At 71.7% G+C, this 56643-nt stretch carries 47 protein-coding genes, 1 tRNA gene and 1 pseudogene (1 of these 49 only partly in view); 24 read left to right on the top strand and 25 right to left on the bottom strand.

What is annotated here, in order from left to right:
• Positions 1 to 317: 317 nt before the first annotated feature.
• Both IG54_RS0107385 and metH read right to left on the bottom strand, forming a co-directional pair.
• On the bottom strand, positions 318 to 1013 hold the full coding sequence (locus tag IG54_RS0107385) for an HAD family hydrolase (RefSeq protein ID WP_030778764.1): 696 nt from the start codon (positions 1011 to 1013) through the stop codon (positions 318 to 320).
• Positions 1014 to 1113: 100 nt separating this feature from the next.
• Complete coding sequence (gene metH, locus IG54_RS0107390) at positions 1114 to 4671, bottom strand: methionine synthase (protein WP_030778765.1); 3558 nt, start codon at positions 4669 to 4671, stop codon at positions 1114 to 1116.
• Between the two features lie 232 nt (positions 4672 to 4903).
• Here metH and IG54_RS0107395 point away from each other — a divergent pair, with 232 nt between their 5' ends.
• The 7 genes from IG54_RS0107395 (at position 4904) to mtnB (ending at position 12052) form a co-directional block, all read left to right on the top strand.
• A complete protein-coding gene (locus IG54_RS0107395) occupies positions 4904 to 5668 on the top strand; it encodes an IclR family transcriptional regulator (RefSeq protein WP_030778767.1) in 765 nt (254 codons plus the stop codon).
• Positions 5669 to 5934: 266 nt separating this feature from the next.
• Entirely contained in the window at positions 5935 to 6726 is a 792-nt protein-coding gene (locus IG54_RS0107400; protein WP_030778774.1) for an MIP/aquaporin family protein, read from the top strand.
• Between the two features lie 69 nt (positions 6727 to 6795).
• On the top strand, positions 6796 to 8340 hold the full coding sequence (gene glpK, locus IG54_RS0107405; RefSeq protein ID WP_030778776.1) for a glycerol kinase GlpK: 1545 nt from the start codon (positions 6796 to 6798) through the stop codon (positions 8338 to 8340).
• Between the two features lie 4 nt (positions 8341 to 8344).
• Positions 8345 to 9955 carry a glycerol-3-phosphate dehydrogenase/oxidase gene (locus tag IG54_RS0107410; protein WP_030778778.1) on the top strand — a complete coding sequence of 537 codons (1611 nt, stop codon included), beginning with the start codon at positions 8345 to 8347 and terminating at the stop codon, positions 9953 to 9955.
• 143 nt (positions 9956 to 10098) lie between these two features.
• Positions 10099 to 10719 carry a 1,2-dihydroxy-3-keto-5-methylthiopentene dioxygenase gene (locus IG54_RS0107415; RefSeq protein ID WP_030778780.1) on the top strand — a complete coding sequence of 207 codons (621 nt, stop codon included), beginning with the start codon at positions 10099 to 10101 and terminating at the stop codon, positions 10717 to 10719.
• Entirely contained in the window at positions 10716 to 11438 is a 723-nt protein-coding gene (gene mtnC, locus IG54_RS0107420) for an acireductone synthase (protein WP_030778782.1), read from the top strand. The genes IG54_RS0107415 and mtnC overlap by 4 nt, the downstream gene beginning before the upstream one ends.
• The gene (mtnB, locus tag IG54_RS0107425) at positions 11435 to 12052 is read left to right on the top strand and encodes a methylthioribulose 1-phosphate dehydratase (protein ID WP_030778784.1); all 618 of its coding nucleotides are present in this window, start codon (positions 11435 to 11437) and stop codon (positions 12050 to 12052) included. Before mtnC ends, mtnB begins: the two co-directional genes overlap by 4 nt.
• Positions 12053 to 12513: 461 nt before the next feature.
• On the opposite strand, the gene mtnA is transcribed toward mtnB, so the two are convergent.
• A complete protein-coding gene (gene mtnA, locus IG54_RS0107430) occupies positions 12514 to 13578 on the bottom strand; it encodes an S-methyl-5-thioribose-1-phosphate isomerase (RefSeq protein WP_030778786.1) in 1065 nt (354 codons plus the stop codon).
• A gap of 159 nt (positions 13579 to 13737) precedes the next feature.
• Between mtnA and IG54_RS0107435 the strand changes: the two genes are divergently transcribed.
• The 8 genes and pseudogenes from IG54_RS0107435 (at position 13738) to IG54_RS0107465 (ending at position 21178) form a co-directional block, all read left to right on the top strand.
• Positions 13738 to 14508 carry a nucleoside phosphorylase gene (locus tag IG54_RS0107435; protein WP_030778788.1) on the top strand — a complete coding sequence of 257 codons (771 nt, stop codon included), beginning with the start codon at positions 13738 to 13740 and terminating at the stop codon, positions 14506 to 14508.
• Positions 14509 to 14537: 29 nt separating this feature from the next.
• Positions 14538 to 15893 (top strand): amidohydrolase, encoded by a 1356-nt coding sequence (locus tag IG54_RS0107440; RefSeq protein WP_051819335.1) that lies wholly within the window; start codon positions 14538 to 14540, stop codon positions 15891 to 15893.
• Positions 15890 to 16534, top strand: a complete 645-nt coding sequence (locus tag IG54_RS0107445; protein WP_030778792.1) for a sulfite oxidase-like oxidoreductase — start codon at positions 15890 to 15892, stop codon at positions 16532 to 16534. The genes IG54_RS0107440 and IG54_RS0107445 overlap by 4 nt, the downstream gene beginning before the upstream one ends.
• Complete coding sequence (locus IG54_RS0107450; RefSeq protein WP_030778794.1) at positions 16527 to 17282, top strand: ferredoxin reductase; 756 nt, start codon at positions 16527 to 16529, stop codon at positions 17280 to 17282. Before IG54_RS0107445 ends, IG54_RS0107450 begins: the two co-directional genes overlap by 8 nt.
• A gap of 34 nt (positions 17283 to 17316) precedes the next feature.
• A pseudogene (locus tag IG54_RS41225) lies at positions 17317 to 17388 on the top strand (GntR family transcriptional regulator); the annotation flags it as partial.
• 173 nt (positions 17389 to 17561) lie between these two features.
• Complete coding sequence (locus IG54_RS0107455) at positions 17562 to 18587, top strand: PAC2 family protein (RefSeq protein ID WP_051819336.1); 1026 nt, start codon at positions 17562 to 17564, stop codon at positions 18585 to 18587.
• Positions 18588 to 18804: 217 nt separating this feature from the next.
• Complete coding sequence (locus IG54_RS0107460) at positions 18805 to 20562, top strand: S8 family peptidase (RefSeq protein ID WP_030778798.1); 1758 nt, start codon at positions 18805 to 18807, stop codon at positions 20560 to 20562.
• Between the two features lie 199 nt (positions 20563 to 20761).
• Complete coding sequence (locus tag IG54_RS0107465) at positions 20762 to 21178, top strand: hypothetical protein (protein ID WP_234336052.1); 417 nt, start codon at positions 20762 to 20764, stop codon at positions 21176 to 21178.
• A 102-nt stretch (positions 21179 to 21280) separates the two neighbouring features.
• On the opposite strand, the gene IG54_RS0107470 is transcribed toward IG54_RS0107465, so the two are convergent.
• From IG54_RS0107470 to IG54_RS0107490, 5 genes are all read right to left on the bottom strand, one after another.
• A complete protein-coding gene (locus IG54_RS0107470) occupies positions 21281 to 24343 on the bottom strand; it encodes an NPCBM/NEW2 domain-containing protein (RefSeq protein WP_030778802.1) in 3063 nt (1020 codons plus the stop codon).
• Positions 24344 to 24502: 159 nt separating this feature from the next.
• Entirely contained in the window at positions 24503 to 25732 is a 1230-nt protein-coding gene (mshC, locus tag IG54_RS0107475; RefSeq protein WP_030778804.1) for a cysteine--1-D-myo-inosityl 2-amino-2-deoxy-alpha-D-glucopyranoside ligase, read from the bottom strand.
• A gap of 123 nt (positions 25733 to 25855) precedes the next feature.
• Positions 25856 to 26677, bottom strand: coding sequence for an SCO1664 family protein (locus IG54_RS0107480; RefSeq protein WP_051819337.1), 822 nt, complete (start codon positions 26675 to 26677; stop codon positions 25856 to 25858).
• Positions 26641 to 27231: a DUF3090 domain-containing protein gene (locus IG54_RS0107485; RefSeq protein WP_030778808.1), complete on the bottom strand. Its 591-nt coding sequence runs from the start codon at positions 27229 to 27231 to the stop codon at positions 26641 to 26643. The genes IG54_RS0107480 and IG54_RS0107485 overlap by 37 nt, the downstream gene beginning before the upstream one ends.
• Before the next feature lie 87 nt (positions 27232 to 27318).
• A complete protein-coding gene (locus tag IG54_RS0107490) occupies positions 27319 to 28005 on the bottom strand; it encodes a histidine phosphatase family protein (protein ID WP_030778810.1) in 687 nt (228 codons plus the stop codon).
• 61 nt (positions 28006 to 28066) lie between these two features.
• Here IG54_RS0107490 and corA point away from each other — a divergent pair, with 61 nt between their 5' ends.
• On the top strand, positions 28067 to 29065 hold the full coding sequence (corA, locus tag IG54_RS0107495) for a magnesium/cobalt transporter CorA (protein WP_030778812.1): 999 nt from the start codon (positions 28067 to 28069) through the stop codon (positions 29063 to 29065).
• 22 nt (positions 29066 to 29087) lie between these two features.
• Here corA and IG54_RS0107500 read toward each other — a convergent pair whose 3' ends face one another.
• The gene (locus IG54_RS0107500) at positions 29088 to 29876 is read right to left on the bottom strand and encodes a hypothetical protein (protein ID WP_030778814.1); all 789 of its coding nucleotides are present in this window, start codon (positions 29874 to 29876) and stop codon (positions 29088 to 29090) included.
• Between the two features lie 237 nt (positions 29877 to 30113).
• Entirely contained in the window at positions 30114 to 31169 is a 1056-nt protein-coding gene (locus IG54_RS0107505) for an LLM class F420-dependent oxidoreductase (RefSeq protein ID WP_030778816.1), read from the bottom strand.
• Between the two features lie 177 nt (positions 31170 to 31346).
• Here IG54_RS0107505 and IG54_RS0107510 point away from each other — a divergent pair, with 177 nt between their 5' ends.
• On the top strand, positions 31347 to 32327 hold the full coding sequence (locus IG54_RS0107510; RefSeq protein WP_030778818.1) for an aldo/keto reductase: 981 nt from the start codon (positions 31347 to 31349) through the stop codon (positions 32325 to 32327).
• Positions 32324 to 34567: a helix-hairpin-helix domain-containing protein gene (locus IG54_RS0107515; RefSeq protein ID WP_324615408.1), complete on the top strand. Its 2244-nt coding sequence runs from the start codon at positions 32324 to 32326 to the stop codon at positions 34565 to 34567. Before IG54_RS0107510 ends, IG54_RS0107515 begins: the two co-directional genes overlap by 4 nt.
• Positions 34568 to 34651: 84 nt before the next feature.
• Here IG54_RS0107515 and IG54_RS0107520 read toward each other — a convergent pair whose 3' ends face one another.
• Positions 34652 to 35491 carry a hypothetical protein gene (locus IG54_RS0107520; protein ID WP_234336054.1) on the bottom strand — a complete coding sequence of 280 codons (840 nt, stop codon included), beginning with the start codon at positions 35489 to 35491 and terminating at the stop codon, positions 34652 to 34654.
• Positions 35492 to 35538: 47 nt separating this feature from the next.
• Between IG54_RS0107520 and IG54_RS0107525 the strand changes: the two genes are divergently transcribed.
• A complete protein-coding gene (locus tag IG54_RS0107525; protein WP_030778823.1) occupies positions 35539 to 35727 on the top strand; it encodes a DUF5703 family protein in 189 nt (62 codons plus the stop codon).
• A gap of 108 nt (positions 35728 to 35835) precedes the next feature.
• Here the strand turns inward: IG54_RS0107525 and IG54_RS0107530 are convergent, their stop codons facing one another.
• From IG54_RS0107530 to IG54_RS0107540, 3 genes are all read right to left on the bottom strand, one after another.
• Entirely contained in the window at positions 35836 to 36627 is a 792-nt protein-coding gene (locus tag IG54_RS0107530) for a chaplin (protein WP_030778826.1), read from the bottom strand.
• Positions 36628 to 36763: 136 nt separating this feature from the next.
• Positions 36764 to 36997 (bottom strand): chaplin ChpH, encoded by a 234-nt coding sequence (chpH, locus tag IG54_RS0107535; protein ID WP_030778828.1) that lies wholly within the window; start codon positions 36995 to 36997, stop codon positions 36764 to 36766.
• 190 nt (positions 36998 to 37187) lie between these two features.
• Positions 37188 to 38531: a M20/M25/M40 family metallo-hydrolase gene (locus IG54_RS0107540; RefSeq protein WP_030778830.1), complete on the bottom strand. Its 1344-nt coding sequence runs from the start codon at positions 38529 to 38531 to the stop codon at positions 37188 to 37190.
• A gap of 170 nt (positions 38532 to 38701) precedes the next feature.
• Between IG54_RS0107540 and IG54_RS0107545 the strand changes: the two genes are divergently transcribed.
• Positions 38702 to 38789: transfer RNA gene (locus IG54_RS0107545), tRNA-Leu, on the top strand.
• A gap of 56 nt (positions 38790 to 38845) precedes the next feature.
• On the opposite strand, the gene IG54_RS0107550 is transcribed toward IG54_RS0107545, so the two are convergent.
• From IG54_RS0107550 to IG54_RS0107590, 8 genes are all read right to left on the bottom strand, one after another.
• Positions 38846 to 39310 carry a GNAT family N-acetyltransferase gene (locus IG54_RS0107550; protein WP_030778832.1) on the bottom strand — a complete coding sequence of 155 codons (465 nt, stop codon included), beginning with the start codon at positions 39308 to 39310 and terminating at the stop codon, positions 38846 to 38848.
• 60 nt (positions 39311 to 39370) lie between these two features.
• Complete coding sequence (locus IG54_RS0107555; RefSeq protein ID WP_030778834.1) at positions 39371 to 39913, bottom strand: GNAT family N-acetyltransferase; 543 nt, start codon at positions 39911 to 39913, stop codon at positions 39371 to 39373.
• Between the two features lie 49 nt (positions 39914 to 39962).
• On the bottom strand, positions 39963 to 40637 hold the full coding sequence (locus tag IG54_RS0107560) for a potassium-transporting ATPase subunit C (protein WP_030778836.1): 675 nt from the start codon (positions 40635 to 40637) through the stop codon (positions 39963 to 39965).
• A gap of 7 nt (positions 40638 to 40644) precedes the next feature.
• On the bottom strand, positions 40645 to 42810 hold the full coding sequence (gene kdpB / locus IG54_RS0107565) for a potassium-transporting ATPase subunit KdpB (RefSeq protein ID WP_030778838.1): 2166 nt from the start codon (positions 42808 to 42810) through the stop codon (positions 40645 to 40647).
• A complete protein-coding gene (gene kdpA / locus IG54_RS0107570; protein ID WP_030778840.1) occupies positions 42807 to 44510 on the bottom strand; it encodes a potassium-transporting ATPase subunit KdpA in 1704 nt (567 codons plus the stop codon). The genes kdpB and kdpA overlap by 4 nt, the downstream gene beginning before the upstream one ends.
• Positions 44511 to 44518: 8 nt before the next feature.
• On the bottom strand, positions 44519 to 44608 hold the full coding sequence (kdpF, locus tag IG54_RS39640) for a K(+)-transporting ATPase subunit F (protein WP_037896654.1): 90 nt from the start codon (positions 44606 to 44608) through the stop codon (positions 44519 to 44521).
• A 246-nt stretch (positions 44609 to 44854) separates the two neighbouring features.
• Positions 44855 to 46696 carry an APC family permease gene (locus tag IG54_RS0107585; RefSeq protein ID WP_030778841.1) on the bottom strand — a complete coding sequence of 614 codons (1842 nt, stop codon included), beginning with the start codon at positions 46694 to 46696 and terminating at the stop codon, positions 44855 to 44857.
• A gap of 191 nt (positions 46697 to 46887) precedes the next feature.
• On the bottom strand, positions 46888 to 47334 hold the full coding sequence (locus tag IG54_RS0107590) for a cupin domain-containing protein (RefSeq protein WP_078593832.1): 447 nt from the start codon (positions 47332 to 47334) through the stop codon (positions 46888 to 46890).
• A gap of 52 nt (positions 47335 to 47386) precedes the next feature.
• On the opposite strand from IG54_RS0107590, the gene IG54_RS0107595 reads away from it, so the two are divergent.
• Both IG54_RS0107595 and IG54_RS0107600 read left to right on the top strand, forming a co-directional pair.
• Positions 47387 to 48436, top strand: coding sequence for a GlxA family transcriptional regulator (locus IG54_RS0107595; protein WP_051819338.1), 1050 nt, complete (start codon positions 47387 to 47389; stop codon positions 48434 to 48436).
• 72 nt (positions 48437 to 48508) lie between these two features.
• Complete coding sequence (locus tag IG54_RS0107600) at positions 48509 to 50080, top strand: acetolactate synthase large subunit (protein ID WP_030778848.1); 1572 nt, start codon at positions 48509 to 48511, stop codon at positions 50078 to 50080.
• Between the two features lie 64 nt (positions 50081 to 50144).
• On the opposite strand, the gene IG54_RS0107605 is transcribed toward IG54_RS0107600, so the two are convergent.
• The 3 genes from IG54_RS0107605 to IG54_RS0107615 form a co-directional block, all read right to left on the bottom strand.
• Entirely contained in the window at positions 50145 to 53015 is a 2871-nt protein-coding gene (locus tag IG54_RS0107605) for a peroxidase family protein (protein ID WP_030778850.1), read from the bottom strand.
• A gap of 325 nt (positions 53016 to 53340) precedes the next feature.
• On the bottom strand, positions 53341 to 53751 hold the full coding sequence (locus tag IG54_RS0107610; protein ID WP_030778852.1) for a YchJ family protein: 411 nt from the start codon (positions 53749 to 53751) through the stop codon (positions 53341 to 53343).
• Positions 53752 to 53778: 27 nt separating this feature from the next.
• Entirely contained in the window at positions 53779 to 54480 is a 702-nt protein-coding gene (locus IG54_RS0107615) for a FadR/GntR family transcriptional regulator (RefSeq protein ID WP_030778854.1), read from the bottom strand.
• 145 nt (positions 54481 to 54625) lie between these two features.
• Between IG54_RS0107615 and IG54_RS0107620 the strand changes: the two genes are divergently transcribed.
• Together IG54_RS0107620 and IG54_RS0107625 are read left to right on the top strand one after the other, a co-directional pair.
• A complete protein-coding gene (locus IG54_RS0107620; protein ID WP_030778856.1) occupies positions 54626 to 55132 on the top strand; it encodes a gluconokinase in 507 nt (168 codons plus the stop codon).
• A gap of 121 nt (positions 55133 to 55253) precedes the next feature.
• Positions 55254 to 56643 carry the 5' portion of a gluconate:H+ symporter gene (locus IG54_RS0107625; protein WP_030778857.1) on the top strand. The gene runs 8 nt beyond the window's last position, so 1390 of the gene's 1398 nt are visible here — the first part of the coding sequence; its start codon is at positions 55254 to 55256; the stop codon falls past the right edge of the window.

Raw genomic sequence — 56643 nt, forward strand, 5'->3', positions numbered from 1 at the left:
TCTTCGTCGGCAGCGTCAGATGTGTATAAGAGACAGGGGGTGGGGCGCGGGGGGTGGGGAGATGTTCTCGCGACGACATTAGTCCGCACCAGTTGGGCTCCGGAGGGGTGGGAGCAGGATCCCCATCACGCAGGGAAACCGGGCGTGGACGCATTGATAACCCGACTCTGGAAGGTTTCGTGCATGAACCCCCCAATCGGGACCAAACGACAAGCCCTCAGGGACCCCTCAAGGGGTCACTGCACATATCGAGGTCGCTGCCAACCCCCATTGGCGTGGGAAAGGTCACAGCTTGGATCGAGTCTGACCCGGAACTGTCAGAGGGTCATGAGGCCTTGCAGGAAAGGCAGGTTGACGTCTTCGAGGGAGGGGACGACCGTGCGGCCCGCTGCCGGCGGGATGGGCGCGACCGACGGCACGGCCACCACCCGGCAGCCGGCGGCCTCCGCGGCGGCGACCCCGGTCGCGGTGTCCTCGATGACGGCGCATCTGGCGGGGTCGGCGCCGAGTCCCGCGGCCGCGATGAGATAGGGGTCGGGGTGGGGCTTGGTACGGGCCACCTCGTCGCCCGCGACGGTCAGTTCGAAGTGGTGGGCGCCGATCGACGCGAGGATGCGGTCGATGATGCGCCGGTGCGAGGCGGAGACCAGGGCCATCGGGACGCCGTGCGCGGCGAGTTCGGCGAGCAGGCGCGCGGCGCCCGGCATCAGCGGCAGGGTGCGGCCGATGCGGTCCTCGAAGCCGTCGTTGAGCAGTACGGTCAGCTCGCCGACCGTGATGTCGGCGCCCGTGGAGTCGATGAGGAAGCCCGCGCTGCGCGTCATGGGGCCGCCGACGACGACATCGCGCCAGGCCTCGTCGAGGGTGTGGCCGAGCCGGGCGAAGACCTCGACCTCGGTGTCCCACCAGAAGCCCTCGGTGTCGACGAGGGTGCCGTCCATGTCGAGGAGGACGGCCTGGAGAGCGGAGCCTTCGGCCGTCCGGGTGCCGAGTGCGGGAACCGTACTGGTCATGCGACCACGCCTTCCATGAGGGACGAGAAGGCCGGCTGCCCGCTTGTGACAAGGAGGCAACCGGCCTGCGCTGGACCGACCAGTGTACGACGGGCGTGGATCAGCGCGCGTTGAAGTACTTCGCCTCGGGGTGGTGGATGACGATCGCGTCGGTGGACTGCTCCGGGTGGAGCTGGAACTCCTCGGAGAGGTGGACGCCGATCCGCTCCGGCTGGAGCAGCTCGGCGATCTTGGCGCGGTCCTCCAGGTCGGGGCAGGCGCCGTAGCCGAGGGAGAAGCGGGCGCCGCGGTACTTCAGGGCGAACATGTCCTCGACGTCGGCGGGGTCCTCACCGCCGAAGCCGAGTTCGGCGCGGACGCGGGCGTGCCAGTACTCGGCGAGGGCCTCGGCCAACTGCACGGACAGGCCGTGGAGTTCGAGGTAGTCGCGGTAGGAGTCGGCGGCGAACAGCTCGGCGGTGGCCTCGCCGATCCTGGAGCCGACGGTGACGACCTGGAGGCCGACGACATCGGTCTCGCCGGACTCCTCGGGGCGGAAGAAGTCCGCGAGGCACAGTCGGCGGCCGCGGCGCTGGCGCGGGAAGGTGAAGCGGGTGCGCTCGGAGCCGTCGTCGTTGAGGATGATCAGGTCGTCGCCCTTGGACACGCACGGGAAGTAGCCGTGCACGACGGCCGCCTCCAGCAGGTTCTTGGTGTGCAGCTCGTCCAGCCAGCCGCGCAGCCGGGGGCGCCCCTCGCTCTCGACGAGTTCCTCGTACGAGGGTCCGTCGCCGGTGCGGGCCTGCTTCAGGCCCCACTGGCCCTTGAAGAGCGCGCCCTCGTCGAGCCAGGAGGCGTACTCCTTGAGCTGGATGCCCTTGACGACGCGGGTGCCCCAGAACGGCGGGGTGGGCACGGGGTTGTCGGTGGCGACGTCCGAGCGGGCGGGCCCGTCGGTCTCCTCGGCCTCCAGGAGGGCCGTGGTGGCCTTGGTGGGGACGCGGCGCTGCTTCAGCTCGGGCAGGGTCGCGCCGGGCACGCCGCGCTTGACGGCGATGAGGGCGTCCATCAGGCGCAGGCCCTCGAAGGCGTCGCGGGCGTAGCGCACCTCGCCCTCGTAGATCTCGTGGAGGTCCTGCTCGACGTACGCCCGGGTGAGGGCGGCGCCGCCGAGGATCACCGGGAAGTCGGCGGACATGCCGCGCTGGTTCAGCTCCTCCAGGTTCTCCTTCATGATCACGGTGGACTTGACCAGGAGGCCGGACATGCCGATGACGTCGGCCTTGTGCTCCTCGGCGGCGTCCAGGATCGCGGAGACGGGCTGCTTGATGCCGAGGTTGACGACGTTGTAGCCGTTGTTGGACAGGATGATGTCGACGAGGTTCTTGCCGATGTCGTGGACGTCGCCGCGGACGGTGGCCAGCACGATGGTGCCCTTGCCCTCGTCGCCCTCGACCTTCTCCATGTGCGGTTCGAGGTGGGCGACCGCGGTCTTCATGACCTCGGCGGACTGGAGGACGAACGGCAGCTGCATCTGGCCGGAGCCGAAGAGTTCGCCGACGACCTTCATGCCCTCCAGGAGGGTGTTGTTGACGATGTCGAGGGCGGGCGTGTCCTGAAGGGCCTCGTCGAGGTCGGCCTCCAGGCCGTTCTTCTCGCCGTCGATGATGCGGCGCTGGAGGCGCTCGTCCAGGGGCAGGGCGAGGAGTTCCTCGGCCTTGCCGGCCTTCATGGACTTGGTGGAGACGCCCTCGAACAGCTCCATGAGCTTTTGGAGGGGGTCGTAGGCGGGCTCGTCCCCCTGCTGGGGGCGTCGGCGGTCGTAGATGAGGTCGAGCGCGGTGGTGACCTGCTCGTCGTCGAAGCGGGCGATCGGCAGGATCTTGGAGGCGTGCACGATCGCGGAGTCCAGGCCCGCCTTGACGCACTCGTCGAGGAAGACGGAGTTGAGCAGCACGCGGGCGGCCGGGTTGAGGCCGAAGGAGATGTTGGACAGACCGAGGGTGGTCTGTACGTCGGGGCGGCGCCGCTTGAGTTCGCGGATCGCCTCGATGGTGGCGATGCCGTCCTTGCGGGACTCCTCCTGGCCGGTGCAGATGGTGAAGGTCAGGGTGTCGATGAGGATGTCCGACTCGTGGATGCCCCAGTTGCCGGTCAGGTCCTCGATCAGGCGCTCGGCGACGGCGACCTTGTGCTCGACGGTGCGGGCCTGGCCCTCCTCGTCGATGGTCAGCGCGATCAGGGCGGCGCCGTGCTCCTTGGCGAGCGCGGTGACCTTCGCGAAGCGCGACTCGGGGCCGTCGCCGTCCTCGTAGTTGACGGAGTTGATGACCGCGCGCCCGCCGAGCTTCTCCAGGCCGGCCTGGAGGACGGGGAGTTCGGTGGAGTCGAGGACGATGGGCAGGGTGGAGGCGGTGGCGAAGCGGCCGGCCAGTTCCGCCATGTCCTTGACGCCGTCGCGGCCCACGTAGTCGACGCAGAGGTCGAGCATGTGCGCGCCCTCGCGGATCTGGTCGCGGGCCATCTCGACGCAGTCGTCCCAGCGGCCCTCCAGCATGGCCTCGCGGAACTTCTTCGAGCCGTTGGCGTTGGTGCGCTCACCGATCGCCATGTACGCGGTGTCCTGGCGGAACGGCACCGTCTGGTAGAGGGAGGCGGCGCCCGGCTCGGGGCGCGGGTCGCGGGCGGGGGTCTGCATGCCGCGTACGCGCTCGACGACCTGGCGCAGGTGCTCGGGGGTGGTGCCGCAGCAGCCGCCGACCAGGGAGAGGCCGTAGTCGCGTACGAAGTTTTCCTGGGCGTCGGCCAGCTCGGGGGCCGTCAGGGGGTAGTGGGCGCCGTCCTTGCCGAGGACGGGCAGGCCCGCGTTGGGCATGCAGGAGATCGGGACGCGCGAGTGGCGGGCGAGGTAGCGCAGGTGCTCGCTCATCTCGGCCGGGCCGGTGGCGCAGTTCAGGCCGATCATGTCGATGCCGAGGGGCTCCAGGGCGGTCAGGGCCGCGCCGATCTCGGAGCCGAGCAGCATGGTGCCGGTGGTCTCGACGGTGACCGAGCAGATCACCGGGAGGTTGGCGCCGGTGGCGTCCAGGGCGCGGCGGGCGCCGAGGATGGCGGCCTTGGTCTGGAGGAGGTCCTGGGTGGTCTCGACCAGGAGTGCGTCGGCGCCGCCCGCGATCATGCCCTCGGCGTTGATCTGGTAGGCGTCGCGCAGCGTGGTGTAGGGGGCGTGGCCGAGGGTGGGGAGCTTGGTGCCGGGGCCCATGGAGCCGAGGACCCAGCGCTGCTGGCCGGTCCTGTCGGTGTACTCGTCGGCGACCTCGCGGGCGATGCGGGCGCCGGCCTCGGACAGCTCGAAGTTCCGCTCGGGGATGTCGTACTCGCTGAGGGCCGCGAAGTTCGCGCCGAAGGTGTTGGTCTCGACGCAGTCGACGCCGACGGCGAAGTACTCCTCGTGCACGGAGCGCACGATGTCGGGGCGGGTGACGTTCAGGACCTCGTTGCATCCTTCGAGGTTCTGGAAGTCCTCGAGGGTGGGGTCCTGCGCCTGGAGCATCGTGCCCATCGCGCCGTCGGCCACGACCACCCGGGTGGCGAGGGCCTCGCGCAGGGCGTCGGCTCGGGCCCTGCTCTCGGGCGAGACGGGCGTGGACTGCGAGGACGGGGTCGGCGACGAGGCCATGAATGAGCTCCCTGGAGTGCGACGGCTGTCGGCTTTGCGCCTTCTGTTGGAGGGCGCACTCGGTCAGGGTAGCCGGGACCAAGGTCCCGTTGGGAAGTCGTCCACGGGGCGGACGGGGCCGGACGGGCGGAACGCGGTTGTCACGGCATTAGCGAGAGGTCGACAACGACCGATAGTGTTCAGCATTGTCGAACGTCGAGTGTGGTGCTAGGGGACGGAGGTCGGGGCTGCGATGGCACGCAACATCCAGTCGCTCGAAAGGGCCGCGGCGATGCTGCGACTGCTCGCGGGCGGCGAGCGACGGCTCGGTCTCTCGGAGATCGCCTCCGCGCTCGACCTCGCCAAAGGTACGGCCCACGGCATCCTGCGCACCCTCCAGGCGGAGGGCTTCGTCGAGCAGGATCCCGCGTCGGGCCGCTACCAGCTGGGCGCCGAGCTGCTGCGCCTCGGCAACAGCTATCTGGACGTGCACGAGCTGCGGGCCCGCGCCCTGGTGTGGACCGACGACCTGGCCCGCTCCAGCGGCGAGAGCGTCCACCTCGGCGTGCTGCACCAGCAGGGCGTCCTCATCGTCCACCACGTCTTCCGGCCCGACGACAGCCGCCAGGTCCTGGAGGTGGGGGCCATGCAGCCGCTGCACTCCACGGCGCTCGGCAAGGTCCTGTCCGCCTACGACCCGGTCGCGCACAACGAGGCCGTCGAGGTCGAGCGCGAGGCCTTCACCGTGCGCACCGTGACCGACCCCGAGGGCTTCGAGGGCGTCCTGGACCTCACTCGCGCGCGCGGGTACGCGGCGGACGTCGAGGAGACCTGGGAGGGCATCGCCTCCGTCGCCGCCCCCATCCACGACCGGCGCCGCATGCCGGTCGGCGCGGTCGGCGTCACCGGGGCCGTGGAGCGCGTCTGCAAGGACGGGGAGCTGCGTCCCGAGCTGATCGCCGCCGTACGGGACTGCGCGCGCGCCGTCTCCAGGGACCTGGGCGCCGGGCGCTTCTGAGCTGCGCCGAGGCCCGTTCGAGCTGCGGAATCACCGATAGCGCGAAACGATCAATAACGATCGTGTTTTCAATAACAGAACCCTTGACGGGCAAGTAACACGGGGGTGAGACTCGCGTCCATCGGTCGGCATTGTCGAACACCTACCGGCATTACGCGTTAGAGTGTGACAAGGCCAAGGGCCGGCAACGACCTCACCTGAGGTCGCGGACCACCGGAGGGACCCGGGGTTCGCCTTCCCCTGGACGAAGGACAAAGGAGTCGCGGGTGTCCAGCTCCGACATCTTCATCGGCGAGACCATCGGTACCGCCGTGCTCATCCTGCTCGGCGGTGGCGTGTGCGCCGCCGTCACGCTCAAGCGCTCAAAGGCCAAGGACGCCGGCTGGCTCGCGATCACCTTCGGGTGGGGCTTCGCCGTTCTGACGGCCGCCTACATCGCGGGGAGCCTCTCCGGCGCCCACCTGAACCCGGCGGTCACGCTCGGCCTCGCCATCGAGGGCGGCACCAAGTGGAGCAACGTACCGCTCTACCTGGCCTCGCAGCTGCTCGGCGCCATGATCGGTGCCGTCCTGGTGTGGGTCACGTACCTGGGTCAGTTCAAGGCCCATCTGACCGACCCGGAGATCCTCGCGGCGCAGCCCGCCGAAGAGGGCATGGTCGACCAGAAGGCGGCCCCCGCGGCCGGCCCGGTGCTCGGCGTCTTCTCCACCGGCCCCGAGATCCGCAACTACGTGCAGAACGTAGCCACCGAGATCATCGCCACGGCCGTCCTGGTCCTGGCCATCCTCACGCAGGGCCTGAACGACGGCGGCAACGGCCTCGGTGTGCTCGGCGCCCTGATCACCTCCCTCGTCGTGGTCGGCATCGGCCTCTCGCTGGGCGGCCCCACGGGCTACGCCATCAACCCCGTCCGCGACCTCGGCCCCCGCATCGTCCACACGCTGCTCCCGCTGCCGAACAAGGGCGGCTCGGACTGGTCGTACGCCTGGGTGCCGATCGTCGGTCCGCTGATCGGCGGCGCCATCGCCGGCGGTCTTTACAACGTCGCGTTCAAGTAGACCCGCGACAGCGACCGATGACCGCCTAAGACGCATGAGAGCCGTCAGAGAAGAATTCTGGAGCACACCGTGACCGACGCACACACCGCAGGCCCCTTCATCGCGGCCATCGACCAGGGCACCACGTCCAGCCGCTGCATCGTCTTCGACAAGGACGGCCGGATCGTCTCCGTCGACCAGAAGGAGCACGAGCAGATCTTCCCGAAGCCGGGATGGGTCGAGCACGACGCCACCGAGATCTGGACCAACGTCCAGGAGGTCGTCGCCGGGGCCGTGTCCAAGGCCGGCATCACCCGCGACGACATCAAGGCGATCGGCATCACCAACCAGCGTGAGACCACGCTGCTGTGGGACAAGAACACCGGCGAGCCGGTGCACAACGCCATCGTCTGGCAGGACACCCGCACCGACGCGCTCTGCAAGGAGCTGGGGCGCAACGTCGGCCAGGACCGCTTCCGCCGCGAGACCGGCCTGCCGCTGGCCTCCTACTTCGCGGGCCCGAAGGCCCGCTGGCTGCTCGACAACGTCGAGGGCCTGCGGGAGCGCGCCGAGGCGGGCGACATCCTCTTCGGCACCATGGACTCCTGGGTCATCTGGAACCTGACCGGCGGAGTCGACGGCGGCAAGCACGTCACCGACGTCACCAACGCCTCCCGCACCATGCTGATGAACCTCCACAAGATGGAGTGGGACACGCGGATCTGCGAGTCCATCGGCGTCCCCGCGCAGATGCTCCCCGAGATCCGCTCCTCCGCCGAGGTCTACGGCGAGGTCACCGGCGGTCAGCTCGGCGACCTGCTCGGCGGCATCCCCGTCGCCTCCGCGCTCGGCGACCAGCAGGCGGCCCTGTTCGGCCAGACCTGTTTCGCCGAGGGCGAGGCCAAGTCCACGTACGGCACCGGCACGTTCATGCTCATGAACACCGGTGACAAGGCCATCAACTCCTACTCGGGCCTGCTGACCACGGTCGGCTACCAGATCGGCGACCAGAAGCCGGTCTACGCCCTGGAGGGGTCCATCGCGGTCACCGGTTCGCTGGTGCAGTGGATGCGCGACCAGATGGGCCTGATCAACTCCGCCGCCGAGATCGAGACGCTCGCGTCGTCGGTCGAGGACAACGGCGGCGCCTACTTCGTGCCGGCCTTCTCCGGTCTGTTCGCCCCGTACTGGCGCTCCGACGCCCGCGGTGTGATCGCCGGTCTGACCCGGTACGTCACCAAGGCGCACATCGCGCGCGCCGTCCTGGAGGCCACGGCCTGGCAGACCCGTGAGATCACCGACGCCATGACGAAGGACTCCGGCGTCGAACTCGCGGCCCTCAAGGTCGACGGCGGCATGACCTCCAACAACCTGCTGATGCAGACCCTCTCGGACTTCCTCGACGCACCCGTGGTGCGCCCGATGGTGGCCGAGACGACCTGCCTCGGCGCCGCCTACGCCGCCGGTCTCGCCGTCGGCTTCTGGTCCTCGACCGACGAGCTGCGCGCCAACTGGCGGCGGGCCGCCGAATGGACCCCGAACATGGACGCGGGCACCCGCGACCGTGAGTACAAGAGCTGGCTGAAGGCCGTGGAACGGTCCATGGGCTGGCTCGATGAGAGTGGCGAGGAGTAAGACAATGACCACCCAGCAGAGCGTCCCTGCCCTCGGGACGCATCCGGCTGCCGGCCTCAACCCGAGCCGCGCCGAGACCCGGGAGCAGCTTTCCAAGGCGACGTACGACCTCCTGGTGATCGGCGGCGGGATCCTGGGCATCTCCACCGCCTGGCATGCCGCGCAGTCGGGACTGCGGGTGGCCCTGGTGGACGCCGGCGACTTCGCCGGCGCCACCTCCTCCGCCTCCTCCAAGCTGCTCCACGGCGGTCTGCGCTACCTCCAGACCGGCGCGGTGAAGCTGGTGGCGGAGAACCACTTCGAGCGTCGCGCGGTGTCCCGTCAGGTGGCCCCCCACCTGGCGAACCCGCTCACCTTCTACCTGCCGGTCTACAAGGGCGGCCCGCACGGCGCCGCCAAGCTGGGCGCGGGCGTCTTCGCGTACAGCGCGCTGTCCGCGTTCGGTGACGGCGTCGGCCACCTGCTGTCGCCCTCCAAGGCCGCGCAGGACGTGCCGGAGCTGCGCACCGACAACCTGAAGGCCGTCGCGGTCTACGGCGACGACCAGATGAACGACTCCCGTATGGCCCTGATGACGGTCCGCGCGGCCGTCGAGGCCGGTGCCGCCGTCCTCAACCACGCCGAGGTCACCGGACTGCGCTTCACCAAGGGCCGGGTCACGGGCGCGGAGCTGAAGGACCGCATGAGCGGCGACGAGTTCGGCGTCAACGCGCGCCTCGTCCTCAACGCCACCGGGCCGTGGGTCGACCACCTGCGCAAGATGGAGAACCCGGACGCGGCGCCCTCCATCCGCCTCTCCAAGGGCGCGCACCTGGTCCTCAAGCGCACCGCCCCGTGGAAGGCCGCGCTGGCCACGCCGATCGACAAGTACCGCATCACGTTCGCGCTGCCGTGGGAGGACATGCTCCTGCTCGGTACGACGGACGAGGAGTTCGAGGGCGACCCGGCGGACGTCAAGGTGACCGAGGCGGACACCGCGCAGATCCTGGACGAGGCCGCGTTCTCCATCCGCGACCAGCAGCTGTCGCGCGACCTGATCACGTACTCCTTCGCGGGTCTGCGGGTGCTGCCCGGCGGTCCCGGCGACACCTCCAAGGCCAAGCGCGAGACGGTCGTCACCGAGGGCCGCGGCGGCATGCTGTCGGTCGCGGGCGGCAAGTGGACGACGTTCCGCCACATCGGCCGTACGATCATGAAGAAGCTGGAGTCGCTGCCGGGCCACCCGCTCGGCGACGACTACGAGCCGATCTCCGAGCTGCCGAAGAAGCTGCCGCTGCCCGGCATCGCCAACCCGCGCGCCGTCGCCCACCGCCTCCTGGTGGACGGCCCCGCGCCCGGCCCGCGCATGGCCGCCGACACCGCCAAGCACCTGGCGACGCACTACGGCTCGCTCTCCTTCGACATCGCCCGCCTGGCGAACGAGAACCCCGAGCTGGCCGAGCGCGTCCACCCCGACGCCCCGGAGATCTGGGCGCAGGTCGTCTACGCCCGGGACAACGAATGGGCCGAGACGGCGGACGACGTGCTGCGCCGCCGTACGACGCTGACGATCCGCGGCCTCGCCACGGACGACGTCCGCGGCAGGGTCGAGGACCTGCTGAAGAAGAAGGCCTGACGGCCACTCAGCGGTGACGTGTAAGGGGCAGCCTCTCTGGAGGCTGCCCCTTACGCGTATCCGGGTCCTGGACCACCTGTGACGGGTCGCGGCAGCGGGCTACGATCCCAGGAACACCCGCTGACCCCGCCCTGGAGTGATCAATGACTCTCCTGACGACCTGGCCGGAGGCCGGGCCGGAGACCGTGGTGCGCCGCACCTCGGACCCCGCTGAGATCGCCGCCGCGCTCGCCCCGATCGGTGTGCGGTACGAGCAGTGGCCGGTGCGCGAGGACGTGCCGGCCGGCGCGGGCGGCGACACGGTCCTCGCCGCGTACCGCACGGAGATCGACAAGCTCAACGCCGAGGAGGGCTTCAGGACCGTCGACGTCGTGGCGCTGCATCCCCCCGCCGACGGGGCCGACCCCGAGTGGCCGGTGAAGGCGGCGGCGGCCCGGCGGAAGTTCCTGGCCGAGCACACGCACGACGACGATGACGAGGTGCGCTTCTTCGTCGCGGGCGCCGGGATCTTCTACCTCCACGCGGCTGGTGAGGTACACGCGGTCTACTGCGAGAAGGGCGATCTGCTGGGCGTGCCGCGCGGCACCACGCACTGGTTCGACATGGGCACCTCCCCCGCCTTCACGGCGATCCGCTTCTTCCACGAGGAGGACGGCTGGATAGGGAACTTCACGGGCAGCCCGATCGCGGACCGCTTCCCGGACTTCGACGCGATCCACGCGGGATACGCGGGGCGTGCGGGGCACGCGGGGACCGCCGCGTGAGTGTCCGGTTCGACGTGGACGCCGTGGTGCTCGACATCGAGGGCACCACGAGCGCCACCGGGTTCGTGGTGGACGTGCTGTACCCGTACGCGCGCGACCGGTTCGGCGCGCTGCTCGCCTCGCGGGGCGGGGAGCCCCAGGTGGCGCGGGCCGTCGCCCAGGTGCGGGCGGAGATCGGTGAGCCCGGCGCCGACGCGGCCCGGGTGGAGCAGGTGCTCGGCGAGTGGATCGACGAGGACCGCAAGGCCACACCCCTGAAGACGCTCCAGGGCATCCTCTGGGCGGAGGGCTTCGCGCGCGGGGAGCTGGTCTCGCACTTCTACCCCGACGTCATCCCGGTCCTGCGGCGCTGGCACTCGGACGGGGTGCGGCTGTACGTCTACTCGTCGGGCTCGGTCGCGGCACAGCGGGCGTGGTTCGCGCACTCCGCCGAGGGCGATCTGCTGGGCCTCGTCAGCGGGTTGTACGACACCGAGAACGCGGGGCCCAAGCTGGAGCCGGACTCCTACCGGGCCATCGCGGCGAGCACCGGCACCGGGCCGGGGCGGCTGCTCTTCCTCTCCGACCGGCCCGGCGAGCTGGACGCGGCGCGGGCCGCGGGGTGGCGGGCCGTCGGGGTGCGGCGGGCCGGTGAGCCCTACGCGGACGCCGAGTTCGGTGACCATCCCCTGGCCTCGGCGTTCTCCGAGATCACCCTTGCCGCGAGGAGTAGTTCATGACCGGGACCACCCCTGCCACCGACGCGCTGGACCTGGCGGAGGCGGGGGCCGTGCTGGCCGCAGAGGCCGCGCGGTTCGCGGCGCTCGGCTGGATGCGGGGCACGTCCGGGAATCTGTCCCTGGTGCTGTCGCGGGACCCGCTGCGGCTCGCGGTCACCGCCAGCGGGCGGGACAAGGGCGAACTGACCCCGCCCGACGTGGTGTTGACGGACGGCGAGGGCGCGGCGGTCGGTCCGGGCCGCCCGTCGGCCGAGGCGGCCCTGCACGCGCGCGTGGCGCGGCTCACCGGTGCGGGGGCCGTCGTGCACGTCCACACCGTGGCCTCGGTGGTGATGGGCCGCCGCTCGCCCGAGGGGATCCGCTTCGAGGGCCTGGAGATGCTGAAGGGCCTCGGACATCCGACGCACGAGGTCGCGGTGACCCTGCCGGTGATCGCCAACAGCCAGGACATGACGGAGCTGGGTGACCGCCTCGAAGCGGCGCTCACCCCGGGGATGCCGGCGGTCGTGGTGGCCGGACACGGGATCTACGTATGGGGCGCGGACCCGCGCGAGGCGAGGCACCGGACCGAGGTCGTGGAGTGGCTGCTGGAGTTGGCGGCGGCGGAGGGCTGAGACTCCGCCGGCCCACGCCGACTCCCGCGGTCTGCGCCGGGCTCGCCTCGGGCCGACTCTCCGCGGCGCGCTCGCCTCGGGTGGGTCGGGCCGCGCCGGGCTCACCTAGGGCCAGCTCGGTCCGCGCCGCGCCACGCCTCGCCTCACCTCGCGCCAGTTCGGGCCGCGCCGCGCTCACCTCAACCGACTCGCGCCGCGCCCCACCTCGGGCCGACTCGATTCGCGCCGCGCTCCCTCGGACCAGCTCGCCCCGCGCCTCGACTCGGACCGGGTCGGGCCGCACCGCGCTCACGCCTCACCTCGCGCCAGTTCGGGCCGCGCCGCGCCCACCTCAACCGACTCGCCCCGCGCCCCACCTCGGGCCGACTCGATTCGCGCCGCGCTCCCTCGGACCAGCTCGCCCCGCGCCTCGACTCGGACCGGGTCGGGCCGCACCGCGCTCACGGCGGCGGGGCCTCGGGCTACTTCAGGTGGTCGCCCGGCAGTTCCCCCGCCCCCACCTCCAGTACGCCCCGCTCCGTTACCAGTGCCGTCACCAGGGAGCCCGGGGTCACGTCGAACGCGGGGTTGTGGCCGCGTGAGGACGTCGGGGCCGTGCGGACGCCCGCCCACTCCAACACCTCGTCCTCGCCGCGCAGTTCGATGTGGATGGCGTCGCCCGTCGGCGTGGCGAGGTCCACCGTCGTGGTGGGCGCCGCCACCATGAACGGGATGCCGGCGTGGGCGCACGCCAGGGCGATGGCGACCGTGCCGACCTTGTTGGCCGTGTCGCCGTTGGCGGCTATGCGGTCCGCCCCGACGATCGCCGCGTCGACCTCGCCCCGCAGGATCGTGCCGGCCGCGGCCCCGTCGGCCTGGACGTAGTGCGGGATGCCCTCCTGGACGAGTTCCCAGGCCGTCAGACGCGCCCCCTGGAGCAGCGGGCGGGTCTCGTCCGCGTACACCGCCTCGATCCGCCCCCTGGCGTGCAGTTCGCGGATGACGCCGAGCGCCGTGCCCCAGCCCGCCGTGGCGAGGGCGCCGGTGTTGCAGTGGGTGAGGACGCGCAGGGGGCGGTCCGTGCCGGGGCCGACGCGCTTGAGGAGCCAGTCCGCGCCGTGGGCGCCCATCGCGTGGTTGGCCTCCAGGTCCTCGCGGACGACCGCGTCCGCCTCCGCGAGCACCGCGGTGATGCCCTCGTCGACGCGGGCCGCCACCCGGTCCACGCACACCATCAGGTTCACCGCGGTGGGCCTCGCCGCGCGGACGCGGGCGATCTCCGCGTCCAGCCGGGCACGGTCCCAGCCCTCGCGCTCGGCCTGCGCCATGGCGAGCGCCACCCCGTACCCGCCCGCCGCACCGATCGCGGGGGCGCCGCGGACGACCAGCCGCACGATGGCGTCGATCAGCTGGTCGACGGTGGTGACGTCGAGCCGTTCCAGGATGTGCGGGAGGGCCGTCTGGTCGATGAGGGACAGGGAGGGGTACGGTGTGCCGCCCGTCGCGGCCGCCGTCCACGTCACGGCGCGCAGCTGCCGGCGGCTCACCGGGGCGAATCCGAGCTGTTCATGGGCTCAACTCCGAGGGAACGAGGGCGATTCCGGCCCAGGAGGGGGGCGCCGCCACCGTACCCGACCCCCCGCCTCGGCGGCGTACGCGATGATCCTCGCCGTGCAACCACCACCGCTAGGAGCAGGAGCCCCCTCATGACGCCCCTCACCGATGCCCTGCCCGTCACCCGTGTTCCGCGCACCGGCCTGCCCGCCCGAGCCGTCGTGGTCGGCGACCCGGGCCGCGCGGCCGCCGTCGCCGACCTGCTGGACGACGCGAAGGAGGTCTCGTACCACCGCGAGTACCGCGCCTTCACCGGCACCTGGCAGGGCACCGAGGTCGTCGTCGCCTCGCACGGCGTCGGCGCCCCCGGCGCGATCCTGCTCTTCCAGGAGCTGGCCGAGGCCGGTGTCCGCACGTTCCTGCGGCTCGGCACGGCGGGCGCGATCCGCCCCGGCATCCGCGACGGCGATCTGGTCATCGCGGACGCGGCGGTACGCGACGACGGCGTGACCCAGCAGCTGATCCCCGCCGAGTACCCGGCGTTCTCCGCCCCCGAGGCGGTCGTCGCCCTCCAGCGCGCGGCCCGGGAGGCCGGTGCTCCCTACCACCGGGGCGTGGTGTGGACACGGGCGGCGTTCCAGCCGGGCTTCCTGCCGCTGCCCGGCGAGGCGTACGCGGCGGCGGGTGTCGCCGCCATCGAGATGGAGCTGTCCGCGCTGTACGTCTTCGCCTCGACGCACGGCCTGACCGCGGGCGGCGCGCTGGTGGTGGATGGGGCGAACGCCGACGACCTGGTCGACGAGGGCGCCCCCTTCTCGACGGGCGGCTACGACCCGCACCGTGACGTGGTCGCCCGAGGGGTCGACCGGGGCGCCCGGATAGCCTTGGACGCGCTGCGTCTGCTGGCCGCGGCCGAGCACTGAACGACGTAGCGAGCAGGAGTACGGAACCGATGCGCCCCACCGACCTGCCGGCCCAGGCCCGCGGCGGCCCGATAGACCTGCTGGTGCACGGGGGTGACGTACTGACCGTCGACGCGGAGGGCACGCTCGTACCGGACGGCGCGGTGGCCGTGCGCGCCGGACGCGTCGTCGAGGTGGGCCCCGCGCGGCGGCTGCGCACGGCGTACGAGGCCGCCGAGGAGATCGACGCCCGGGGCTGCCTCGTCCTGCCGGGTCTCATCAACACGCACACGCACCTCGCGATGAACGTGCTGCGCGGCATCGCCGACGACGTCACGTTGCAGGGCTTTTTGGAGCGGGTGATCCCGCGCGAGGCCGAGATTCTCTCACCGGCCACGGTGCGGGCGGCCCTCGGCGCCGCGATCGCCGAGTCGGTGCGCGGCGGGGTCACCACCGCGCTGGACATGTACTGGTTCCACGAGGCCGCCGAGGCCGTGGCCCGCGAGGCCGGGTGGCGGCTGCTCACCGGGCCGACGTTCATCGACGTACCGGGCCCGCCGGACGGGCGCCCCTACGCGCGGCGGATGGGCTGGGCGGCCGCCGACCTGGCAGCCCGCACCCCCGCCCCCGGCACCCGCCGCGTCGTCTTCGCGCACTCCGCCTACACGCTGGACCCCGCACAGCTGACGGAGATCACCGCGCTCGCCCGGGAGCACGACGCCCTGCTGCACCTGCACGCCGCCGAGAACGCGGGCGAGGTGGCGATGGTCGCCGAGCGGTACGGCAGGCGCCCCGTGGAGCTGCTCGACTCGCTCGGCGTCCTCGGCCCCGGCACGCTGCTCGCGCACGCCGTCGACCTCACCGACGCGGAGATCGCGACGCTGGCCCGCACGGGCACGGCCGTCGCGCACTGCCCGGTGTCGAACCTGAAGCTGGGCTGCGGCATCGCGCGCGTGCCCGAGCTGCTCGGCGCGGGCGTCACGGTGGGCCTCGGCACGGACGGCGCCGTCAGCTCCAACACCCTGGACGTGCTGGGCGCGGTGAAGGTCGCCGCGCTCGTGCACAAGGCGGGCGGCGACCCCACGGCGGTCGGCGCCGAGCAGGCCGTGCGCATGGCGACGATCGAGTCGGCGCGGGCACTCGGCCTCGGCGACCAGCTGGGCTCACTGGAGGCGGGCAAGCGCGCCGACCTGATCGTGCTGGACCTGGACCGGCCGCACCTCGCGCCCCGGCACGACCCGTGGTCGACTCTCGCGTACGCGGCCGCGTCCGGTGATGTGCGGGACACCGTCGTCGAGGGGCGGATTCTGATGCGCGGGCGCACCCTGCGTACGCTGGACGAACCGGCTGTCCTGCGCGCCCTGCGGGACGCGGCAACCGACCCCGAAGTGACGAGTACCGCATGACGTCCGACGTACCCGCCCCCACCGCCTCCTACGAGCCCACCCGCGGCTTCACCGGCCGCGCCCGCGCCGCCGACCGCGACCCGCGCCTGCCGCCCGGCCAGTACGACGCGCGCGACGGCTGGCCCGTCCTGTCCGCCGAGGTGACCCCGCGGCTGACCGCCGCCGAGTGGACCTTCCGTATCGACGGGCTCGTGGCGGCGCCGCGCACCTGGACCTGGGACGAGGCGCACGCGCTGCCTCCTTCCGAGTACCGCGGCGACATCCACTGCGTGACCAGCTGGTCCAAGTTCGGGGTGCGCTTCGGCGGGGTGGGCCTGGACACGTTCCTCGCCGCCGCCCGCCCCCTCCCGGGGGCCTCGCATGTCGTCGCGTACTCCCACACCGGCTACACCACCAGCCTGCCGCTCGCTGATGTGACCGGCGGCAAGGCGTGGATCGTCTGGGAGTACGAGGACGGGCCGCTGCCCGCCGAGCACGGCGGGCCCGCCCGGCTGATCGTGCCCCACCTCTACTTCTGGAAGAGCGCCAAGTGGATCGCGGGGCTGCGCCTGCTGGACCGCGACGAGCCGGGCTTCTGGGAGCAGAACGGCTACCACCACCGGGGCGACCCGTGGGCCGAGGAGCGTTACGCAGGTGACTGAGAACCCGCAGGACATCTTCGTGCCGCCGACGCGGTTCGCCGTGCCCGGCCGGATCGCCGTGAGCGGCGGCGCCGCGGCCCTGTGGCAGCGCGCGCTGATCACGGACATCCGCCGGGAGACCCCGGCCGTCTCGACGTTCCGGCTCAAGGTCCCCGACTGGCAGGGGCACTTGCCCGGCCAGCACCTCATGCTGCGGCTCACGGCGGCGGACGGCTATGTCGCCCAGCGGCACTACTCCATCGCCTCCGCGCCCGACGGGAGCGGCGAGATCGAGCTGACCCTCGACCATGTGCCCGGCGGGGAGGTGTCGGGGCATCTGCACACCGTCGCCCGCGTCGGCGACACCGTCGAGGTGCGTGGGCCGCTGTCCGGCTTCTTCGCCTGGCCGGGCGACCGCCCCGCACTGCTGCTCGGCGCCGGGTCGGGCGTGGTGCCGCTGATGTCGATGGTCCGCCACCACCGCCGCACGGGTCTCGGCCTGCCCCTGCGCCTGGTCGTCTCGGCGCGCACGCCCGAGGACCTGATCTACGCCGACGAGTACGCCGATGAGACCACCGTCGTCCTGACCCGCACCGAAGGCCGTCTGAGCGCGCGGCACTTGGCGCCCTTCCTGGGTGACGGGGGGCGGCCCGAGGGTGGCTGGGAGGCGTACATCTGCGGCTCCAACGGTTTCGCGGAGCACGCCTCGCGGCTTCTGGTGGAGGGCGGCCAGCCGGTGGACCGGATCAGGATCGAACGCTTCGGCTGAAGCGGCGCCGCGCCAGGCCGCGGGAACTCCGTCCTCGGAGGCGGCGAGATCCTGGGCGGCCGTGCACATCGCGAGCGTGGAGCAGTGGCCGCGCTCCACGCTGTGACACCGGCGCACTCCACTGCGTGACAAGGCCCGCATCCCAGCCCGAACCCGCCGTTTCCCGGCGCCTCCCCTGGGCAGTGATCATGCACTCCCCCACGCAAGGGGGCTGCGGAGGGCCCCCGCCGACGCCGTAAGGTTGGGGCGTACGCAAGGGAACGTCGGAAGGAGGCCTGGGTGATCGAGCTCGAGGGGGTTCCCGAGCTGGTCGACCCGGTCATGGTGGCCGCGTTCGAGGGCTGGAACGACGCCGGCGACGCCGCCTCCGCCGCGGTCGCGCACCTCGACAAGGAGTGGAAGGGCGAGGTGTTCGCGGCGCTGGACGCCGAGGACTACTACGACTTCCAGGTCAACCGCCCCACCGTCTGGCTCGACGACGGGGTCCGCAAGATCACCTGGCCGACGACCCGGCTCTCGGTGGTCCGCGTCGGCGGTGACAAGCCGCGCGACCTCGTCCTGGTCCGCGGAATCGAGCCGTCCATGCGCTGGCGGTCGTTCTGCAACGAGATCCTCGGCTTCGCCCATGAGCTGGGCGTCGAACTGGTGGTGATCATGGGTGCGCTGCTGGGCGACACCCCGCACACCCGTCCCGTCCCGGTCAGCGGCGTGACGTCCGACCCGGACCTGGCGCGCACGATGGACCTGGAGGAGACCAAGTACGAGGGCCCGACGGGCATCGTCGGCATCCTCCAGGAGGCGTGCACGCACGCGGGAGTTCCGGCCGTCAGCCTCTGGGCCGCCGTCCCGCACTATGTCTCGCAGCCGCCGAACCCGAAGGCCACGCTCGCGCTCCTCAACCGCCTGGAGGACCTGATCGACCTGCGCATCCCGCTGGGCGAGCTGGCCGAGGACGCGCGCGCCTGGCAGTTGGGCGTCGACCAGCTGGCCGCCGAGGACAGCGAGGTCGCCGAGTACGTCCAGTCCCTGGAGGAGGCGCGGGACACCGCCGAACTGCCGGAGGCCTCGGGCGAGGCCATCGCCCGGGAGTTCGAGCGCTATCTGCGGCGGCGTGACGGGGACGGAGGGACGTTCCTGCGGGACGCCCCGGCCGACCGGACGCGTCCGCCCAAGCCCAAGCCCAGCCCGCGGCCCGGCCAGGACGCCGAAGGACCGAGCGCCGAGGGATCGAGCACCGAAGGACCGAGCGCCGAGGGCGAGAGCGACGGCGAGGGGTCCGGCGCGGCCGATTCCTCGGACGACTGAGGTTTCTTTCTCACCAGTAGGGCGGTTCCCGTAACGGGGGCCGCCCTGCTGCCGTGCCTGTGGCCGAATTGCACGGGTTTCCCTTTTCAACTTCTTCTCAAACACCGTTGCTCAAAACAGGGGTGGACGACTCGGTCCGCGAGGAGCAGGGTGTGCCCCGAAGGCGCGGCGCAGCGCCCGGCACGGCACCCGAAGGAGCGAAGGGAGCGGTGAAGCGATGACCGACCAGGCAGACCCGGTACGGGAACCAGGCGCCGGCGGGCCGGGCCCCGACGGGGCGGGATTCACCTATCGAGGAGCCGAGCAGGAGCTGATCGTCGTGGCCCGGCCCGAGGCCCGGCTGCGCGCCGCGGAGGGGGAGGTCCACTCGGCGTCCGGCTCCGACGTGTCGGCCCTCAATATGTTCCTCTCCGACGAACAGCTCACCCTGGAGCCGTTGTTCGGCAACGAGGACCGCCTGCGGACCGCCGCGCCCACCCGCATCGCCGAGGACGACGTGCCCGACCTGGCCCTCTTCTACCGGGTGCGCGGTGGCGAGGACCGGGCGCAGGAGCTGGGCTCGCGGATGGCGGCGCTGCCCGGCATCGACACGGCGTACGTCAAGCCGGGCGCCGTCCCGGCGTCCATCGACCCCTCGCCGACCGGCCCGCCCGACCTCGACGAGACGTCCTCGCGCCGCAAGGAGGGCATGCCGGCCACGCCCGACTTCACCGGCCGCCAGGGCTACTTGAACCCGGCGCCCGAGGGAGTCGACGCCCGCTGGGCCTGGCAGCGCCTCGGCGGCTCGGGCGAGGGCGTCACGGTCGTCGACGTCGAGGGCGCCTGGCAGCTGCGCCACGAGGACCTCGCCGCCAAGCTGGCGGGCGTCGTACTCGGCACACCCCTCCAGGACCTGGCCTGGCGCAACCACGGCACCGCCGTCATCGGCGTCATCGGCGGCGACCGCAACGGCCTCGGCATCACCGGTATCGCACCGCGGGCCGTGACGGCGGCCGCCTCGTTCCAGCCGCTCGGCACGGCTGCCACCATCCACGCGGCGGCCGAGCGGCTGGGCCGAGGCGACATCATCCTGATCGAACTGCACCGCCCGGGGCCGAGGTTCGACTTCGAGCGGCGCGACGACCAGAAGGGTTACGTCGCGATCGAGTGGTGGCCGGACGACTACGCCGCGGTGCGCCATGCCACGGCGAAGGGCGTGCTCGTGGTGGCCGCCGCGGGCAACGGCGGCGAGTCGCTCGACGACGCGGTGTACGAGCGCAGGCCGGACGGTTTCCCCTCCTGGTGGCGCAACCCGTTCAACCCCTCCAACCGTTCCTCGGGCGCGGTCCTGGTCGGCGCGGGCGCCCCGCCGCCCGGCACGCACGGCCGCGACCACGGACCCGACCGTTCGCGCCTCGCGTTCTCCAACTTCGGCGGCCGCGTGGACGCGCAGGGCTGGGGCCGCGAGACGACCACGACCGGCGGCTTCTGGGACCGGCCCGGTGACCTCCAGGGCGGCACCGAGGAGATCGCCTGGTACACCGACACGTTTTCCGGCACGTCCTCCGCGTCGACGATCGTGGTCGGGGCGCTGGCCACGCTGCAAGGCATGCTGAAGGCCGCGGGCCAGCAGCCGATGACGCCGGACCGGGCCCGTGCCGTACTGCGCTGCACGGGCTCGCCGCAGCAGGACGCGCCGGGCAGGCCCGCGTCGCAGCGGATAGGCAACCGCCCCGACATCAAGGCGGCGGTCGCGAACCTGCTGCCGTCGGCGGTGGGTTCGGGGCGGGCCGAGCGGTACTGGGACGAGCTGCTCCCGTATCCGCCGGAACTCCCGCCGAGGCTCCGGCTGTTCGTGGCGGGGGAGTGGCGCAACCTCGTCAACCCGTCCCCGGAGACGCGCCAGGCGGTGCACGCCGCCTTCGCCGGGGGCCGGCCGGACGTACGCGTCTGGTACACGGACGACGAGATCGTCGGCCTGGTCGTGACGGGTTGACGGTACGACCAGCACGGGCTGAAGGACACAACCATTGAGGGAAGGTGGCACCCGCATGAGCACCACCCCGCAAATGAGTCAGTCGGGACAGCAGCACCAGGGCCCGAGCACAGCCCCGCCGCAGCAGGAACAGCAGCAAGGGCAGCAGCCGGGCATGCAGGGGCAAGGTATGCAGGGACAAGGCATGCAGAGTCAAGGCATGCAAGGACAGGGCATGCAGGGACAGGGCATGCGGTCCGGTGGCCAGGGGACGCAGCAGATCTCGCCGCAGCTGCGCCGGCAGATCCAGCAGCTCGGTCAGCAGCAGCCGTTCCAGCAACTGCTCCAGCAGTTCGGCCAGGAGCAGCAGCAGATCCCGCAGGCGCAGGCGCCCGAGATCTCCACGCAGGCGCTCGCGTCGAACGTGGCGACGGCGTTCTGGGACGTCGTCGAGCCCCTTCCGGGCCAGGCGTCGACCCTCTATCTGTACATCGAGGACACCTGGAGGGCGTTCATCGATCCCAGCCCGCACACGCACGACGAGGTCCAGAGGGCGTTCGCCTTCGGACACCAGGTGATCGGCTACTACGACCCCGCCAACCCGTCGTACCTGCTGGCCATCGTGGTCAGCCAGTGACCCGCACGCGAGTCGCGCGCCTCGCGTGAACACACGGCGGCGCCGGGCGGAGGGTTCCCCGCCCGGCGCCGCTCCTTTGTGCCCGCGCGCGGCCGACCGCGGCTACGCGCAGCTGAACCGGGCCGCCGCCCAGTCCGCGTGGTCCCCGCTCTTGGACCCGTTGGTGTCCGTCACCTTCAGCTCCACGTGCCGGGCTCCGCGCACGTCGACGTCGACCGGGACGGTCGCCGACGCGCCCGTCACCTTCGGCGAGGTCCACAGCACCTTGCCGTCGGCCTCGACCGAGAAGGCCACCTCTCCGTAGCCGTTGATCTCGTCGTCGATGCCCACGTCGGCGGTGAAGGCGGAGCAGCGTCCGCCCGGATAGACCTCGATGACGGCGTTCGCGTGCGTGCCGATCCCCTTCTCGTACGTCTTTCCGGCGAGGGTCAGCGTGCGGCCGTCGCCCGCGCCCGACTCGCCGTTGCTGCGGTCGCGTTCGGCGGGGCCGTAGCCGTTGGTGGACTTCAGCCACACCATGTCGCTCGCCCAGGTGTCCTTGCCGGGCGCCTCGGGCACCACGCCGAGCGCGAACCGCTGGCGGGCGGTGCGGTCCTGACCTGCCGAGCGGTAGCGGGCGGTCGCGGTGAGCGGCTGTTCGCCCGGGTCCGCGGCCTTGGGCGGGGTGACGGCCACCTCGACGCGGCGCGTGGTGCCCGCCGGGATCCGTCCGGTCCTCGTGGCGGCGACGGTCCATCCCCCGGGCGCGTCGAGGGTGACCTCCACGTCGGTGGCGTCCTTCGTGCCCGCCGTGACGTCCACGGCGACCTTGCCCGGCGCTCCCGCGCCGAGTTCCTGGCCCGCGGGCACACCGACGGTGGCGGCCGCGCCGGGCACGGCACCGCCGACGGCGCTCGTGTCGTCGAGGGTCAGTTCGAAGGCGCGGTCGGTCCGCCGGGAGGGCGTCTTGACCTTGACCACGCCGCCCCGGTCGTCCCGGTCGTAGAACCAGCCCTGCCCGGCCTTGTCGTACGCGCCCTTGGAAGCGAGCCGCGGCAGTGCGCGCCCGTCCAGCTCGACGCGGCTCGGCGCGTCCCCGGTGTGCAGCGTGAACGCGTAGGGCCTGCTGCGCTGCTTGCCCTTGAACTCGCCCTCGCTCGCGCCGATCCGCACGCTGACGTCGCCCGCTCCGGAGCGCGGTGCCCGCACGTCGGCGCGCTGGGTGGCGTACTCGCCCTCGCGGTGGCGCCGGGTCACGCCGTCGTCCTCGTACAGCTCGAAGGAGGACTTCCCCTGGGGGTAGATGTCCCAGGCGAGCGGCGAGTCGGCCTCGCGGTCCTCGTAGGAGCGTATTCCGCCGGGCCACATGGGCACGCTCGCGCCGCCCCTGACGAACAGTGGCAGGGTGTCGAGGGGCGCGCTGTAGCCGTCGACGGTGGTGGGGCCCCGGTAGGTGCGCCCGCTCCAGTAGTCGGTCCAGGTGCCCTTCGGCAGGTAGATGCCGTCGCGGGTGGCGGTGTCCTTGTAGACGGGTGCGACGAGGAAGTCCTCGCCGGTCAGGAACTCGTACTTGGCGGCGTCGGTCGCGGCCTTCGGGTCGTCGGGGTACTCCAGGGCCAGCGGACGCACGGCGCCCACCCCGGTCTTCGTCGCCTCATGGGCGTACGAGTAGAGGTAGGGCAGCAGTGACTCGTGCAGCTTCAGGTACTTGCGGTTGATGGAGGTGTACGGCTCGCCGTAGCGGAAGGGCTGCTTGTCGCTGGCGGCCCAGCCGTCCATCGTCATCGTGACCGGCAGGAACATCTTCCACTGGAGGTCGCGTACGTACGTCTTGGGGCTGCCGCCGAAGATGCCGTCGACGTCACCGGTCGTATAGGCGAGGCCGGACATGGTGGACCCGGCGTAGGTGGGGATCTGCCAGCGGATGTACTCCCAGCTGCCGCTCTGGTCGCCGGACCACTGCACGCCGCAGCGCTGCGCGCCGGACCAGCTCTCGGGGGCCCAGGTGAAGCCGCGGGCGTCGCTGTGGTCCTCGATGCCCTTGTAGGCGTCCTTGCAGCCGTCCAGCGCCTTCTTGTAGCCGTCGCCGACCCAGGCGACGTCCAGCTTGGCGACGCGCTGGCCCGCCCTGACCTGCTCGGCGATCTTCGCGAGGCCGTCCTCGGTCCACAGGCCCATCTTCATCTTGCGCTCGGCAAGGCCCTTGGACGTCTCGGGGAGGTCCTCGTAGCCGCAGCCGTAGCCGTCGTTGACGAGCATCCAGCCGTTGGGCATGTCGTGCTGGACATAGCCGTCGGCGACCTTGAGGGAGTCCAGGGTGCGCCGCTCACCGCGGTTGGCGTTGTGGAGGTAGCAGTCGGCGTCGCCGATCTCCATGCCGTAGACGGGCGGCAGGAAGGGCTTGCCGGTGAGCCGGGTGTACTGCCCGATGACGTCCTTGGCCGCGTCGTCGCCCTTGCCCGCGAAGTAGTAGGCGTCGAAGCGCTGTTCCTTCGCGGTGGCGGTCACGGGCTCCGCGAAGTCGTAGGTGTTGGGGGCGTAGGTGTTCCGGAAGACGCCGTACCCGGCCGTGGAGAGGTAGAACGGCACGGAGTTGGGGTGCCCGCCGTCGTTCCACTCGTAATCGACGCTGACCTCGACCTTCTTGCCGCGGTGCGAGGTGTTGCCGCGGCCGTTCTGCATCCCGGCGCCGTAGAACTGCTCGTCGGCGCCGCGCGCGAGGCTCTGCGTGGTCGTGTCCTTCGTCCAGGTGAGGCCCTTGGTCTCGGCCCACACCCGGGTGCCGTCGGCGCGGTACAGGGCGAAGCGCAGCGGCGACTTGTAGGCGCGCAGTGTCACCTTGGCGGTGCTCAGCTCGTAGCGGTCGCTCTTCTCCCGCCACTCGGTGCGCGGCGCCTTGCCCTGGGGCAGGACGATGTCCTTGCCGGTGGGGTCGGTGAACGTGCCGTCGGGGGCGAGTTCGAGGCGGAAGGTCTCCGCGGAGACGAAGCTGACGCGGGCCTCGGCCCTGCCCGCGGTCAGCCGGTAGACGGAACCCTCGTGGCTGAATCCGGTGACGTCGCCGACCGTGGTCGCGGGCTCGTCGGCGGCGCGCGCGGCGACTGGGCCGGCGGGCACCACGAACGCCGCGAGGAGGCCCAGGAGGCCGGCGGCGACCGCCGATCTGAAGCGCGTGAGAGATCTCATGGCGGAGGTCTAGCGCGGCAACCGGCCCCGGGGCCATGGACTTTGGTGGCGAGCTCGTGGATTTCCCACGAGCCCGAGAGCCGGACGGGCGGAGGATTCCGGCCCGTCCGGCGGGTGAGGACGAGCCCGATGGGCGATCGTCCTCAGTAAGAACAACCGCTACAGGGCCACGCCGAGCAGCGCGTCCACCGCGCGCGACACGATGCCGGGCGCGCCCTCGTCCGTGCCGCCCTCGGCGCCCTGCCGGGCGACCCAGCGGTCCACGGCGGCCAGCGCGGCCGGCGCGTCCAGGTCGTTGGCGAGAGCCTCCCGCATCTCCTCGACGACCGCTTCGGCGGCGGGCCCGTCGGGGCGGGACACGGCCGCGCGCCAGCGCCCGAGCCGCTCGACGGCCTCCGTGAGGACGGAGTCGGTCCACTCCCAGTCCGCGCGGTAGTGGTGCGCGAGGAGGGCGAGGCGGATGGCCGCGGGGTCGACGCCGTCGCGCCGCAACTTCGACACGAAGACGAGGTTGCCCTTGGACTTGGACATCTTCGCGCCGTCCAGGGCGACCATGCCCGCGTGGACGTACGCCTTGGCGAAGGGGTACTCGCCGGTCAGCGCCTGGGCGTGCGAGGCGCCCATCTCGTGGTGCGGGAAGGCGAGGTCGGAGCCGCCGCCCTGCACGTCGAAGCCCATGCCCAGGTGGTCGAGGGCGATGGCCACGCACTCGATGTGCCAGCCGGGCCGCCCGCGCCCGAGGGAAGCGCCGTCCCAGCTCGGCTCGCCCTCGCGGGCCGCCATCCAGAGCATCGGGTCGAGCGGGTTCTTCTTCCCCGGCCGCTCCGGGTCGCCGCCGCGCTCGGCGGAGAGCAGCTTCATGGCGGCCGCGTCGAGCCCGGACACCTCCCCGAAGTGCGGGTCGGACTCCACGGAGAAGTAGGTGTCGCCCTCCAGTTCATAGGCGGCGCCCATGTCCCTGAGGCGTTCGACGAGCGGCACGATGCCGGGTATCGCCTCGACGGCTCCGATGTAGTGCTGCGGCGGCAGGAGCCGCAGCGCGGTCATGTCCTCGCGGAACAGAGCGGTCTCGCCCTCGGCGAGCGCGACCCAGTCCTTGCCGTCACGGTTGGCGCGTTCCAGGAGCGGGTCGTCCACGTCGGTCACGTTCTGGACGTAGTGAACCTGCCGCTTGGTGTCGAGCCACACGCGCTGCACGAGGTCGAACGCGTTGTAGGTCGCCGCGTGACCCATGTGGGTCGCGTCGTACGGAGTGATGCCGCAGACGTAGATACGGGCGACGGGACCGGGGTCGAGGGTGACGAGTCCACCGGTCGCGGTGTCGTGGATCCGGAGGTCGCGGCCCTTGCCAGGAAGGGCGGGGACCTCAGAAGCGGGCCAGGCATGCATGCCCTGAGCCTAACCGGACGGGGCGTCCGCATACGAGTGGGGATCATCGAATGGTGGCCAAAGGCGCTCCGAACGTGGCCGGTGGGGCCCAGAGGGACTCGCCTGGCGGCCGCGCCGAGGGCCTCAGACGGGCGGCCAGGGGATCGCGGGCCACTCGCCGGACGGCTCGGGGTGGCGCCCGGACGCAAGGAGGGACCCCACCCGCGCGCGCAGTGCCTCGATCTCCGCGGCCGTGATGAGCCCGGCGAGCCGCTCGGCGAGGGCGGCGCCCTCCTTGAGCGCGTCCCGCAGGCCCTGGAGGACCTCGACGGCCTCCCCGGTCAGCGGCTCCCCCGCCCACCCCCACAGCAGCGTGCGCAGCTTGTCCTCGGCGTTGAAGGTGACGCCGTGGTCGATGCCGTAGAGGCGTCCGTCCGCGGCCAGCAGATGGCCGCCCTTGCGGTCGCCGTTGTTGATCACCGCGTCGAGGACCGCGAGCCGCCGCAGCCGGGCGTCGTCGGCGTGGACGAGCAGTGCGGTGCGCTCCTCGTCGACCTGGGCACGGCCGACCGCCTTCCAGCCGTCGTCGGGCTCGTCGCCGTCGACCAGGGCGAGCAGCGCCTCGTCCCCGGCGGGCTCGATCCACAGCTGGCACATGCCCCGGCCGTAGGGCCCGTCCCGCAGCACGGTGGGGGGTACGAGGTCCCAGCCGGTGGCCCGCGACACCTCGTACGCGGCGACCTCGCGCTGTGCGAGCGTGCCGTCGGGGAAGTCCCACAGCGGCCGCTCCCCGGCGACCGGTTTGTAGACGCAGGCGGCTTCCTCGCCCTCGTAGGCGACCGTGCAGTAGAGCACCGCGTTCGAGGCCTCACGGATCTGCCCGCGCACGGTCAGCTCCCCGTGGGTGAGGAGCGTGACGGGGTCGGCGGTCACGCTCCCCGCCGGTATCCGTTCTGGCGCGGGCATACGTGTCCTTCCGGGTCGAGCGGGAGGCTGCACAGCGGGCACGGCGGGCGGCCCGCGTTCACGACGTCGAGGGCGCGCTTGGCGAAGGCGCGGGCCTGCGCCCCGGTGAGGCGCACGCGCAGCATCGGCGGGCCGTTCTCCTCGTCCTGGAGGAGCCTTTCCTCGGCCTCGGCGAGGTCGTCCTCGGAGTCGGCGTCCAGTTCGACGAGCGCCTGTGCCTCGACGATCATCCGCTCCTCCTCGCCGTCCCAGGCGAGGGCCATCGTGCCGACGCGGAACTCCTCCTCCACCGGGGCGTCCAGGGGCGCGCTGTCGGTGATCTCGGCGGGCGCGACGGCCGGTACGGCGGCATTGCCCCCGCTGCGGCGCACGACCTCGTCGAGCAGCTCCTCCATGCGCTCGGCGAGCGCGGCCACCTGGGTCTTCTCCAGGGCGACGCTGGTCACCCTGACGCCCGCCGAGGCCTGGAGGAAGAACGTACGCCGTCCGGGCAGCCCGACCGTTCCCGCGACGAAACGCTCCGGGGGGTCGTAGAGGAACACCTGACGGGACACGTCCTGTCTCCATTGGATCGATTGCGAGGGGGCTGTTTCAACTACCGGGGCCTGCTTCAGCCCGCTTCACCCTACTGCGGCCGACGATCACGGTGCGCCCGCACCGCCTCCCACCGTGGCGTCGCCGCCCGGAGGCACCTCCCGGGGCACGAGGGAGGCGAAGTCACCGGTGTCCCCGAGGCGTACGAGGAAGGGGCGCAGCCGGGTGTAACGGATGACGGTGACGGAACAGGGCTCTACGGAGATGCGCTGGAAAAGGTCGAGGTGCAGCCCGAGCGCTTCGGCGACGAGGGACTTGATGATGTCCCCGTGCGAGCACATCAGGTACACGGCGTCCTCGCCGTGCTCGCGCTCCACGCGCGCGTTCCACTCGCGTACCGCCTCGGCGGCCCGCGTCTGCATGGCCCGCATGGACTCGCCGCCGGGGAACGCGGCGGCGGACGGGTGCTGCTGTACGACCTCCATCAGCGGTTCGTCGGCCAGCTCGACGAGCTTGCGGCCCGACCAGTCCCCGTAGTCGCACTCGCCGATGCGGTCCTCGCTGTGCGCCTGGAGCCCGGGGCGGGCCGCGAGCAGCGGCGCGACGGTCTCGCGGCAGCGCTGGAGGGGGCTCGTGACGACCTCGGCGAGGGGCACGGCGGCCAGCCGGGCGGGCAGCGCGGCGGCCTGTGCGGCGCCGCGCTCGTCGAGGGCCACGCCGGGGGTCCACCCGGCGAGCAGACCCGCGGTGTTGGCGGTGGAGCGTCCGTGCCGGACGAGGATCAGCGTGGGCATACGGTCCACCCTAAGTGCCGGGAAGGTGATACCTACGGGGTGACTGGGAACACTGCGCAGTGTGATTGTCGACTGTGCCATTTACCGAGAGGGTCGTCGCCGCGAGGGCCCGCATGACTTCTCCGACGCCCTTGACGAGGCGCGGACCGCCGACGAGTCGTTCGTCTGGATCGGCCTGCACGAGCCGACGGAGGCGGAGTTCGAGAAGGTCAGCGCGGAGTTCGGGCTGCACCCGCTGGCCGTGGAGGACGCCCTCAAGGCCCATCAGCGGCCCAAGCTGGAGGTCTACGACGACTCGCTGTTCATGGTCCTCAAGCCGGTCGTGTACGAGCCGGACAGCGACACCGTCTCCTCCGGCGAGGTCATGATCTTCATGGGCGACTCCTTCGTGGTGACCGTCCGCCACGGGGAGGGCGCCCCGCTCGGCGCCGTACGCGACCGGCTCGAAGCCGACCCGGACGTCCTGAAGCACGGCCCGACCGCGGTCCTGTACTCGATCGCCGACGCCTCCGTGGACCACTATCTGGAGGTCGCCGACGAGTTGCAGGCAGACCTGGAGGTCCTGGAGACGGAGGTCTTCTCGCCGGACGGCGGCGGTACGCGCCACACGGCGTCCCGGATCTACAACTTCAAGCGGCAGATCCTCGAATTCCGCCGGGCCACCGGGCCGCTGTCCCTGCCCCTGGCGCGGCTCTCCGGAGCGGGCCCCTACGGTCCGCCCGTGCCCTTCGCGGACGAGACGGCGCAGCCCTTCTTCCGGGACGTCAACGACCACCTGACGCGCGTCAACGAATCGGTGGAGGGCCTGGACCGCCTGGTGTCGGACATCCTGTCCGCGCATCTGGCGCAGATGAGCGTGCGGCAGAACGACGACATGCGCAAGATCTCGGCCTGGGCGGCGATGGCGGCGGTCCCCACGATGATCGCGGGCGTCTACGGCATGAACTTCGACCACATGCCGGAGCTGCACTGGACATGGACCTACCCGGCCGTGATCGTCGTGATGGCCGTCCTCGAAGTGGTCCTGTACCGCATGTTCAAACACCGGGGCTGGATGTAGCACCCGGCCGGCCTGGGCCTGACTAGGCGAATTCGGGCGCCGGGGTCGCGGGCCCGCCCAGGGCGTCGCGCCGCTCGGGGAGCTTCAGGGAGACCATCCGCCGCCAGCCGCCCATCCGCTCGTACGCGTACATCGCGTGGATGCCCGCCGCGAGCACCCTGCGCTTGGTGTGGGGCCAGGCCAGGATGTGCCCCATGCGGTCCATCACGGCGAGGCTCACATCGCGGTAGACACGGATCTCGGCGAGCGCGCACTCGCGCAGGGTGCGCTGGATGGTGTGGCCGTGCCCGGCGGCGGCGAAGCGCAGCAACTCCTCGTGGCAGTACGCCAGGTGGTTGTCCTCGTCGTTCGAGATCATCCGGACCGCCCGGCCGAGGTCCGGGTGGTCGGCGAAGTTCTTGAGGAGCAGCCGCATCTGTTCGGAGGCGCGCTGCTCGGTGACCCTGCTGTGCGCGAGATACGTGACGACATCCCGCACGGTCAGCGGCAGGTCGGACTTCAGCTGTTCGTGCGCGAGGCCGATGCCGTGCTTCTCCAGGAGCATCGTGTAGTCGGTCTCGTGCGGCACCTCGACGGGCCGCAGGCCGCGCTTCTTCAGCAGCGCGTGGAAGATCCGGCCGTGCTTGTCCTCGTCCGCGCCGTGCCGGGCGATCTTGGGGGCGAGCGCGGTTTCGTCGGCCGGGACGAGCGCGGCGATGCGGCGGTTCTCCCAGCCTCCCTGGGCCTCGCCGCTGGCGGCGATGGAGCAGAAGAGCCGGAACGACTCGTCGTTGTCGAGGATCTCCTCGAAGACACCTCTGGCCGACAACATCACTGACACCTCCATGCCCCGGTTCGCCCTGTATGCGAACCTCCGCGAGGAAGGAGTCAACGTGCGGGGTTCGCCCCGGAGCAAAGGGCATACCGGCCGCCTCCGCCGAACGAAGGACGGCGGCTGCGGCCATCAGGCCGTAACCGACGGGCCGCGTGACGCGTTGTGTCCCGTGACGGCCGTGGCGGGGAAGACCCCCCGAGCCCCCACCACGGCCGCGGAAACTTCCCTCTCGCGTTACGCCAGACCGGCGCGCTCCAGCGCCTCGGTGCCGGCCCGCAGCGCGGCGATCCGCTCCTCCAGCGTGAAGCCGGCGGGCGACAGCGTGAGCGTGGTGACACCGGCCGCCGCGTAGGCCTGCATCCGGTCGGCGATCCGCGCCACGGAACCGAGCAGGGCCGTCGAGTCGATCAGCTGCCGCGGGATGGCGGCGGCCGCGCCGTCCTTGTCGCCCGCCAGGTACTTGTCCTGGATCTCGGCGGCCTCCTTCTCGTACCCCATGCGCCGCGCCAGCTGGTTGTAGAAGTTCTGCTTGGGGCTGCCCATGCCGCCGACGTACAGCGCGGTGTAGGGCCGGAACATGTCCGCGAGGGCGTCGATCCGGTCGTCCCCGCCGACCGCGATCGGCAGCGTCGGGACGACGTCGAAACCGTCCATGGTCTTGCCGGCCTTCTCGCGCCCGGCGCGCAGATGCCGGAGCGTGGTCTCCTCCAGGTGCTCGGCGGCCGGGAAGATCAACAGGGCGCCGTCGGCGATCTCGCCGGTCTGCTCCAGGTTCTTGGGGCCGATGGCGGCGATGTACAGCGGGATGTGTTCGCGCTGGGGGTGGACGGTCAGCTTGAGGGGCTTGCCGGGGCCGCCGGGCAGCGGCAGCGTCCAGTGCTCGCCCTCGTGGGTGAGGCGTTCGCGGGCCATCGCCTTGCGGACGATGTCGACGTACTCGCGCGTGCGGCCCAGCGGCTTGTCGAACTTCACGCCGTACCAGCCCTCGGACACCTGCGGGCCCGAGACGCCGAGGCCGAGCCGGAACCGGCCGCCCGAGAGCGAGTCCAGGGTGGCGGCCGTCATCGCGGTCATCGCGGGCTGCCGGGCCGGGATCTGGAAGATCGCGGATCCGATGTCGATGCGCTCGGTCTGCGCGGCCACCCAGGACAGCACCGTCGCGGCGTCCGAGCCGTACGCCTCCGCCGCCCAGCAGACCGCGTAGCCGAGCCTGTCCGCCTCCTTGGCGACCGCGAGGTTGTCCGCGTCCATCCCGGCGCCCCAGTAGCCGAGGTTGATACCGAGCTGCATGGCCGATCCCCTAACCGCTGTACTCATGAGTAACGTCCCTGTGCCGGGGACTGTAGCGCGCGGACGCCCGATCCGTCAGGGGCGCCGGACGGGCCCGGGGGTGACCGAGTTCTCCACAGTCGCCGGTTTGTCCACAGGCCCGCCCGCCGCCGGGGCCCGGCCAGTAATCTCGCGCCCATGGAGCAGAGGCATCTCGGCCGGACCGGCCTGCGTGTGTCCCGGATCGGACTCGGCACCCTCACCTGGGGGCACACGGAGGAGACCGACGCCGCCGATCTGTTGAAGGTGTTCTGGGAGGCGGGCGGCACCCTCGTCGACACCGCCGATGTGTACGGCGACGGGGAGAGCGAGTATCTCCTCGGCCGCCTGATCGAGCGGCTCGTGCCCCGGCGCGATCTGGTCATCGCCACGAAGGCGGGCAGCGTGCCCGACCCCGAGCGGCGTTTCGACGGCTCGCGTGGCCATCTGCTCTCCGCCCTCGACGCCTCCCTCGCCCGCCTCGGCACGGACTACGTGGACTTGTGGCAGGTGCACGCCTTCGACCCGAGAACTCCCCTGGACGAGACCTTGCAGGCCCTCGACATCGCGGTCAGCAGCGGCCGCGCCCGCTATGCCGGAGTCTCCAACTTCTGCGGCTGGCAGCTCGCCAAGGCCGCGACCTGGCAGCTGGCGGTGCCGGGCGCACGCACCCGCATCGCCAGTACGCAGATGGAGTACTCCCTGCTCCAGCGCGGCATCGAGCGCGAAGTGCTGCCCGCGGCCGTCGACCTGGGAGTGGGTCTGCTGCCCTCCTCGCCGCTCGGCCGGGGCGTGCTCACCGGGAAGTACCGCCACGCCACCCCGGCCGACTCGCGCGGCGGCTGCGACCACATGGCCCCCTTCGTCGCGCCGTACCTCGACGACGCGGCCGGCCACATCGTCGACGCCCTCGCGACGGCCGCCGACGGGCTCGCGGCGACCCCGCTCCAGGTCGCCCTCGCGTGGGTGCGGGACCGCCCCGGTGTGACGGCCCCGATCGTCGGCGCGCGCAACGCGCAGCAGCTCACGGCCGCATTGTCAGTGGAGACCCTTAGTCTTCCTGACGAGATCTGCCGGGCGCTCGACGATGTGTCGGCGCCCGTGCACCGCTATCCCGATCACGACTGGAGCACGCTGTGAGTACGGAACCCGCCGCCGCGGAGGAGCCCGAGGCCGAGGTCGAGACCAGGGCCGAGGTCGAGGTCCGGGTCGAGGCCGAGCGGGACTCCGAGGCCGGGCCGGAGGGCGGGACCGCCGCTTCGGAGGCCACCGAGGCCGCCGCCGAGGGCACGGCCGAGAGCCCCGCCGAGGGCACGGCCGAGGGTACGGCCGAGCTGTCCGAGACCGAGGCGGAGATCGCCGCGCAGCGGGAGTTGCGGGAGCGGATCGAGCAGCGCAAGGCCTCGAAGGAGGGGCCGATCGAGGCGGGGACGAAGCTGAGCGGGACGGCCGCCGACCTGCTGGCGGCCGTGCGCGCCGTGGAGAGCGGCGAGAAGCCTGTCGCCACCGCGTTCCGGGAGCCCGAGCGCCGCAGGCCCGCCCCGTCGCCCGCCCTGTCGCCCGCCCAGGAGCCCGTACGCCCGCGCCGGCCTGCGGTGCCGGAGCCCGCGCGGGAGGCCATCGACGCGGTCGGCGCCGTGCTCGCCGAGGGAGGCGCGCCGCCCGCGCTGGCCGCGGCGACGGCGGCCGCGCTCGGCGAGGGCGCCGATGAACAGTTGCGGGCCGACCCCTGGCAATTGCTGCGGGTCGGCGGGGTGCGGCCCGAGCAGGCCGATGGGTTCGCCAGGGCGTTGCTGGGCTCCGCGTGCGGGCCGGACGATGAGCGCAGGGGCCGGGCGATCACCGTCTGGCTCCTGGAGCAGGCCGCGGTCGCGGGGCACACGGCGCTGGACGCCTCCGCGCTGAGCGCCGCGCTGGGGCAGCGCGCGGTGCCGGATCCGGACGCCGCCGTGCAGAGCGCCCTGGCCGAGGGGGACGCCCTGGTCTTCCAGGACGCCCTCGAAGGGGCCGAGGTGCCGGTCCAGCGCGCGGACGGCGAGGGCGCGCAGGAGGGGGACGACGGCGCGGACGGCGAGCAGGAGCGCCCGGTCCGCGTCCTGATCGGCCTTGAGCGGTACGCCATGGCGGAGGAGAGCCTCGCCGACGGGCTCGCCAGGGTCATCAACTCCCTGCCCAAGGAGGGCGACGCGGGCCCCGAGGCCGCCGAGTGGGAGGCCGCCGCGGCGCGTGCGTCCGGCTCGACGGCCGAGCTGATCCGCGCCGCAGCCGGGCACGGACTCGTGCTGCACTTGGGTGGGGAGGCCGCGCGCGCCGAGCCCGCCGCGCTGGTGACCGCGGCCGCGGCGCTCGGCCTTCGGGTGTGCGCCGCCGCCCACAGCGCCGACGGACGGCGCCGCCTCGCGCGGGCGACCGGTCTGGAGGAGGCCGCCGTGACGGTGGCGGGGCTGCTCTCCGGTGAGCAGGGCCCCGGTCGCGACGCGGACGGCGCCCTCGCGCTGGACCTCCTGGTGGTCCTGGACGCCCCGCAGTTGGACGTGGAGAGCGCCGCGATGCTGGTGGAGTCCCTGCCGGACGGCGCCCGCCTGGTGCTCAGCGGCGACCCCGGCGTGCTGTGGTCGGCGGGCCCGGGGCGGGTCTTCGCGGACCTCGTGGCCGCCCGCTGCTGCCCGCAGATCGTCTCGCGCACCCCGGACCCGGGCCCCCTCGGGGAGCTGACGTCCGGCATCGGCATCGGTGAGCTGCTCCAGGTCGAGGCGCCCGGCAAGGAGGTCGTGCTCGTCCCGGTGCGCGACGCCCCCGAGGCGATCCACCGCACCGTGCAGCTCGTGGCCGACTCGGTGCCGAGGGCGATCGGCGTGCCCGCCGAGCAGACGCAGGTCATCACGCCCGGGCACGGCGGCGCCGCGGGCACCCGCGCGCTCAACACCGCGCTGAAGGAACGGCTGAATCCGGGCCCCGGCCGGTTCGGCGGCTTCGACCCCGGCGACCGGGTCGCCCACGTCCCGGCGGCGGGCCGCACGACGCTCGGCCAGGTGGTGCGGGCCGACGCGGAGGGGCTGCACCTGGAGTGCGACGGCGCCCCCGTCCTCGTACGCAAGGAGCGGGTCGAGCAGGAGGTGCGGCACGCCTGGGCGCTCACGGCACACCAGGCGGCGGGGCTGCGCTGGCCCGCGGTGGTCGTGGTGCTGCCCGGCGACGCGGCGCAGTCACTGACGCGGCCGTGGGTCTACACGGCGTTCAGCCGCGGCGAGCGGCATCTGTCGGTCGTACAGGGCGTCGAGGCGGCCCTGCCGCGGGCGGTGGCGGAGCGCCTCTGGAAGGACCGCACGACACGCCTGCGGACGCTGCTGCGCCCGCAGGTGCCCTCGGCGGCCTCCTGAGCGGCGCGCCCGTGCGCACGGGCCACGAGCAGGCGCGCCACCCCGTAGGGAGCGGCGTGCCTGCCGGGCCGTGAGCGTCGACCGTCAGCGACCGGCTCCGCGGACGCCCCGGCCCGCCCGGCCGGCCTCGCCCGATGCACCAGGCCCGCCCGGTCCACCCGACTCGTCCGCCTCGTCCGCCCCCTCGGTCACGTCGGTCACGTCGACTTCGTCCAGCTCATCGATCTCATCGACCTCGTCGAGAGGGACCGCGAGGTCCGGGTCGATGTCGGGGTCCGCGTCGAGGCCGCCGAGGCCGTCGAGCCCGTCGGCGTCCAACTCGTCGTCGAAGACCGCGCTGACGTCGAAGCGGCACACCACCCGGTGCGGGTCGGCCTGGTCGAAGGGGGCGTCCAGCCACTCCCCCGGCTCGGCGGGGGTGTCCGCCGCGGTGACCCAGAGCGTGGAATCGCCTTCCTCCAGGCCGAACTCCTTGTGCCGTGAGGCGATTTCGTCCGGTTCGAACTCGCCGAACAGGACGCCGAGCGCGCCGTGCACGGTGTCGGCCGGGCCTGCGCCGCCCTGCCCGCCCGTGTCGAGGTCGGCGACCCGCTGGGCCTGGGCGAGGAGCCGCGGCGGCTCCGCCACGGCGTAGTCGCGGCGGATCAGCACGCTCAGGGCGTTCGCCTCGTCCGGCCCCTGGTACGGCGGCAGCGCGTCCTCCGTGCCGGGGATCTCGAAGGGGGTGACCTCGTCGTAGCGGTCGTAGAGGAGTTCGTCGTACTCCTCGGCGGCCGCGGCGAGTTCGTTGAACGCCTCGTACACGGCCGGATCGTCCTCGCCCGACCTGCGTTCGACCGCGGCCAGGTGGCGGTCGAGCGCGGTCTTGACCGCCTCGGCGGCGGCACGTACCTCGGCAGCGGTGGGCTGCGCAGCATCAGACATAGTGCAGACGCTATCCGTACCGGGCCCATGCCCGCACAATAGATGCGATGCCGGAATACGAATTTGTCGACGTGTACGTACCGCGCGGGGTCACCCGCAAGGAAGCCACACGTCTGCTCACGGACCACGCAGAGTACGGACACTGGGAGTTGGACCGCCTGAGTCTGCATCCCGACGGCAGCCGCCGTGTGCGGCTGAGGCGGCGGATCATCCGCCAGGTGCGGGCCACCTGGTGAGCCCGGACCGACCGGGCTGAGCCGTCGGGCCCAGGACGACGGAAGGAACGGAGCGGGCCCCGCCACAGCGGGGCCCGCTCCGTTCCGGCAGTCCCGGACGCCAATGGCTCAGGCGGCCGTCCGCGCCCTCCGGTACAGCACGGCGCCCGCGAGGAGCACGCCCGCACCGGCCGGCAGCGCGATGCCGATGGGCAGCGAGCTACCGGTCTCCGCGAGCTGCGAGGTCCCCTTGGGCTGGGTGACGGTCTGCGTGCCCGGGTGGTTCGGCTTCGTGTGGTCGACCGGGTCACCCGGCTTACCGGGCGTGCCCGGCTTGCCCGGTCCCTCCGGCTTACCGGGGTGCCCCGGCTTCCCCGGCTTGCCAGGCTCACCCGGCTTCCCGGGCTTGCCCGGCTCCTCCGGCTTCCCCGGGTGGCCGGGCTCCGTCGGGGGCTTCTCGTGGCCCGGCGGAGTCGTCCTGCCGGACTCGTTGGCGCAGCCGTTTCCGGTGGCCGGGTTGGCGAGACCGACGACGGTGACGCTGTTGCCGCAGACGTTGACCGGCACGTCCACGGGCAGCTGGACGTCGTTGCCGGAGCCGACGCCGGGCGAGTTACTGGCGTGCCCCTGGGCCTTGGCCCCGCCGCCGCCCGGCTTGTGCGAACCGCCGCCCTTGCCGGAGGCGTTCACACACTTGTTGCCCGCCGCGGGGTTGAGGACCCCGACGACGTTCACGGTGTTGCCGCACACGTTGACGGGGACGTCAACGGGAGCCTGTACGGAGTTGCCCGACAGCACACCCGGGGAGTTCGAACTGCCCCCCTGGGCGGTCGAGTCCGCGTGTGCGTAGCCGCCGGTCGCGGCGAGTACGCCGGTCGCGGCCGCCACGGTGATCAGGCCTTTGCGCGTGACCTGTCGCATAGCTGTTCCCTGCCTTTTACCTTCCGAAGTACGTACGGACGTGCTCGCCCGGACGTCGAATGCCGGTCGGCCCCGGAGCACATGGCGTGCACTCCGGGGCCGACCGACTCAGACCCTCAAGGGGTGAGGCACAACGTCACTTGTTGATGCAGGTGTTGCCGAAGGCGGGGTTCAGCAGCCCGATCACATTGACCGTGTTGCCACAGGCGTTCACCGGCACGTGCACGGGCACCTGGACAACGTTGCCCGAAACCACACCGGGAGAGTTCACGGCGGCACCCTGGGCACCGGCGTCGGCAGCGGCGATGCCCGCGCCGGCGAGCACCAGACCACCAGTGGCAGCCGCAGCAGCGACGACCTTCTTGATCATTATTCCTCCTAGTTGGCAATGCAGTCCCAGCCGCGGACTGCACCACCTGTAACGAGGAGGGGGACGGAGAGCTACGAGCCGGGGGCCCCTTTCACCCTTCTCAGGCACGTACGTACGCACTGACGATTATGGGAGAGTCGTTTCAGCACGCAAAAAGGACGTTTCCCGGCCTGGCCACGGCCGGAATTCGTCAGGAAGCGTCGATGAAACGGTCGAGCACGCGGACCCCGAACTTGAGACCGTCCACCGGGACCCGCTCGTCGACGCCGTGGAACATGCCCGCGAAGTCCAGCTCCGGCGGCAGCTTCAGGGGCGCGAAGCCGAAGCCGCGGATGCCGAGGTCGTCGAAGGACTTGGCGTCGGTGCCCGCGGACAGCATGTACGGCACGGCGCGCGCGATGGGGTCCTCCGCCCGCAGGGCCGTCTGCATGGCGTCGACGAGCGCGCCGTCGAACGTCGTCTCCAGCGCCTTGTCCGCGTGCACGTCCTCGCGGCGGACGTTCGGACCGAGGATGCGGTCCAGGTCGGCGAGGAACTCCTCCTCGTACCCCGGCAGGTAGCGGCCGTCGACATGCGCCGTGGCCTGGCCGGGAATCACGTTCACCTTGTACCCGGCGCCGAGCTGCGTCGGGTTGGCGGTGTTCTGGAGGGAGGCGCCGATGAGCTTGGCGATGCCGCCGAGCTTGGCGAGCGTCGCGTCCATGTTCTCCGGATCCAGCTCGGTGCCGAGGGCGTCGCCCAGCTCGTCGAGGAAGTGCCGCAGCGTCTTGGTGACGCGTACGGGGAACTTGTGCCGCCCCAGACGCCCGACCGCCTCGGACAGCTCGGTGATCGCGTTGTCCTTGTGGATCATCGATCCGTGGCCGGCGGTGCCGTCCACGGTCAGCTTCATCCAGTGCATGCCCTTCTGGGCCGTCTCGACGAGGTAGAGCCGCAGGTTCTCGTTGACGGTGAACGAGAAGCCGCCGACCTCGCTGATCGCCTCCGTGCACCCCTCGAAGAGGCCGGGGTGGTTGTCCACGAGGTAGCGCGCGCCGTACGTGCCGCCGGCCTCCTCGTCGGCGAGGAAGGCGAGGACGATGTCGCGCGGGGGCTTGCGGCCGCTGCGCATCCGGTCCCGGACGACCGCGAGGGTCATCGCGTCCATGTCCTTCATATCGACGGCGCCGCGGCCCCAGACGCAGCCGTCCGCGATCTCCCCGGAGAAGGGGTGATGCGTCCAGTCCATGGCGTTGGCCGGTACGACGTCGGTGTGGCCGTGGATGAGCAGCGCGGGCCGCGACGGGTCCTCGCCCTCGATCCTCGCCACGGTGGAGGCCCTGCCGGGATGGGACTCGAAGATCTTCGGCTCCAGGCCGACCTCGGCGAGCTTCTCGGCGACGTACTCGGCGGCCTTGCGCTCCCCCGGGCCCGAGTGGTCGCCGTAGTTGCTCGTATCGATCTGGATCAGTTCGCGGCAGAGGTCGACGACCTCGTCCTCACCGGTGACGGCCTTGCCCGTGCTGGACCCGCTCACGCTGGGCTCCTCCCGCATTCGCTGCTGGTGGTCCCCCTCATCCTCTCTCTCCCCGGCTCCGCTCCCAAGGCCGGGCACGCGTCGTCATCAGCAGTTCATGGTGGACGGAGGGGTGATCGAGGACCCCCGGAGGCCTGGTAATGTTCTCTGTGTCGCCGCGGGGAACACCCCGCGAAGACAGACACCTTGTCCGGGTGGCGGAATGGCAGACGCGCTAGCTTGAGGTGCTAGTGCCCTTTAACGGGCGTGGGGGTTCAAGTCCCCCCTCGGACACCAGCTGAAACCCCACTTCACGTGGGGTTTTCTGCATTTCTGGGGCGTGGCCCCCAGCTTCAGGCCAGGTCCAGCACGCCCACCGTTTGGTCCCCGCTGGTCTCGCCGGTCGGTCGGAAGCCGAGCGCCAGGTAGAAGCCTGCGGGGCCGTCCGGTCCGGGATGCCAGGTGGTAGTCAGGCGTGTGCCGCCTCGGCGCCGGATCTCAGCGGCTATGGACTCCACTGCGAAGCGCCCGTAGCCCCGGCCCTGCTTTCCATCCGCGATGTTCAGACGCCAGAGTCCGGAGCGAAAGTCGGTGCCTTCGCCGGTCCAGTCGATATGGAAGAAGGCCATGAGGAACCCGACGGCCTCGCCGTCGTCGCAGATGAGCCGGGGCCACGCGATGCCGGGGTGGACGTATGCCTCGGCGAGTGACTTCACCACGGGTGCCACCAGGTGTTCCTGGTCGGGGCGGACCCTCAGGTCGATCGCGGTCTCGAAGTTGTCAGGGGTGATCTCTTGCAGGTGGAGCGAAGTTGACATGCCCGCACTCTAAGCAGGCAACGCACATGATGGGCGACCGGGTGCGCACAGGCGAGTCACTCAGAGTGGGGCGAGGATCATGAGGACCTCGTCTCGGTCGTCATCTGCGCTGAAGCGGAGGGCGCCGGGCCAGCGGCCGATCTCTTTCCATCCGAGGCGCCCGTAGAAGGTCTCCAGACCAACGCCGCCGCGGGCGGCGAGGCGCAGTTGTTCCAGGCCCATCTCGTCCTTCGCGATTCTGCGTGCCTCCTCCATGAGGGCCCGTCCGATGCCCAGCCCTCGGAGTGCGGTTCGGGTCTGGACGTGGTGGAGGGTTCCCCAGTGCGCGATCAGCTCGAACCGATCGCGGCGGACGTTGAGCCAGCCGGCGAGTTCACCGTCCAAGGTCACCGTGACGATCCGGCTGGTGTCGGGGGCAAGCTGATCGACTATGCGATCGAGGGTGGGCCTCACCGTGGCCGCGTCGACGGGCGGGAACGGGAAGCCTGCCGCGCCGCCCGCGTTGGTGACCTCGGTCCAGCATTCGGTGAGGGCGTGTCGGAGCTTCGGGTTGGCGTCGTCAGGTGAGCTGAGCTGCTGAAAGACGAGGGAGTCGGGAGTCATCCCGGAATCTTCGCAGTGCCCGACGGGCGTTCAGCATCCAGGCCTGGCCTCAGATGCGAGGCCTCTCCGTCAGGTTCCTGAGGGCGATGTTGAGTCGCAGGACGTTCACCCGCGGCTCCCCCATGAAGCCAAGGGTCCTGCCGTCGGTGTTCTCGTCGACCAGGTTCTGGACCCTCGCCACGCTCAGGTGGTTCCTCTCGGCCACGCGGTGGACCTGGAGGTCGGCGTAGGCCGGGGAGATGTGCGGGTCCAGGCCCGAGGCCGAGGAGGTGACCGCGTCCGCGGGTACCTCGGAGGGCCTGACCTTATGGGCCGCGGTGGAGTTGTCCCTGATGACCGCCGCCTTGGCCGCCTTGACCTGCTGGATCAGGTCCTTGTTGGCGCCGGACAGGTTCGTGGCGCCGGACAGGAGCAGCTCGTACCGGGTGTTGACGCTGTTCTCGCCGAGGCCGTTGGCGGGGCGCGGCTGGAACCACCTGAGGTCCGGCTCGGGTGTGTCCTGGCCCTTCTTGAGGGGCAGGTCGTAGCGCTGGCCGATGAGTTCGGAGCCGACGACCTTGCCGTCCGCCGTGATCTCGGAGCCGTTCGCCTTGTCGTGGAAGAGGGTCTGGGCGGCGCCGGTGACCGCGAGCGGGTAGAGGACGCCGCAGAGGACGGTCAGGACCAGCAGGGCGCGCAGGCCCGCGCCGAGCAGGCGGGCGGTGTTGCCTACGGAGTTGTTCATGGTCGCGTCAGCCGATTCCGGGGATGAGGGAGAGGAGTACGTCGATGATCTTGATGCCGATGAACGGGGCGACGAGTCCGCCGAGACCGTAGACGGCGAGGTTGCGCCGGAGCATCCGGTCGGCGCTCATCGGCCGGTACCGCACGCCCTTCAGCGCCAGTGGCACCAGCGCGACGATGATCAGCGCATTGAAGATCACCGCGGCGAGGATCGCGGATTCGGGGGAGGTCAGGCCCATGATGTTGAGCTTGTCCAGCGACGGGTACGCCACCGCGAACATGGCCGGGATGATCGCGAAGTACTTCGCGACGTCGTTGGCGATGGAGAACGTCGTCAGCGCGCCCCGCGTGATGAGGAGTTGCTTGCCGATCTCGACGATCTCGATGAGCTTGGTCGGGTTGGAGTCGAGGTCGACCATGTTGCCGGCCTCCTTGGCGGCGGAGGTGCCGGTGTTCATCGCCACGCCCACGTCCGCCTGCGCGAGCGCCGGGGCGTCGTTCGTGCCGTCGCCCGTCATCGCCACCAGCTTGCCGCCGGCCTGCTCCCGCTTGATCAGCGCCATCTTGTCCTCGGGCGTGGCCTCGGCGAGGAAGTCGTCCACGCCCGCCTCGTCCGCGATGGCCTTGGCGGTCAGCGGGTTGTCGCCCGTGATCATCACGGTCTTGATGCCCATGCGGCGCAGTTCGTCGAAGCGCTCGCGCATGCCCTCCTTGACGACGTCCTTGAGGTGGATCACGCCGAGGACCCGGGCCCCCTGAGCGTCTTCCAGAGCCACCAGCAGCGGCGTGCCACCAGCCTGGGAAATGGCGTCGGTGAGTTTCTGGGCATCCTTCGCGACCTCTCCCCCGCGCTCCTTGACCCAGGCGATGACCGAACCGGTCGCGCCCTTGCGGACCTTGCGGCCGTCCACGTCCACGCCGGACATGCGGGTCTGTGCCGTGAACGCCACCCACTCGGCGCCGGTCAGCTCGCCCTGGTGGCGCTCGCGCAGCCCGTATTCCTCCTTCGCGAGTACGACGATGGAGCGGCCCTCGGGTGTCTCGTCGGCCAGCGAGGAGAGCTGGGCGGCGTCGGCGACCTCCGCCGCCGTCGTCCCGGCGACGGGGACGAACTCCGCGGCCTGGCGGTTGCCCAGCGTGATCGTGCCGGTCTTGTCGAGGAGCAGCGTCGACACGTCGCCCGCGGCCTCTACCGCCCTGCCCGACATGGCGAGGACGTTGCGCTGCACCAGGCGGTCCATGCCCGCGATGCCGATCGCGGAGAGCAGCGCGCCGATGGTGGTCGGGATGAGGCAGACGAGCAGTGCCGTCAGGACGATGAGGGAGGTCTGGTCGTCGGCCCCGGCGTAGATCGCGAAGGGCTTCAGGGTCACCACCGCGAGCAGGAAGACGATGGTGAGGGATGCCAGGAGGATGTTCAGGGCTATCTCGTTGGGCGTCTTCTGGCGGGCCGCGCCCTCTACGAGGTTGATCATGCGGTCGATGAACGTCTCGCCGGGCTTCGTCGTGATCTTGATGACGATGCGGTCGGAGAGGACCTTCGTACCGCCCGTGACGGCGGAGCGGTCGCCGCCGGACTCGCGGATGACGGGGGCGGACTCGCCGGTGATGGCGGACTCGTCGACGGAGGCCACGCCCTCGACGACGTCACCGTCGCCGGGGATGATGTCGCCCGCCTCGCAGACCACGAGGTCGCCGACGCGCAGCTCGGTGCCGGGGACGTTCTCCTCGGCGTCGCCGGTCAAGCGGCGCGCGACGGTGTCGGTCTTGGCCTTGCGCAGCGTGTCCGCCTGCGCCTTGCCGCGGCCCTCGGCGACGGCCTCCGCGAGGTTGGCGAAGAGCGTGGTCAGCCAGAGCCAGACGGTGATCGCCCAGCCGAACCAGTCCCCCGGGTCCAGAGCCGCGAGGACCGTGGTGACCACCGAGCCGATCAGGACCACGAACATGACCGGTGACTTGACCATGACGCGCGGGTGCAGCTTGCGCACGGCGTCGGGCAGGGACTTCAGCAGCTGGGCCGGGTCGAAGAGGCCCGCGCCGACCTTGCCCTCGTCGCCGGGCCGGTGTCCGCCGGGCCCGTGTTCGACGGGCCGGTGTCCGACAGGCACGTCCGGGTGCGGGGCGAGGGTGGGGGCCGGTTCGTCGGTCCCGTACTTCTTCGTGTGTGTGCTCATGACGCCAGCCCCTCGGCAAGCGGTCCCAGCGCGAGCGCGGGGAAGTAGGTCAGACCGGTGATGATCATGATCGTGCCGACCAGCAACCCGGTGAAGAGTGGTTTCTCGGTGCGCAACGTGCCCGCGGTCTTGGGGACCGGTGTCTGCTCGGCCAGCGAACCGGCGAGCGCGAGGACGAACACCATGGGAAGGAAGCGGCCGAGCAGCATGGCGAGGCCGATCGTGGTGTTGAACCAGGTGGTGTCCGCGCTCAGGCCGCCGAAGGCCGAGCCGTTGTTGTTGGCGCCGGATGTGAAGGCGTAGAGGATCTCGGAGAAGCCGTGCGCCCCGGAGTTGAGCATCGAGTCCTTCGGCGTGGGCAGCGCCATCGACACGGCGGTGAAGCCGAGGACGAGCGCCGGGGTGACGAGGATGTAGCAGGCCGCCAGCTTGATCTCGCGGGTGCCGATCTTCTTGCCCAGGTACTCCGGTGTGCGGCCGACCATCAGGCCCGCGATGAACACCGCGATGATCGCCATGATGAGCATGCCGTAGAGGCCGGAGCCGGTGCCGCCGGGGGCGATCTCGCCGAGCTGCATGCCGAGCAGCTCGATGCCGCCGCCGAAGCCGGTGTAGGAGGAGTGGAAGGAGTTCACGGCGCCGGTGGAGGTGAGCGTGGTGGCCACCGCGAAGATCGAGGAGCCGCCGATCCCGAAGCGGGTCTCCTTGCCCTCCATCGCCCCGCCGGCCAGGTCGAACGCCGGGCCGCCGTGGTGGAACTCGGTCCACATCATCAGCGCGGTGAAGCCGAGCCAGATCGTCGCCATCGTGGCGAGGATCGCGTAGCCCTGCCTGAGGGAGCCGGTCATCCTGCCGAAGGTGCGGGTCAGCGCGAAGGGGATGACGAGGATCAGGAAGATCTCGAAGAGGTTCGAGAAGGGGCTCGGATTCTCGAACGGGTGGGCGGAGTTGGCGTTGAAGTAGCCGCCGCCGTTCGTGCCCAGCTCCTTGATGACCTCCTGGGAGGCGACCGCACCGCCGTTCCACTGCCGGCTGCCGCCGAGGAACTGCCCGACCTCGTGGATCCCGGAGAAGTTCTGGAGCACGCCGCAGGCGACCAGGACGAGCGCGCCGAGCACGGCGATCGGCAGCAGGATGCGGACGACGCCGCGTACCAGGTCGGCCCAGAAGTTTCCTATGAAACCAGTGCGGAATGGGGTCTCCCCTGCTCGAGCGGAGCCGAGAGCTTGGGGAAGGGCGAAGCCGCGTACGAGTGCCACCGCCACGGCGATCCCCACCGCCGCCGAGACGAAGTTCTGTACGGCGAGCCCGGCGGTCTGCACGACGTGGCCCATGGCCTGTTCGCCGGAGTACGACTGCCAGTTGGTGTTCGCCACGAACGAGGCCGCCGTGTTGAACGCCTGGTCCGGGTCGATGGAGGTGAAGCCGAGCGAGCCGGGCAGCGAGCCCTGGAGCCGCTGGAGCAGATAGAGGAAGAGGACGCCGGCCGCGGAGAAGGCGAGGACGCCGCGCAGGTACGCGGTCCAGCGCATCTCGGCGTCGGGGTCGGCGCCGATGGCCTGGTAGATCCACTTTTCGGCACGCAGGTGTTTCTTCGAACTGTAGACGCGGGCCATGTAGTCGCCGAGAGGGCGGTACGCCAGGGCGAGGGCCGCGATCAGGGCGAGCAGTTGGAGCACGCCGGCAAGGACGGGGCTCATATCCGTACTCAGAACCTCTCCGGAAAGACGAGGGCGAGGACGAGATAGCCCAGGAGGGCGACGGCCACGATCAGGCCGACGACGTTCTCGGCGGTCACAGCTTCGTCACCCCCTTGGCGACAAGTGCCACCAACGCGAAGACCGCGATCGTGGTGGCGACGAAGGCCAGGTCGGCCATCGTGGGCTCCTGAAGGAAGTGGATGGATGAACTACTTGGTCTGACGGTTAGAGGAAACCCCTGCTCAGACCGTTTTCAGTCGCCGTTGACGCCGTCCATACGGTGTCAAGAGACGTCTTGACGGGTCTCTTACGACTCGGCCGGTCGCCTGGACTCGGCCGGTCTCCTAGGAGAGCCGGAAGCGCAGGCGGCAGATCGCGGCGTCGGTGTCCCTGCGCACCGCGTGGGCCACCACCGCGCCGCGCTGGTTCTGGAGGACGCGCTGCCAGGCGCGGGCGGGCTCGACCTCGGGGATCAGGACGGTGACGCGCGTGCCGGGCTCGGTGGCCTCGATGCCGCGTACGTACGCCGCGACGGGACGGCCGAGGCTGCGTCGGGCGCAGGGCAGGCGGATCAGGTGGACGCCCGGGTTCCACAGCGCCCAGTCCCGCTCCAGGGCCTCGGCCTGCGCGCGGTCCTCCGGGTCGGTGTGGCAGACGGTCACCGCGCGCACCTCGTCGCCCAGCGACACGGCGGCGGTCAGTGCCTCGCTGGTGAGCCGGGACAGGGAGGAGACGGGCACGACGACCAGGGAGCGGGCGCGGCGCGGGCAGTCCGGGACGCGGCCGAGGCCCAGGCGTTCGCCGATCCCGGTATAGGCGCGGTGGACCGTCTCGAAGGCGGCGACGAGCAGCGGCAGGGCGACGACGATCAGCCAGGCGCCGTCGTGGAACTTGGTGGCGGTGACGACGACCGCGCTCACCCCCGTGAGGAGCGCGCCGAGGCCGTTGAGTGCCGCCTTGCCGCGCCACCGGGGGCCCCGCTCGTGGCGCCAGTGCACGACCATGCCGGTCTGCGCGAGGGTGAAGCCGACGAAGACGCCGATCGCGAAGAGCGGGACGAGGGTGTTGGTGTCGCCGCCGGACAGCACGAGCAGGGCGGCGGAGACCCCGGCGAGGGTGAGGACTCCGTGCCGGTGGACCTGGCGGTCGGCCTTCAGGGCGAAGACGTGCGGCAGGAAGTTGTCGCGGGCCAGCAGTTTCAGGAGGACCGGGAGGCCGCCGAAGGAGGTGTTCGCGGAGAGGGCGAGCAGTGTCATCGTCGCGAACTGGACTACGTAGAAGGCCCAGTTGTGGCCGAGGGAGGCGTCCGCGAGCTGGGCGAGGACGGTGACGCCCTCGACCGGCTGGAGGTGGAAGCGGGAGATCAGCACCGCGAGGCCGGTCAGCATCACGCCGAGCACGGCGCCGAGGGCGATCTCGGCGTGCTGGGCACGCTTGGCGCGCGGGGCGCGGAAGGACGGCACGGCGTTGGCGATGGCCTCGACGCCGGTGAGCGCGGAGCAGCCGGAGGCGAAGGCCTTCAGCAGGAGCAGGGCGCCGACGGTGGTGGCGTTGTCCGCGAGGGCCGAGGCGTGGCCCTGGGCGGCCTCGGTGCTGACCGGGGCGGAGCGGAAGAGGCCGACGGCGACGAGGGTGAGCATCGCGAGGACGAAGACCGCGGTCGGCGCGATGAAGGCCTTCGCGGAGTCGGCGATGCCGCGCAGGTTGACGGCGGTCATCAGGGCGAGGACGGCGAGGCAGATCCAGAGCCGGTCGCCGTACAGGCCGGGGAAGGCGGAGGTGAGGGCGGCGACGCCCGCGGTGACGGCGACCGCGACGTTCAGGACGTAGTCGAGGACCAGGGAGGCGGCGGCCACCAGGGACGCCCGGCGGCCGAGGTGGGCCCTGGCCACGGCGTAGGAGCCGCCGCCGTCGGGGAAGGCGGCGATGACCTGGCGGTAGGAGGCGACGAGGACCGCGAGCAGGGCGGCGATGGCGAGGGTCACCGGCAGGGTGAAGCCGAGACCGTGGCCGCCTGCGGTGGCCAGGACGAGGACGATCGCCTCGGGGCCGTACGCGACGGAGGCCATCGCGTCCAGGGACAGCGCGGCGAGGCCGGTGAGCGCCGTGAGCCGGTGGCGTTCGCCGGTGTCGGGCGGCTCCTCGTCGGGGGCGGCGGTCTCCGGCTCGGCCGTCAGGGCGGACATGCGCGTACTCCTTCGTGATCCCGGCGAGCGGAGGTGCTCGGCGCGGGCGGGTGCGCTCAGGTTCTGTCCGGTTCCTGTCGGCCGTGCCGTTCCCTAGCGCGTTCTTCGCGCTGAAGTGCCTGGTCTTCGCGGGATCTTGACGGCAGGGTGTGCTCAGGCCAGGAGGGTGTTCTCAGCACAGCAGGGTCTTCTCAGGCCAGCGCGTGTCCCGTCGTCGCGTCCACGTGGTCCGGGACCTCCTCGTGGCGGTCGCCGACGGTCGGCGTGCCGGTGGGCTCGAAGAGCAGGATGCGGGCGCCGTTCGGGGCGGAGGGCTTGTGCTCGGTGCCGCGCGGGACCGTGAAGACCGAGCCCCGCGGGAGGGTGACCCTGCGCTCGCCCGCGGGTTCGCGCAGGTCGATGTGGAGTTCGCCGCCGAGCACGAGGAAGAACTCGTCGGTGTCGTCGTGGACGTGCCAGAGGTGTTCGCCCTCGACCTTGGTCACGCGTACGTCGTAGTCGTTGACGGTGGTGACGATGCGGGGGCTCCACAGGGCGTCGAACGAGGCGAGCGCCTGGTCGAGGTCGATGGGCCGGTCCGGGGTGAGCGCCGGTGCGGCGGGGAAAGGCTGGTCGGCGGTGTGCGCTTCGGTGGTCATATGGTGATCCTCGGCCGTGACGGGCGGCCCCCGCGAGTGCTAGAAATCGCACATGGCGCAAGAATCCTCGCATCACCACCGCGTTGTCGTCATCGTCGACGAGAACTCCAACCCCTTCGAACTGGGCTGCGCGACCGAGGTGTTCGGGCTGCGCAGGCCCGAACTGGGCCGCGAGCTGTACGACTTCGCGCTCTGCTCCCCCACTCCGGCCACCGTGATGCGGGACGGGTTCTTCACGCTCACCGGGGTCGCGGGGCTCGACGCGGCCGACACCGCGGACACCCTGATCGTGCCCAACCGGCCGGACACCGAGGTGCCACGGCGGCCCGCCGTCCTGGGCGCGATCCGGCGGGCGCACGCGCGCGGCGCCCGGCTGGTGGGTTTCTGTAGCGGGGCGTTCACGCTCGCCGAGGCCGGGGTGCTGGACGGCCGCAGGGCCACCGCGCACTGGCAGTGGGCCGACTCCTTCCGGGAGCGCTTCCCGGCGGTGCGGCTCGAACCGGACGTGCTCTTCGTCGACGACGGCGACATCCTCACCGCCGCGGGCAGCTCGGCCGCGCTGGATCTGGGCCTGCACCTCGTGCGCCGCGACCACGGGGCGGAGGTCGCCAACTCCGTGAGCAGGCGGCTGGTGTTCGCCGCGCACCGGGACGGCGGGCAGCGGCAGTTCGTGGAGCGCCCGGTACCCGACGTGCCGGACCTCTCGCTGGCTCCCCTCCTCGCGTGGGCGCAGGAGCGCCTCGGCGAACCAGCCGCGCCGGGACCGGGCTGGGCGGGCCCCCTCACCGTGGCCGGGCTCGCGGCCCACGCCGGCGTCAGCCCCGCGACACTGCACCGCCGCTTCCGCGCGGAACTGGGCACCACCCCGCTGGCCTGGCTGACCGGTGAGCGGGTGGCCCTGGCCTGCCGCCTCATCGAGCGCGGCGAGGAACGCCTCGATGTCGTCGCGCGGCGCAGCGGCCTCGGCACCGCCGCCAATCTGCGGGCCAGGCTGCGCCGGGAGACGGGGCTCAGCCCGTCCGACTACCGGCGCAGGTTCGGCCCCGGCGGGCCTTTGGCGGCTGGCCGGATCCCGGCTGCCGCCGCGGCCCGCACCCCGTGAAGACTGGCCTCTCGCACGCACCGGGCGCCGGCGCCCCCGCGCGCCCTCGCCACCGAGCAGAGGCGGAACGCCATGCCGAACGGAGCGCAGATCCTGATCGACGGCCTCGTGGACGGGGGCGTCCGCGTGTGCTTCGCCAACCCCGGCACCTCCGAGATGCACTTCGTCGCCGCACTCGACGAGGCTCCGCGGCTGCGGCCCGTGCTCTGCCTCTTCGAAGGCGTGGCCACGGGCGCCGCCGACGGGTACGGGCGGATGACCGGGCGCCCCGCGTGCACGCTGCTGCACCTGGGGCCGGGCCTCGCGGGCGGCCTGCCCAATCTGCACAACGCACGGCGGGCGGCGACGCCCCTCGTCAACGTCGTCGGCGACCACGCCCTGCGCCACAAACGGCTGGACGCCCCCCTGGAGTCCGACATCGGGGCGCTCGCGGGCACGGTCTCGGCCTGGACGCGGCGTACGTATCACGCCGCCGAACTCGCCGGTGACGTCGCGCAGGCCGTGGCCGCGGCGACCGGGCCGCCCGGGTCGATCGCGACGCTGGTCGTACCGGCCGACGTGTCCTGGTCGGAGGCGGCCGCGCCGCCCGCCGCCGTGCCCGCCGCCGCGCGGCGCGGCCTCGTGTCGGTGGACGCGGTGACGGGCGCGGCCGATGCCCTGCGCTCCGGTGAGGGCGTCGCCCTGCTGCTCGGCGGGGAGGCCGCGCGCGGCGCCGGTCTGGTGGCCGCGGGCCGGGTGGCGGCGGCCACGGGCGCGAAGCTGCTGTGCGAGACGTTCCCGGCCCGCCTGGAGCGCGGCGCGGGCCGGCCGACCGTCGAGCGCCTCGCCTACTTCGCGTCCGGCGCGCAGCGTCAACTGGCGGGCGTACGGCACCTGGTGCTCGCCGGGGCGGCCTCACCGGTCAGCTTCTTCGCCTATCCCGGCCAGGGTGGCGCGCTGGTGCCCGAGGGGTGCGCGGTGCATACACTCACGGTGGGCGCGGAGGACGTGACGTCGGCTCTCGAGGGGCTCGCCGAGGTGGTGGGGCCCGGCCCCTCCCCCGTACGGGAAGAGGTGGTGCGGCCCGCGCTGCCGTCCGGTGAGCTGACCGCTGAGTCGGCGGCCGCCGTGATCGGGGCGCTGCTCCCGGAGGGTGCCGTCGTCGTCGACGAGGCCAACACCTCGGGCATCTGGCTGCCCGGCGCGACGGCCACGGCACCGCCGCACGACTGGCTGACGCTGACCGGCGGTTCGATGGGGCAGGGCCTGCCGCTGTCGGTGGGCGCGGCGGTGGCCTGCCCCGGCCGGCCCGTGCTGGCGCTGGTCGGGGACGGCGCCGCGATGTACACGCCGCAGGCGCTGTGGACGCAGGCCAGGGAGGGCCTCGACGTCACGACGGTCGTCTTCGACAACCGCTCGTACGCGATCCTGCATCTGGAGCTGGGGGCGGCGCTGGGCCCGGAGCAGGGTGCGGCGGGCGGGGCCAGGGCCCGGCGCCTCCTCGACCTCTCCCACCCCGCCCTGGACTTCGTGTCGCTGGCGCGCGGGATGGGCGTCCCCGCCGAACGGGCCACCACGGCGGAGGAGTTCGCGGCGTCCCTGAAGAGGGGGTTCGCGGAGCCGGGGCCGTTCCTCGTCGACTGCGCGGTGCCGGCGCCGGCGTGATCCCTCGGCCGAGGGGCAGTCTCAGGTCGCCGTCGAGGAAGCCGTTGCGGACCCATGTCGCGGCTCACCCGGCGTGGCCGCCCCCGCCGCCCACCGGCTGCACGTGCCGCCACGGCGCGAACGCGCTCACCCCGCGCGGCAGCAGGCCCGCAAGGTCCGGGCAGTGCCGCAGCAGGACGGATTTCATGCCGCCCTTCTGGACCCAGTCGATGCCCAGCGGGGTGTAGATCTCGGGGCGGAAGTCGACGGTGAGGAAGCGGTCGCTCTGGAGGCGCCGGGTGGCCATGAGGATGAAGACGCGGAAGGCCGTGTCGCTGAAGCCGAAGCCGTGCGGCGGGTTCTCGGCGAACAGGCCTACGACGGTGTCGATCTCGTCGACCGAGCGGTAGACGTCCCTGAGGCGGGCCACGGTCTCGGGGTCCTGCGAGAGGTCCTCGAAGCGGCGTATGCGCGGCTTGTGCAGGCCCTCGCGGAAGTCGTTGTAGCGGGGCACGCCGCGCCGCCGGGTGCGGACCAGGTCGACGACGGACAGGTCGATGATCTCGCCGTCGCGCTCGAACTGCTGGAGCGCGCGCGGGAAGTTGTGGAGCGTGATCGCGCCGGGGTGGGCGATGCCGAAGGAGTACAGCGTGTCGGCGAGGCCCGTCTTGCGGATGGCGCCCTCCGCCGCGGCGCCCTGGATGTCGCGGAAGCCGAGGGTCTCCAGGCGCCGCCCGAAGTGGTGCTCGCGCAGCTCGAAGTCGTCGGGGATCAGCGGGTGCATGCGGTAGACGGTGACGAAGTCCTCCGTCAGGGAGTACGGCGCCGCGTGGTGGTCCGGCAGGGTGTGGGGGATGCCCGTCAGCGAGTGGGATTCGAGGAGCCACAGGCCGAGCTTGTGGATCCAACTGCTGGGCGGGCCGTCCCAGTTGGTGTGCAGGCCGAGGTCGATGGCCTCGGTGGCGAGGACCGCCGGGGTCCACTCCACAGTATGGATCTTGGCGATGAGGGCGGAGACGACGAGGCGTGCCGTGTGGTAGACGCTCTCCTGGCTCATCGAGGGGTAGGCGCGGCGCAGCGCGCCGCAGACCGCGTTGTGCTCGCGGGCGAAGAGGGTGTGCATGGCGCTGAGCCCCATCCACCAGCTCTCGGCGAAGCCGGTGAGCGGCACGCCGTTCGGGCCGAGGGGCAGGTGTCCTTCCTCCAGGCGCAGTTCGGCACCGCCGTTCGGTACGCGCAGATACCTGGCGGTCTGTTCGTTCTCGCCGTACACCTCGGAGCCGTCCCACCAGTGGGAGGCGGTGTTGGCGAAGAGGATCGGCGGCTGGTCGCCGGGGAGTTCGGCGCCTTCGTTCTCGGCGAAGCGCATCACGTGCTCCGCGGGCCCGCCGGGGGTGTTCTGCCAGGTGCCACCGGGTGGCAGCGGCACCTCGACGGTCTTGCCGCCCGGCTTGTGGCGGCCGTGGTTGACCCAGTCGTGCACCTGGAACTGGATCCAGGCGGCGGCCAGGACGTTCAGCGAGGTGGCGGGCAGGAACGTGTCGCGGTACAGGAGTTGGCGGCTGACCGTGACGGGGTTCGGTACGTCGAAGAGGTCGGGCCGGTAGACCGGCTTGAGGTTGCGTCCGAAGGGGGCGCCCACGGCGCCCATGGCGGGACGGGAGAGGTCGTTGTACGAACCGTCGTAGGAACGGACCGTCCGCAGCCGTTCATCGGGCGGCGCCGGGACCGGCTCGGCCTTGGGCGGTGCCTCGTGGACGTCGGTGTCGATGAGGTTGCGGCGGCGCAGCGCCTTGCGCAGGAAGACGAGGTTGAGCAGGCTCGCCGCCGGCGGCAGCCGGTGCCAGGGCACGTAGCGGTTCACCAGCCGGAACGCGGCGCCGACGGGGGCACCGAACAGCTTGTTGCGCAGCGGTTCCTCGGTGACGAAGCGCAGCCCGTGGCGGTGGGCCGCGCTCGCCTCGTACGCGGCCTTGCGGGCGCGGTTGAGATTGCCGAGGGGGCGGAAGTCGTCGGTGGTGAACCACGGGTTGAAGCCGATCGTGTCCACGCGGCGCCCCGCGGCGCGCGCCTCCGCGGTGTCGAGGTCCTGGCTCGGGACGGTGAGCGTGGCGACGGGCAGCGCGGGCGCGACGGACTCCAGCCATTCGACGGAGCCGTCCTCGACGGGCGTGCGCCGCTCGTCGACGTACCGCTGTACGCACAGGTCGAAGGCGATGTCCTGGCGGGCGAGGCGGGTCTCCAGGTCGCGGCGTAGGTACTGGGGATCGCGGTGGCCGGTTCCGGGCCCCGCGGCCGGGCCGCGGGGGCGCAGCAGATAGCGGACGGGTCCCGCCTGGGCCCACAGGATGGCGCTGCGGCTCCAGTACGTCTCGGCCGCGAGGCTGCTGACCTCGCGGCGGGCGGCGGAGCGGATGTTGCGGCGCATCCGCGCGGCCGTGGAGGGTCCGACGGCGAGCGGGAGTTCGACGAAGAGCGCGACGGCCTTCCGTACGCGGGTGGTGGCGCCCGCCATGACCTTGGCGAAGGCCACGAACTCACGGGCGTCACGGGCGTGCGAGACGGGGTGGTTGGTGGCGAGCAGATCGTGGCTCTCCTCGGTGGACACCGCCACGCGCACGGCGATGCCGCGCAGGTCGGGTGCCCCGTCGGCCTGCCGGATGCCGCTCGCGTTGGAGAGCCGTACGGTCGCGGGGTAGGCGGCGCCGGGTTGCGCGAAGCCGCCGCGCAGGGCGTCGGGGAGGTCGTCGTGGAAGCAGAGCCTGGCGTTCTCGACGCCGAGGACGGCCTTGGCGTGCAGGGCGCGTTCCAGGTCGGCGCCCCGGCTCGCGCGGCGGTTCTTCTCCTGGACCCTCATCAGCCCACCGGCCAGGCGTTCGAAGATCAGGCGTTCCGCTTCGGGGCTGCCACCCATGTAACGCTCGTGGGTCTGCTGGTGCTGTCCGGTGTCGGCCATCGGGCGCCTCTTCCATCGCACGGCGTACGGACTGCGTACGGGACTGCGTGAGGGACAGGGAGCAGGCAGACGCTACTGGCGGCACCGGGCGGCCGCAGCGAGGGTTCCCGCCGATGTCCGCGGCCGCACAGGGGGGTCGAACAGGCGGCCGGGCCAGGGCGTTTGGGCCCGTCGGCGGCCTTGCGGCGACTCCGGGGGAGGGTCATGTCCGTACCGGACACACCCCGTGTGAATCTCCGCATCCCAGCAGTCCCATGCGCGCGGGTGCGCTGGTGGCCGGGTCCCGACGGGTGTGCGCACACGGGGTGTGAAGGCGGTGGACGTTTCAGTCGATGAACATTCCGTCGACGTACACCCACGCCCCGTCGAGCCGCTCGAAGCGGCTCCGCTCGTGCAGCGCGTCCGGGCGGCCCCCGTCGGTGTACCGGGCGCGGAAGGTCACCGTGCCGGTGGTGTGGAACGCGGTGCCCTCGGTGGTCTCCTCGATCTCCAGGCCCACCCAGCTCAGCGCCGGGTCGAACTCCACGCGGGGCGGCCTGGTCCGGGGGTGCCAGGTGCGCAGCAGGTAGGCCTCGTCCCGCACCGCGAACGCGCTGTAGCGGGAGCGCATCAGCTCCTCGGGGGTGCCGGCGGCGGCCTCGCCGCGGTGCAGTCGGCCGCAGCACTTCTCGTACGGCTCGACGTGGCCGCAGGGGCAGGTCGTGGGGCGTGTGGCGCGTCGGGACATGGGGCCCATTGTCGCCGACCCGGCGGACGCCCGGCGTCAGGGCGCCAGGATGTCCAGCTCTTCGAGGGCGCCGAGGGCGATCTCCCGGGTCAGCGCCTCGGCGCGGGCGGCGTCGCCCTCCCGGACGGCCTCCGCGACCTGGACGTGCAGCGAGACGGCCGGCGGGTCGGGGTCCTCGAACATCACCTGGTGGGCGGTGCGCCCGGTCAGGACCTCCGCGACGACGTCGCCGAGCCGGGCGAACATCTCGTTGCCGGAGGCGTTGAGGATGACCCGGTGGAAGGCGACGTCGTGCTTCAGATAGCCCTCCAGCTGGTGGCCGCGCGAGTGGGCGACCATGCCGAGGGCGCACTCGGTCAGCTCCGCGCACTGGGCGGCCGTGGCGTGCCGGGCGGCGAGGCCCGCGGCGACCGGTTCGATCGCGGAGCGCAGCACGGTGAGGGAGCGCAACTGGCGTGCCCGGTCGGCGCCGGCCAGACGCCACCGGATGACCTGCGGGTCGTAGACGTTCCACTCCTCGGTGGGCAGTACGGTCACGCCCACGCGGCGCCGGGAGGCGACGAGGTGCATGGACTCCAGGACCCGGACCGCCTCCCGCATCACGGAGCGGGAGACCTCGAAGCGCTGGGCCAGTTCGTCCGTGCGCAGGACGCTGCCGGGTGGGTACTCGCCCGCGGTGATGGCGGGCCCGAGGCTTTCCAGTACGCGGGAGTGGAGCCCTCGGGTCTGTGCGGTCATGACGGAAGCCTACGAGGAGAGCCCCGTGAACAATAAGTCAGACTTTTACATCACAGGCTCTTGAATTCGTCATACCTAATGGGTTTCAGTGGCGTGAACGAACCGAACGATGTCGATGATGTCGATGAAGACAGCGAGGCACGCGATGAGCACCCCCCACGTCGTCGTGATCATGGGCGTGGCAGGGACCGGCAAGACCACGATCGGCCCCCTGCTCGCGGACCGGCTCGGCGTCCCGTACGCCGAAGGCGACGACTTCCACCCGCCGGAGAACGTCCGGAAGATGTCCTCCGGCACTCCGCTCACCGATGACGACCGCCGGCCGTGGCTCGACGCCATCGGCGGCTGGGCGCACGGGCGCGCGGGGCGGGGCGGGGTGGTCAGCAGCTCGGCGCTGAAGCGGAGCTACCGGGACCGGCTGCGGGCCGCCGCCCCCGGCGTCGTCTTCGTCCACCTCACCGGCGATCGGAAGCTCATCGAGGAGCGGATGAGGCAGCGCAAGGGGCACTTCATGCCTACGGCGCTGCTCGATTCGCAGTTCGCCACGTTGCAGCCTCTCGGGAGCGATGAGGCGGGGGTCGCCGTCGATGTCGCCGGGTCTCCGGTGGAGATCGCCGCCAGGGCCGCGGAGGCCTTGAGCCACCTCGGCTGAGCGTTCGGCCGGATTCGTACCGGATTCATACCTGCGGGCCGCCCAGGGCCGGCCGCGCAGTTCCCCGCGCCCCTCGGGCGCGCTCCCGCACCGCACCACCATCACGTACAAGGAAGCCACCGTGACCCATCTCAGCGTCGAGATGCTGGCAGCGGACTCCGTCGAGCCGATCACCTCGGCGGGCCATGCCCAGCTCGGGATCGCCGTTCTCGCGGGCATCGCCGTCATCGTCCTGCTCATCACCAAGTTCAAGCTGCACGCCTTCCTCGCGCTGACCGTCGGGTCGCTCGCGCTCGGCGCCTTCTCGGGTGCCCCTCTCGACAAGGCCATCGCCAGCTTCACGGCCGGCCTCGGCTCGACCGTGGCGGGCGTGGGTGTGCTCATCGCGCTCGGCGCGATCCTCGGCAAGCTGCTCGCCGACTCCGGGGGTGCCGACCAGATCGTCGACACGATCCTCGCCAAGGCGGGCGGGCGCGCGATGCCGTGGGCGATGGTCCTGATCGCCTCGGTGATCGGTCTGCCGCTCTTCTTCGAGGTCGGCATCGTGCTGCTGATCCCGGTGGTTCTGATGGTCGCCAAGCGCGGCAACTACTCGCTGATGCGGATCGGCATCCCGGCCCTGGCCGGCCTGTCCGTCATGCACGGGCTGATCCCGCCGCACCCCGGCCCGCTCGTCGCCATCGACGCGGTGGAGGCCAACCTCGGTGTCACGCTGGCCCTCGGCGTCCTCGTCGCCCTTCCCACGGTGGTCATCGCGGGGCCGCTGTTCTCGAAGGTCGCGGCGCGCTGGGTGGACGTACCCGCCCCCGAGAAGATGATCCCGCAGCGGCCCTCGGAGGACCTGGAGAAGCGTCCCGGCTTCGGTGTCACGGTGGCGACCGTACTGCTGCCCGTCGTGCTGATGCTGGCCAAGGCGCTGGTGGACATCGTGGTCGACGACCCCGAGGCCACCGTGCAGCGGGTCTTCGACGTCATCGGCTCGCCGCTGATCGCGCTGCTCGCGGCGGTGATCGTGGGCATGTTCACGCTGGGCCGCGCGGCCGGTTTCACCAAGGAGCGGCTCTCCACGACCGTCGAGAAGTCGCTCGCCCCGATCGCGGGCGTGCTGATGATCGTGGGCGCGGGCGGCGGCTTCAAGCAGACGCTCATCGATGTGGGCGTGGGCCGGATGATCCTGGACTTCTCCAAGGACTGGTCGATTCCCGCACTGCTGCTGGCCTGGCTGATCGCGGTCGCCATCCGGCTCGCGACGGGTTCCGCGACGGTCGCGACGATCTCGGCAGCGGGTCTCGTGGCGCCGCTGGCGGCGGACATGTCGACGTCCCACACGGCGCTGCTGGTGCTGGCCATCGGTGCGGGGTCGCTGTTCTTCTCGCACGTGAACGACGCCGGGTTCTGGCTGGTCAAGGAGTACTTCGGCCTGGACGTCGGCCAGACGATCAAGACGTGGTCCGTGATGGAGACGATCATCTCCGTGGTGGCGGGGGCGCTTGTTCTTCTGCTGTCCTTGG

Source organism: Streptomyces sp. NRRL S-920 (genome assembly GCF_000717945.1).
GTDB classification, from domain to species: Bacteria; Actinomycetota; Actinomycetes; order Streptomycetales; family Streptomycetaceae; genus Streptomyces; species Streptomyces alboniger.

What these genes read in the sequence shown, in the direction of transcription:
- IG54_RS0107530 (WP_030778826.1), bottom strand. Translation starts at nt 36,627, where the DNA reads ATGCGACAGGTCACGCGCAAAGGCCTGATCACCGTGGCGGCCGCGACC.
- IG54_RS0107395 (WP_030778767.1), top strand. Translation starts at nt 4,904, where the DNA reads ATGGCACGCAACATCCAGTCGCTCGAAAGGGCCGCGGCGATGCTGCGA.
- IG54_RS0107615 (WP_030778854.1), bottom strand. Translation starts at nt 54,480, where the DNA reads ATGACCGCACAGACCCGAGGGCTCCACTCCCGCGTACTGGAAAGCCTC.
- IG54_RS0107560 (WP_030778836.1), bottom strand. Translation starts at nt 40,637, where the DNA reads ATGAACAACTCCGTAGGCAACACCGCCCGCCTGCTCGGCGCGGGCCTG.
- IG54_RS0107600 (WP_030778848.1), top strand. Translation starts at nt 48,509, where the DNA reads ATGCCGAACGGAGCGCAGATCCTGATCGACGGCCTCGTGGACGGGGGC.
- IG54_RS0107525 (WP_030778823.1), top strand. Translation starts at nt 35,539, where the DNA reads ATGCCGGAATACGAATTTGTCGACGTGTACGTACCGCGCGGGGTCACC.
- kdpA (WP_030778840.1), bottom strand. Translation starts at nt 44,510, where the DNA reads ATGAGCCCCGTCCTTGCCGGCGTGCTCCAACTGCTCGCCCTGATCGCG.
- IG54_RS0107585 (WP_030778841.1), bottom strand. Translation starts at nt 46,696, where the DNA reads ATGTCCGCCCTGACGGCCGAGCCGGAGACCGCCGCCCCCGACGAGGAG.
- IG54_RS0107445 (WP_030778792.1), top strand. Translation starts at nt 15,890, where the DNA reads ATGACGTCCGACGTACCCGCCCCCACCGCCTCCTACGAGCCCACCCGC.
- mtnB (WP_030778784.1), top strand. Translation starts at nt 11,435, where the DNA reads ATGACCGGGACCACCCCTGCCACCGACGCGCTGGACCTGGCGGAGGCG.
- IG54_RS0107440 (WP_051819335.1), top strand. Translation starts at nt 14,538, where the DNA reads ATGCGCCCCACCGACCTGCCGGCCCAGGCCCGCGGCGGCCCGATAGAC.
- IG54_RS0107550 (WP_030778832.1), bottom strand. Translation starts at nt 39,310, where the DNA reads ATGTCAACTTCGCTCCACCTGCAAGAGATCACCCCTGACAACTTCGAG.
- mshC (WP_030778804.1), bottom strand. Translation starts at nt 25,732, where the DNA reads ATGCATGCCTGGCCCGCTTCTGAGGTCCCCGCCCTTCCTGGCAAGGGC.
- IG54_RS0107590 (WP_078593832.1), bottom strand. Translation starts at nt 47,334, where the DNA reads ATGACCACCGAAGCGCACACCGCCGACCAGCCTTTCCCCGCCGCACCG.
- IG54_RS0107460 (WP_030778798.1), top strand. Translation starts at nt 18,805, where the DNA reads ATGACCGACCAGGCAGACCCGGTACGGGAACCAGGCGCCGGCGGGCCG.
- IG54_RS0107480 (WP_051819337.1), bottom strand. Translation starts at nt 26,677, where the DNA reads ATGCCCGCGCCAGAACGGATACCGGCGGGGAGCGTGACCGCCGACCCC.
- IG54_RS0107510 (WP_030778818.1), top strand. Translation starts at nt 31,347, where the DNA reads ATGGAGCAGAGGCATCTCGGCCGGACCGGCCTGCGTGTGTCCCGGATC.
- kdpB (WP_030778838.1), bottom strand. Translation starts at nt 42,810, where the DNA reads ATGAGCACACACACGAAGAAGTACGGGACCGACGAACCGGCCCCCACC.
- IG54_RS0107595 (WP_051819338.1), top strand. Translation starts at nt 47,387, where the DNA reads ATGGCGCAAGAATCCTCGCATCACCACCGCGTTGTCGTCATCGTCGAC.
- IG54_RS0107605 (WP_030778850.1), bottom strand. Translation starts at nt 53,015, where the DNA reads ATGGCCGACACCGGACAGCACCAGCAGACCCACGAGCGTTACATGGGT.
- IG54_RS0107465 (WP_234336052.1), top strand. Translation starts at nt 20,762, where the DNA reads ATGCAAGGACAGGGCATGCAGGGACAGGGCATGCGGTCCGGTGGCCAG.
- IG54_RS0107520 (WP_234336054.1), bottom strand. Translation starts at nt 35,491, where the DNA reads ATGTCTGATGCTGCGCAGCCCACCGCTGCCGAGGTACGTGCCGCCGCC.
- IG54_RS0107555 (WP_030778834.1), bottom strand. Translation starts at nt 39,913, where the DNA reads ATGACTCCCGACTCCCTCGTCTTTCAGCAGCTCAGCTCACCTGACGAC.
- chpH (WP_030778828.1), bottom strand. Translation starts at nt 36,997, where the DNA reads ATGATCAAGAAGGTCGTCGCTGCTGCGGCTGCCACTGGTGGTCTGGTG.
- IG54_RS0107500 (WP_030778814.1), bottom strand. Translation starts at nt 29,876, where the DNA reads ATGTTGTCGGCCAGAGGTGTCTTCGAGGAGATCCTCGACAACGACGAG.
- IG54_RS0107620 (WP_030778856.1), top strand. Translation starts at nt 54,626, where the DNA reads ATGAGCACCCCCCACGTCGTCGTGATCATGGGCGTGGCAGGGACCGGC.
- IG54_RS0107490 (WP_030778810.1), bottom strand. Translation starts at nt 28,005, where the DNA reads ATGCCCACGCTGATCCTCGTCCGGCACGGACGCTCCACCGCCAACACC.
- IG54_RS0107385 (WP_030778764.1), bottom strand. Translation starts at nt 1,013, where the DNA reads ATGACCAGTACGGTTCCCGCACTCGGCACCCGGACGGCCGAAGGCTCC.
- metH (WP_030778765.1), bottom strand. Translation starts at nt 4,671, where the DNA reads ATGGCCTCGTCGCCGACCCCGTCCTCGCAGTCCACGCCCGTCTCGCCC.
- IG54_RS0107435 (WP_030778788.1), top strand. Translation starts at nt 13,738, where the DNA reads ATGACGCCCCTCACCGATGCCCTGCCCGTCACCCGTGTTCCGCGCACC.
- IG54_RS0107410 (WP_030778778.1), top strand. Translation starts at nt 8,345, where the DNA reads ATGACCACCCAGCAGAGCGTCCCTGCCCTCGGGACGCATCCGGCTGCC.
- IG54_RS0107470 (WP_030778802.1), bottom strand. Translation starts at nt 24,343, where the DNA reads ATGAGATCTCTCACGCGCTTCAGATCGGCGGTCGCCGCCGGCCTCCTG.
- IG54_RS0107415 (WP_030778780.1), top strand. Translation starts at nt 10,099, where the DNA reads ATGACTCTCCTGACGACCTGGCCGGAGGCCGGGCCGGAGACCGTGGTG.
- IG54_RS0107540 (WP_030778830.1), bottom strand. Translation starts at nt 38,531, where the DNA reads ATGCGGGAGGAGCCCAGCGTGAGCGGGTCCAGCACGGGCAAGGCCGTC.
- IG54_RS0107505 (WP_030778816.1), bottom strand. Translation starts at nt 31,169, where the DNA reads ATGCAGCTCGGTATCAACCTCGGCTACTGGGGCGCCGGGATGGACGCG.
- IG54_RS0107610 (WP_030778852.1), bottom strand. Translation starts at nt 53,751, where the DNA reads ATGGGCCCCATGTCCCGACGCGCCACACGCCCCACGACCTGCCCCTGC.